We start from the raw sequence: 56,622 nt of genomic DNA, 5'->3' as shown, positions 1-56,622 counted from the left end.
TCACGGGGAAGGATTGCTGCTGCATCGCTTCCTGATATCGCTGCAGGAAGGTCTGGTACATGTTCTTGTAGGTTTCGGCTTCGCGCTGCAATTCGCGCAGCTGAACCTGTGTCTCGCTGGCCGAGTTGCTGATGTCGGTCGCCTTGGCGACACTTTCGGCGAGCGACTTTTCCCTCGCTTCCGAGACTTCCAGATCGCTTTTGTAACTTTGCGCGATGCGGCTGATTTCCTGGAACATCAGCCGTCGGTATTCCTGCATTTCATTACGCAGACGTACCGCCTGAACGTGGTTGCTGCCGAGCCTGCCGGTGATTTCCGCTTCGATCTTGGAAGCTTCGAGATATTTTTTGCGCAGGTCGTTGGCGACCGAGCTGTCGAGAATATCGGTAACGACCGCATCGACATCGTCGGTGGCGAGAATATGTTCGATGCGTTGCACCCGCGCCCTTGCCCTGGCGGTTTCCGACTGCGCCAAAATCAGAGCGCTATTGGATTCCGCCAGCTGCTGATCGGAGAGCAGGCTGTTATTGCCGGTCGAGATCAGATTATGTTCGGCGCGAAACTTCTGCACGGCCAGATCGGTTTCGAGCGCCCGCTGGCGCAGCTCGGCAATACGGTCGGACAACCAGTCGCTGGCCCGCCGCGTCGCCTCATATTTGGAATTCAGCTTGTCCAGCAGATAGGCCGAGGCCACGGCATTGACGATCTGCGCGGCGAGCACCGGCGATGTCGAATTATAGGTGAGTTCCAGCGCGTAGGTCCGGCCGATGCGCTTGACGCTGAGGCCATCGAGCAGCTGGTCCGACAGCGATCTCTTCAGGGTTCCATTATCAACCACCGCCTCTTTTTTCGCTGGCGAGAACCATTGCGAAACATTGACGAGCGAGCGGATCGTGCCGAATATCGAGCTCAGAAGCGACGCACGCGTTGCCCTGAATTCCTGATTTTCCGTGAGATTGAGACTATCGACAACGGCAAGCCCGATGGTTTCCGATTGCAGCACCTCGACCTGACTGAGAATGGAAGCCTCATCCTCTATGACTCCGCCGATTGTCGAAAGCTGTTCGACAATCTGGCTGTTATTGCGGTCGATCAGCAGCGTCGCCGTCGCCGAATAGATCGGAACGGCCGTTGCGGCAAAGGCGAGGCCGATTGCCCCGGCGACTGCCACCGCGGCAAGCACGATGCGCCACTGCCGGCGAAACATCGCAAGAACGGCGTCGATATCGATAAACTCGGACGTCAGCCCGCCTTTATCGTAGTCAGCCATCGTCAGGGGATCGTGCCTTTGCAACAACTGTCAGCCTCGCTCTTTTAGGCGGGCGCAGCGCCCGCCAAGTCACGGTTGCATCACAGAACTGGCAGCAGCCTTCCCTTAGGGAAAGGCGACAAACCCAAACTCAAACGGGACTTGTGCTCGTCGTCGTGCTGGTGCTGCCGGTTGAAAGCGATCTGCCGCGGCCAGCCGGCGGGCTTCCGCCACCCGCCTGTGCGGTGCCGCCTGCGGCACCTGCCGTTCCCGAACCGCCGATGCTGTTGGCGCTTGCCGGCGAGGAACCGGCGCCGCCGATCGGCGAAGCCGCCGCTGCGGCCGCCGCAGGGGCGGCCGGACCGGCAGCCGTTCCTTCGATATTCTCGCTAAAGGCGATCAGCAGATCGGCGGGTACGTTGGCACCCTTTGTCTGCAACTGGATCGCTGCTGCGAGTATCGAATTGCCGTTCCTCATCGCGGTGGCGTGGGCAAGGGCCAGGCCTTCGCCGACGACTTCGGAGAAGTCCTTGTTACCGACCTTCTGAGCCAGTGCGACGATGGTCGGCAACTGGCCGGAGTCACTCAGGATGAGGCTGGAAAGCTGTTCGGAGAACTGTGCCGCGCTGGTGGAAATGGCGATGATCGGAAACCCGCTCGTCACTTTTCCGGTTACGTCGGCCGCTGCCGCATCCGTGCTGGAAGCGATGGTGACCAGGTCCCTGATCATACCCTGCGTCGGAGACTGCTTGAACAGTTCCGCTGCGGCAATCGAAACCGTGTCCGGATTGGTGGTGTTGACGCGGCTCAGAAATGCAGCGGTGGTTTCATCGGCGGCCTTGACGGGTGCGCCTGTTACAGCGCTCTCAACCGAGGGCGCCTGCTGCGGTGCGGCCGGCGGTGACGTTTCCACGTTCTGTGCGTTGGCGACAGCGGAAAAGAGACCCATGCTGGCAATAAACATCGCACCAACGAGCATCGAGCCGTTACGAATGCGGGGCATCCAACTCTCCAAATCTTTTAAAATACGACTTTAAATACATCCAATGCCGGGCAAGATTACCCAACATCTAAAATTTCTTTTTAAATCGCACAGCCCAAGCAAAGGATCAAGCGCTAAAATAAACCTGCGGCGGAAAGCATCACCTATTGTTAACGGCCGCCCTTGCCTTTCTCCGGTTTGTTCATGATACGGCGACTTTCCGTGGCGCTGTTATCAGCCGCTCACGCAGCCAGATATTGGCCGGCGTTTCGACAAGGACGTGGAAGGTGTGGGCTATGGCGACGGTGCTGACGACGATGACGAGATAAACGAGGTTGCTCCATTCAGGCGGGAACGTGACGCCGCCGAGCGCAATCTTGAAGCCCTGGAAAATAAACGGGTGCAGCAGGTAAAGCGCATAGGATGAATCGCCGAGTTTTGCCAGCGGCCGTGCGAAACGGGGCAGGGAGATGTTTCTGGTCAAGGTCGCCGCTGCCATCAGCAAAATCGCGCCGCCGCCGAAAACCAGCAGCCGCGAAAAGGAATAACAGCCCGGGTCGCACTTGAATCCTATCCTGCTCAGATCGGTCAGCATCCAGATCGCCAGGCCGCACAGGGCCGTTGCAAGCCCGAGCAAGGGCGGCAGGCGAACGCCTCGCAGGAAGAGGACTGCAATGAACATACCCGCGACGAATTCGAGAATGATCGGCTTGAACCAGAAGCTGAACGGCAGGCCGAGATCGAAGGCGGAGCCGATCATGACAGCGGCAAACAGCACGCCGGCTGTCGTGAATACCGCGCGCTCCAGCGGCAGGAAGATGAACGCTGCGAAAACGATGTAAAAGAACATCTCGTAATTCAGCGTCCAGCCGAGATCGATCAGCGGAAACGGATAGGCGTCGCCATAACCCATGCTGTCATAGGGGATAAACAGGTAGGAGGTGAGGATCGACTGTAACGGTGGAAAGGCCTTTGCACTGATAAGGGGCACGCTGGCGGCTATGGCAAGCCGCAGGGTCAGCACAAACCAGTAAAGCGGAACGATGCGGAGAAACCGGCGCAGCAGAAACGCCGAACGGCCGCCTGCCGCTGCGAAATAGGGCCGGGACGCATAAACGATGACAAATCCGGAAATGACGAAAAACAGGTCGACACCGCCGCCCAGTCGCAGTAGATGCAGTGGAAAAAGCGTGAATTGCCAGTTCACGTCCGCGTGCAGCGCAACAATCATGGTTGCCGCGACGGCGCGCATCACCTGAAGAACATCAAGACGTTGCGACCCGGCAGCGGGCGCTTCTTTAAAGTTTTTCATCATCGTCAATCTGTAAAAATAAAGATATATTTAGTATTATATTGCGCCCGCTTTTGCGGGGCGGAAGTCCAGTATTCAAGCAGGCTATCATGCAATAACGCGACGCGATACACACAATTTTGCGATGCGGCATTTCGTCGGTGCCATTCAGAAAACTTCCAGAACCGTAAGCTGGTCGCTGACCGAAAGCCGGTATTGCCCGCTTTCCTGCGTGATTGTCTGTTGGCTCACGGAGCCGTCATCGCGGAAACGGTGTGCGATAACGTGACTATGCTGGCCGGCCACCGAAAATGTCGCAATCCGTTCGGCGGGCGGGTTTTCGATGCGGGCCGGCCATTGCCAGCCGGAAATTCCAAGCCAGACGGGCACGAGCAAAGCACCGTCCGGTCTCACCAAATGCATCGACGACCTTTGGGAATCGGCAGTGAGGAAATCGAGCCGTCGTTCCTCCGGCCCGGTTTGCCGTTCTGCCCTGCAGAGGGAAAGAAGGGCGCGAACGGCCTCGTAAGCGGGGGTGCGGCTCAGATCGTGGCGGAGGAGGCCGAAGGAGGATTCCGGGTTTGTCTGATCGGCGGCGAAGCTTGAAACCATTTCATAGATGTAGGACCGGCGGATACCGCTGATGAAGCACCAGAGCAGCATGCGCGGCATATAGCGCGCCTTGATGCCTTCTGTGACGGGGAAATGAAAGGTCTTGGTTTGCAGCGAGGTATGATAGCCCATTTCCGTGGCGAGCACCGGCCTGCCGGCCGCTATATGCGCCGAAGCGGCGACGGATTTCGAGAGTGCCCCCGGACCCATCGTTTCGGGATGCTCCATCCCGGCGTAAGCGTGGATATTGCCGTAATCGCAGGCATTTTTCAGGTCCAGCGCCAGCGCTCTGTTCGACAGGACATAACTTGGCGCCGCAATGGGCACCGCACCCAGGCGCGGAACCGAGCGGATGGCGTCGTGCAGCGCCGCCTGATGCTCCGCCGAAATTCGCGGAGCATTTTGCGGGTCCTTCGTCAGGTTAGGCTCATTGCTGCCCTCGAAAATATCGATACCCGCGTCGCACCAGTCGTAGAAATCCGCCAGTCTGTCGAGCGGCGTGGAAACGTAAGGGTTTAGATTGTCGTAACAGATGACAGTGAGGCGAACGCCAGCCGCCACGATCCGGCGCAGCCGCCGAAAGACGGGGCTGTTGCGACTGTCTCTCGCGGTGATCAGCCCGTCATCGCGCAGATGCCGGACGCCCAGTGCTTCGAGTTCAGGCACGATCCGCTCGAACTGTTCCGGATAAACGCCCGTGGGACGGGTGAAGTGACCGCACACCCCTACACTGTCCAGAAAGGCTTCGGTACTGGCCGAAGCAACCGTCTGCGCCCGTGCGGGAATGGCCTGCAAACCGGAGGCGGCGACTAATGCAAGCGGCGCGGCTGAAAGCAGGTTGCGCCGTGTCAGGCTGCCCATGGTGATCGGCGTTTTTCCATTCATCTGCGCCTCCTGGTGTGTCCGGAGAAAATATAAGCCAGACGTCATCACACGGACGTCGCCGTTTAAATGGCGATGATGCCTCTCAAGGCTTCGAAATCAGAATGTCCTGGAAGTTTTCGGCATCTACAACCGCCCTGAAATTCATGTGTTTGAAATAAAAAGATATTATCAACTCGAACATAATCACAAGCTGCAACGCAACCGATTTCTCCAGATTGCCTGCACTTTAAAGTGGCTAAACCGTAACACGAGACCGGTTCTTTTCGCAACACCGCATGGCTTTTACCGCGCCGCGAAAAAAATCACTTGAAATAGCGCCGATTCCCGTGCTTTTTGAAAAGTAGATTTTGGTAATTCATATTTTCAAACATTAGTTCTGCTCCGGCTCTTTTATTTTTGCAGATGTCTCACTGGTCTCCTGAATGAGGTGAGACGAACGAGCCCGGGATGGACGCCATAGATTTTCGATGAAGGAAAACAGAGCGTATCCGCATGAGAATTCTCCATCTTAGCAGCCTTTATCCGCCGCATATCGTTGGTGGATGCGAACGCTCGGTCGAACACCTCGCCGAGGAACTCGTTTCCATGGGACATACGGTCGGCGCCGCCTGTATCGAGCGGCAGGCCGAACCGAAAACCATGCGCAACGGCGTGACCGTTTACCGCATGTTCCACAACAACGATTTCTGGCTCGAGGACTGGCCGCAATATTCGCCGCAGCAGCGGCGCATGCAGAAGCTCAAGCAGCAGTGGAATTTCGACGTCGAAAAGCAGTTCGAGGCCGTTCTCGACGATTTCAAGCCTGACGTTCTCAACACCCACTCGCTGCTGGATGTGACGACGCTGGTGTGGCGGGCGGCGCATAAGCGCGGCATTCCGATCGTTCACACGATCTGCGAATATGATCTCCTGTGCGGCAACGCCGCCATGTTCAAGGGCGGCAAGCCCTGCGAGCACATCCATCTCGGCTGCCAGGCGGTGAATTTCACCAAGAAATTCACGCAGCGCTATATCGCGGCTGTCGCAAGCGTCGGCACGGAAATCCTCAAGACGCATGTCAATCACGGGCTTTTCCACCACATTCCGGAAAGCCTGCGCCGCGTCATCTTTTATTCCTGCACGGTTCCCGAGGGCGATCCCGTCGCCCGCCGGCAGATCGACCGCACTGGCCGGCCGCTGACCTTCGGTTATATCGGTCGTATCAATACGGAAAAAGGCGTCGGCAACATGGTCGATGCCTTCAAGGAAATCGGTCACGGCAACTGGCGCTGTCTGGTCGCCGGCCATGCGATGGACGATTCGATCGAACGTTTCACGGCTCAGGCCGGCGATCTGCCGATTGAATTCGTCGGCTGGGCGAAACCGAAGGAGTTTCTCGAAGAGATTGACGTGCTCATCGTTCCTTCCTTCTGGGCGGAACCTTCGCCACGCACGATCTACGAGGCTTATGCCATGGGCGTGCCGGTCATCGGCGCAGCCTCCGGCGGCATTCCGGAGCTGATCGGCGAGACCAACCATGACTGGCTGTTTGAGCCAGGCAACGCCACCGACCTTGCCGCCCGTATCCGCCGCGTGCTGACGCTCTCGCGCGAAGAATTACCGACGGAAGCGGATTTCGGAAACATCGTCGAGGAATCCACCTCACGGCGGGTCGGCGAAAATTATGTGAAACTCTATGAAGACGTGCTGGCGAAAAGCAAGGCTGCAGCCGCATGACGGGCCTGCGGATGCCACGCGCTGATCTTTCAGCCGCGGGCAGGGCGCCTTCCCGTGTTTCCGGGTTTTGCAGATGTTGAAGTTGGACGAAAACGCTCCCCGTCTTGAAAGGCGCTCGGTCACGAGCGCCCTGTGGAGTGCGGTCGGCGGTTATGGCAACGTCTTTCTGTCTTTCGTCGTCTTCCTCATTCTGGCGCGCCTGCTGACGCCGGACGAGTTTGGGCTTGTCGCCATCGCAACGGTTTTCGTGGATATCATCCTCGTCATCGCCCGCGGTGGATTGCCGGAGGCGGTGCTGCAGCGACCGGAGCTGGACGAAGACTATGCCGACACGGCCTTCTGGTTTTCACTCCTGTGGGGAGCCGTGCTGTGCGCTTTGCTTTCGCTGGCGGCGCCTTTCCTCGCGGGCCTGTTTGGAATTGCAGAACTCAGCCCGGTCTTGATGGCGCTCTCCACCGTACTCTTCATTATGGGTGCCGGCACCATTCATGAAGCCCGCCTGCAGCGTGAGTTCGCGTTTCGCAAGCTTGCCATGCGTGCGCTCCTGTCCAATTTTCTTGCCGGGGTGATCGCAATCGCTCTGGCCCTGAATGGGTGGGGCGTATGGGCAATGGTCGTGCAGAGGCTGATTGCCAGTCTTGTGACGACTTGTATGAACTGGATTGCCTGTGGATGGATCCCGCGTCCGCGTTTCATCAGAGCCTATGTAGCGGATCAGTGGAGTTTCGGGTCGCGCATCTTTGCGGCAAATTTCCTGGTGGGTCTCAATGTCCGGCTGCAGGAGCTGATTGCCGCGACCTTTCTCTCGACCGCGGCCGTGGGGTACATCCGGTTGTCATGGCGGTGCATCGATCTCGTCAGTCAGCTGGCCGTCATTCCACTGACATCGGTGGCGTTGACGAGCTATGCACGCATCAATGCCGAGAACAAATCCCTCGAACATGCCTATTTCGGCTTCATCCGGCTGTCGGGCATCATTGCTTTCCCATGTTTCCTCGGTCTTGCGGCCACGGCGCCTGTTCTTGTTCCCGTTGCTTTCGGCGAAAACTGGGCGGCCGCCGCACCGGTCACGCAATTATTGTGTCTGACAGCTTTGCCGTTTGTCGCCAATTCATTCGTCTGGCCACTGCTGACCGCCATCCGGCAGGGCGGAAAAACCCTGTACCTGTCGTTTTTGCAGGTTGTTATCGGCTGTGGGCTTGGTCTGGCCGCTGCGCCTTTCGGCTTGGTGGCGGTTACTCTCGCTCATGTCGTGCGGGCTTATCTGACTTGGCCGGTCGCTTTGGTCAGTGTCCGAAACAGCGCCGGCATTTCGATAGGCGGCACGCTTCGCACCTGCATGCCACCGCTCATCGCGGCCTTCACCATGGCTGTTCTGGTTAGCGGTCTTTACTGGATGATGGGGGAACGTTTCTCCAAACCGGTAACACTATGCCTGCTGGTCTCGGCAGGGGCGGTGATCTATCCGGCTCTGCTTTTTATCACCATGCCCGGGGACATACGGGGGGTGCTCAAAGAGGCCAGGGCGCTTTTTTCACGAAAATGAAATTGCAGAACGACTTAATTTCAGGACGAGGTTCCAATGAAGACGATTACCATTCTCGATACAACCGTAGCCTCGGACAATCTCGGCGATCAGATCATTCTCGATGCCGTCAAGGAGGTGCTGCTTGAGGTTGTTCCTCAAGCTTATCCCTATCATGTGGCGACGCATGAATATATGACGAACGTCTCGAAATCGCTGCTGCGCAAGAGCGAAGCTGCCTTTGTTGCCGGCACCAATATTCTCGCATCGAACATGGAAGCCCGCGTTTTGTGGAAGTTGCTGCCGTGGGATGCATTCGCCTTCCGGGAGGCTGTTCTGCTCGGCTGCGGCTGGATGAATTACATGAAACAGCCGAACGCTTATTCGCGCTGGATTCTGAAAAAAATTCTGTCGGATGAATTCACACATGCGGTGCGTGATAATTACACCGCCGAAAAACTTAGGTCATTGGGCAAGAAGGTTCTGAACACCTCTTGCCCGACCATGTGGGGCCTTGATCCGGACCATTGCAGGTCCATCCCTACTTCCAAGGCCTCTTCCGTTGTCACAACGCTGACCTTCTACCTCAACCGCCAGGAGGAGGACAAGAAGATGATTGAAATTCTGAAGGATCGTTACGACAACGTCTATTTCTGGCCGCAGCAGCGCGAAGATGCGGCTTATCTTGCTTCCATGAATATTTCCGGGCTGAAGTTCATCGATCCGACGCTCGCGGCCTATAACCACTTTCTTGATAATGAGGATGTGGATTTCGTGGGAACGCGCCTGCATGGCGGCATTCGTGCGATGCAGAAATTTCGCCGTGCCCTAATCGTCAAAGTCGACAACCGGGCCACGGAAATTTCCAAGGATACTGGTTTGCCGGCCATGGATCGTAAGGATTTCGACAGAATGTCGAACTGGATTTCCGGGAGCGGGGTGCCGCCGATAAAGTTGCCGGTGGAGGCAATCGAAAGCTGGAAACAGCAGTTCAGGAGAGCGTGAAAACTCCGCAATCCGTCGCGCGCGCGCATCAGGGTCGTCTTTCTGGAAATGAGCCGATTGTTCATCTCAACCGATCAGGTGCAAGCCCGCATCCGAAAGCCTGAGAACGGTAAGCCTGCCCGTGGTGAATGCACCCGTGTCGATGCCGATCCGTTGCGGGCCGGTTTCCGGTTCGGTTACCGGCGTGTGGCCGTGGATGACGACGAGGTCCAGCCCGGCCCCCTGCGACAGGAAAGGTTCCCGGATCCAGAGCATGTCCTCATCCGTCTGCGCCTCCAGCGGCAATCCCGGTCTTAAGCCGGCATGCACGAAAATATAGGGTCCTATCCGGGCGTAGATCGGCAGGCTGGATAAAAGCTGGCGGTGGGGTTGCGGAATTGCGCCGAGCAGGGCGTCCCTGAATGGCTGCAGTCTCAGGCGGCCCTTTTGCAGGAAATAGTCGATATCGACGCCGTAGGATAAAAGCGTCTGGCGGCCACCGAAGTCCAGCCAGTGCATATTCTGCTGCGGATTTTCGAGAAAATCATGGAAGAGCTGCTCATGGTTGCCGCAAAGCGCAATGCGGCGCAGCGGCGCGGGTGGCGGCTGCAGCAAATGTTCGAGAACGCCACGGGAATCGCGTCCGCGATCGACATAGTCACCGAGGAGAACGACCAGCGCGGGAGAAGGGTCAGGCCCCAGATCGGCAAGGATTTTCCGCTCCGCCTGCAACAGCAGGTCGAGGCTGCCATGCACGTCGCCAATGGCATAGATCGGGAAGGAGGCCGGCTTGTCACCAAGGTCAATTCTGCGCCGCCTCCGGTCGTCGCGGGAGGCTGGTTGTTTACGACCGCGAATCCAGTTGAGCACCTTGGGCATAGCTGCCGATACTGTCTCTCCCGCACAAGGTCAAGAGCGTTTAAGGCGGCTGTCGCATCGCCCGCCAAAGCTGCGTTGACGCGCCGATTCTGTGGGGAAACAATACCCGTTTTGACGGTCGAAAGATACGGCGCCTTGAACCGTCAACCGAAATGCCTGCCGTCCGAAAGGGCGGCTTCGGCCTGAAACCGTGTTCTAGAGTTTCAGCCAGACACGCGGGTCTTCGTGCGACTGGATCTTGATCCATTTCAGATCCACCGCTTTCCATGGCTTGACGACATTGGTGCGGTTATCCAGCACCAGATCGCCCTGGCTGGTGCTGACCACCAGAACGGCATGTCCTATGCCATCCGTTGTGCGGGCTGTTGCGATGCGCAGGGCGCCTGAAGGCCAGCCGGCGCGCAGGAGGCGTTGCCGCTTGGTCACCGCGAAATCTTCGCAGTCGCCGCTTGCCGGGTTCAGTTTCCAGTCGTCTTCGCCGTCCTGTTCGCTGGCATAGATTATCGAGGTGTTGATCTCGGCGTTGATGCGCTGGAGTTCGGTGCGCTTCTGCTTGCTCAGTTCCACCGTATCGCGGTCGCCAATCCGCAGGCACTGGTCGGCGGCGCTTTCACAGAATTTCGCAAAGGCAATGGGTGCGATGGTGGGACGGCTCGTGGTCATGAACTGGCCGGGCCGCGAGGCGCCGGGCTTCTGGGCAAGGCCACCGAGCTGGACGGCTGATGCCGTTGTCGCAACACTTGCCGCCACGCCGGCAGCGACGACAAAAATCTTTGCCAGACGGATTGTTCTCTTCGCCATGTCCTTGCCCCTGCACAATTGTCTTGTCTTGTGCCTGGCACCATAGCGACCCATTCTTGCGGGCCGTTTAAGTCGATAGATTGCATTTTAACGAAATCTAATTTTGTTACAGCGCGCTGAAAACAGCCGGAAAGCCGGGGTCGCGCTCACCTGCAGCGGGTCCTGCCCTCGGTGTCGACAATACAGGTCTGCTGCGGGACAGCCCGCCTGAGTTCACGCCGGGTCTCGGGGAAGGCGCGGCTTGCCGGCGGCCGGTCGTAATTTCGGTAAACTTCGAAATTGCGCCCGCCGATCGTTCCCTGCGCCCCGCCGCGGCCATCCGGTGTCACTTCCAAATTCTGATACTGCTGGGCATGGGCGCCCACGGAGAGGAAGATCATGGCGGTCAGAACACCGGCCGCCAGTCCGCCCCGGAATGCTGCCGCTTGCTGCCCGCCCAACCACATGACCGTTCCTCCCTTGCCGCACATTTGCCATGCCCGGCGCGCATTGATTTTCCAGTCGTCCGTCGGGGGTAATCATATCACCGATAGTGCATCCGGTGTGAGAAGGATTTGTGCCTGGCGAAGGCCCGAATCGCCTTCCTGCCGCATCGGCCAGCGGTGTCACAACGCCAGGAGGTGTCACCGCTGGCCGATGCGGCAGGAAGGCGAAAAAGGCCATTCTACGGCTCAAAAATTAAGCTCTTCGCCGCTGCATTTATAGGCTTCACAATCCTGTAACAACGGACCTAATATACAAGTGCAGATGCCGAATCGCTCAGGAGAAGCCCTTGACGATTGCAGTTTCACCACAGGCCCTGCCGGCGCTCGTTCTGAACGCAGACTACAGGCCACTGAGTTATTATCCCTTGTCGTTATGGTCCTGGCAGGACGCGATCAAGGCTGTCTTTCTAGACCGTGTGAACATCATTGCAGAATATGATCACGCGGTGTCGTCCCCCAGCTTTTCCATGCGGCTGCCGAGCGTCGTCAGCCTCAAGACCTATGTGCAGCCCACCCGCAACCCCGCCTTCACCCGCTTCAACGTTTTCCTTCGGGACAAGTTCGAATGCCAGTATTGCGGCACGCGGGACGAATTGACCTTCGACCATGTGATTCCCCGCGCGCATGGCGGTGAAACCACCTGGCACAATGTCGTTGCGGCGTGCTCTCCCTGCAACCTTAAAAAAGGCAGCAAGCTTCCCAAGCAGGCGGGCATGTTCCCGGCGCAGAAGCCCTTCCAGCCGACGGTTCAGGATCTGCACAATAACGGGCGGCTGTTCCCGCCCAATTATCTGCACGAAAGCTGGATGGACTATCTTTACTGGGATACCGAGCTGCAGCCCTGATCTTTCGAGGACTGCAACGCGGTTTTCCGCTTACCGGCTTTTACGGCTCGCGCCAAAAAAGGCGACTGCCGCAAGTGCAACGCTTGCAATGACATTCCAGCCCGCAAAGGAAAGGCCGAGCACCCGCAAGGCAGCGTCGTTGCAGGAGGGGGCCTTGATGGCGTTCAGATTGCCCAGCAGATCGCCGGCATTGGTGGTGATGGAAGGCGCCCCGGTTGCGCAGGTGATCGGCCCTTCCCAGAAACCCCATTCCACACCGGCGTGATAAACGCCGAGCCCGGCGCCGATCAGCATCGCCACGCCGATAAGGGCAAGCAGCAGCCGGGTGATCTGGACCGGCAATTTGAAGACGCTGGTCGCAATGGCCAATATGCCCAGCGGAATCGCGTAATAATAGGGATCGCGCTGCAGCAGGCACAGCGCGCAGGGCGTATAACCGCCAATATGCTGGAAACCGAGGGCGGAGCCGACGGTGAAGATCATTCCCGCCGTGACGCCGAGAGCGGCGAGCGTGCGGCTATTGTCGGCGGTGGTCGCATTGGCCATGTTGTTTTCCTCAAACTTCGCGAAGAAGCAGATATCCCGGACGGGCTTTCAAAAAGGCGGGCGTGATGGCGAAATTAAGTCGCCGGTCTTCACGGGGTGTAACGGGATTCGTCTAATCGAGTCCGCCGCATCTGGCAAATGAAAGCCCGGTAATACTCGGAGGCGCGCAAGCAAAGTTTCGTGAGCTTTTCGGCGGCGTGAGACCGTCGAAGAGTTCACTGACGCATGCTGGTCAAAGCTTAGAGAAATCAATGCGCTTTTAGGAAATGGTACCCCAAGCCGGGATCGAACCAGCACTCCTTTCGGAACCGCATTTTGAGTGCGGCGCGTCTACCAGTTCCGCCATTGGGGCAACGGTGGTAATGCCACGGCGTCTATCATGCTCAAGGCCATGCGTGCAACCCCAAAGCTGACTTATCCTTTTGAATTCCGCCTGTTTGCACGGGCGGTTTTCCGTCTTTGCCGGGCCGTCGATCAAACTGGTGCGGAGGGCGGCTGTGCCGGATCGCGACACCTGCAGTTGCGGCATTAGGATAATATTAGGCACCTCTAATAAATTGGAATATACGCAATTACTAATTGAATTATGATGTCAGTGTGGAGTTTCCACGCGGGGCGGGAATGGCCAAACTCATAGGGAGGAAATTATGAGGGCTTTTTCTCGCAATTTATTACTGTCCGCCTGCCTGATCCTGCCGATCAACGCCCATGCGCTGGATATCGGGATCGGTGGCGAGAATGGGGTTAACGCCAGTGTTGGCGACAATGGTAGTGGCGGGCTCGGGGTCGATGCCTCCGTTGGCGGCAGCAGTGGCGTTAACGCCAGTGCGGATGTCGGCGGCAGGAGCGGCGGCGGGCTGGGTGCGGATGTCAACGCATCGGTCGGCGGCAGCAATGGGGTCAATGCGGATGTCAATGCATCCGTGGGCGGTTCCAGCGGCGTCAATGCCGGTGTGAACGCTTCCGTTGGCGGCTCGGATGGCATCAATGCCAATGTCGGGGCCAATGTGGGGGGCTCGAGCGGTGTCGGTCTCGGCGTTGGCGTCGGTATCGGCGGCTCCGGTTCGACCGGCACGCCCGGAAATCCCGGCGGCAGCACCACCAATCCCGGCGGCTCGGGCACAGTGTCTCCGGGCGCGATGCGCAATGCTCTGCAAGCCTATAACGATATGTCGCGGACCGAGCAGATCAAGCTCGCCCGCCGTTGTGTCGATATTCTGGGCGGCGGATACGATGCGGCGCTGACGAAACTGTGCAAAATGATCCGGACGGCCTCGCGCTGAAGCAGGCTTTGCCCGTGTCAGAAAACTTCGAAGGGCGCCAACGGCGCCCTTCGGATCAATTGCCCTTGCGTCCGAAGGACAGGATCTTCTGCCGCAGGCTGCGGGCGAGATTGCGGGTGTTGCGGTACATGTCCACCTGCGTGGAAACCTGACGCACGTCCCGGTCGCTGTTCTGGGCAAGCCCGACGACCAGCGTACCCATTTCCTGACGTTCCTGCCAGAAGCGGCTCATGATCGGATGATCGGGCACGGCGCAGCTGTCGCTGCGCAGAATGTTGGCGTCATCCAGATGCCAGTCGGTCAGTTTCTGCACCAGCAGCTTGCCGGGAGAAAATTGCGCATAGCTCTCGTCGAAAGCGGTCTTCCACGTATAGGCCTCGCCCGCCGTGATGAACACCACCATGGAGGCGATGGCGCTGCCATTGAGATCGATGGTGTGGATACGCACCGCATCCGCTTCCGCCAGATTGGTGATCGCCTCGCGGGCGAAGGCGGCGCGATAACGGTCGTTGACCAGCGCGGTGCGTTTGCGGCCTTTCCAGCCGCTCGCCTCCAGCGCCAGAAACTCCTCCATGCGGTAACGCACGTCCGCTGGCTGCCGGGTAACGGTATAGGAGAGGGCCCCAAGTTTTTCGAGCTGCCGCCACTGCCTGTTCATTTCGCGCAAATGGTGCGGCGCAAGGGCGTTTCGCAGATAGGCCCTGCCATCGAGAAGGCTCTCCAGCATCGGCCGGTAATAATTGCCCGTCGTCGTCACCGGCAGGTTGCGGCTGAGCGCGATGGCTTTGAACATGCGGGCAAACGGCCCTTCCAGCCGAATGTCCGGCAGAACCAGAACATTCGGCAGACGCATGTTGCTGTCGGAAAGCGCATCGAAAAGATTGTCGAGGGTTTCGGCGGCGCCTTCGGTGTCGACCAGCGGCGTGCCGAGCGGCCCGAATGGATTGGCCCAGACGCGAATGATGGAGGGACCGATGGAAAAGCCCGGCTTTTCCACGGTAAAGGGCATCAGGAAGCGCATGCGGCTTCTGGCGCCATTCTCGTCGCGAATGAGGGCGAAGCGCACGGACTTGTCCTCGATGCGCGGCATGGCGGGCGCGAGAAGCCTTCCGGTGAAAAAGACATTCGCCTCCATGACGCGGTTGGACAGAAAGTCGAGTTCTTCCTGCATGTCATAACCGAGCTGACCCGGATAGATGCAGAATTCCCGGCCATCGCGGCCCACGCGTCGGCTGCTGTCGGCCACGGGGCGGTCACGCTCCGCGGACGCCATAAGTGCCGCGATGCGCGGGTCCTGAAAATCCGGATTCTTTGGATCGCTGGACATGCTTATCGTTACACCGCCTTCCCAGTGTTTTGACCCGCCCGGGGATCGTTGAAGGCAAAAAGGACGATCCCGAGTGTGCGGCGAATGGCAATATGCAATAGCACAGCTTCTATGCACATGGCTATCGCCACCGCTGCCGCTGCCCCTGCCAGACCATAGACCGGAATGAGCGCCATGTTGAGTGCAATGTTGCAACCGAAGATAATAATATAAAGCACGACGCACAATTTTTGTTTGCCGGCCATGTTCAGCAATGTTTCCCCCGGGCCGATCAGCGCCTTGGCGAGGAAACCGGCGAAAAGGAAGAACATCAGCTCATAACCCTGAACGAAGCCGGGACCGAACAGCGACAGCAGGAACGGGCCGGCCAGAAGCACCACGCTGCCGACGCCGAGTGATGGCCAGAAGGCCCAGCGCGCGGCCTGACTGGCGAAACCGGCGAGCCCCTGCCGGTCATTGGCCGACATAAGGGCGGCCAGGCGTGGGGCGGCGGCCGCCTGCACCGAGAAAAACACGAATTGCATCAGCACGATGGTTTTTGCCGCAGCAAAATAGATGCCAACCTGATCCGGCGGCAGATAAAGCCCGACGATCACCACATCGGAATTGGTCATCAAAAAACCGATGCCGTCGATCAGGAACATCGGGAAGGCGAACCTTATCCAGTGGCGGAAATGCACCCTGCGGACCGTGCTGCGGAAATGCCGGTTGAGCCTGCGGTTCATGAAGGCGAAATGGAAAAGCGTGGTGACATAGGTGGCAAGAAGGGCCGTCAGCATGGCCGTCGTTGCGGTTTTTTCCGCGCCAAGACCGATTGCCACCAGCATGAACAGCAGGATCAGCACCGGGCGAACGATATAGGTGGGGCTGAGTGCGGAGACCGCCCAGCCATTGGCGCGCGCGGTGCCGTTCAGCACATCGCCCAGCGCCACCATCGGCAGGGTGAAAAGCGCGAGCGACACGGGAATGAGATAATAGGAGGCGATGCTCTCGCCAAAGAAATACAGGAAAACGAAACCGAAAATCGCAAGCGCGCTCGCCGAAAGCATGGCGAAGACCCGCGCCGTCGAGGTCAGCCCCATGATCTTGTCATGGGCATCCTCCAGACGATAGCCGGGTAAAAAGCGGATGACGGTGGTGTGAAAACCGAGACAGGAAAGATTGCCGAACAGGATCACCAGAACCCAGACGAAGGCGAACAGGCCGTATTCGAATTCGCCCATCAGGCGGGCAAGAATGATCTGGGAAATGAAGGCTATACCGGCGCTGACGATGCGCACCGCAAACGCAACCAGCGCCATGCGCTGCGCGCGGGAGACCTCATCCCCGCCGGAAAGAACAACGGCGACTTTCGCTACCAGCGGCGAAAGCTTCGCGCGCAGGCCTGCGGGTAAGGCTTTTTCCGCCGTGTTGAGGATAGCCATGATCCACACGCCATCATTTCCAGTTGAATAGGCAGGCCGATCATACGCGCTTCATCCTTAACGAAGGGTTTGGGACGCGCCGGCCCGTGTGCCAATATCGTCCGCCACGCGTGGCTTGCGGATGCCGTTAAACAGGAAAAGGGCGAGCGGGCTGAGGCGTATCGCCTGATGCAGCATATAGGCCGCCGCCGTGGTGGCCGCGACGATGATGGTAAATTCCACGATCGGCGGCAGCGCAATGAGGATGAACAGCGTTCCGAAGGCGTAGATCAGCGGATGGTGAAACAGGTAGATGGTGAAGGACGCATCCGTCATGCGTCTGGCAAGCCGGCTCGGCCTGTCGAAATAACGGCAGGCGAGGTCTATCAACAGACGGCTTGCCGTCACCGCCGCAATTGCCGACGCCAGCACCAGCAGGGCCGAATTCGAAAAGGGATATTGCAGGCGCAGGGTCACCGCCGTCGCGATGGCGCCCGCCGCGATGACGCCGGTGAGAAGGCCCGTCTGGCGGAAGCGGTGAAAGAGGGCGCGGTCACGGTGCAGCAGCGCGCCAATGAGGAAGAATGGCAGGTAACGCGCATAGGGATCGGAAGCGCGTTCATAGAGAAAAAAGAGGCCGCTTCCGCTCTTTGCTGCAAGCTGGCCGGATCCGTAGATCGTCAATTCCCACACAACAGGTACGAGGCAGAGCATTGCAAAAAACAGGGAGGTATGCCCCTGCCGCAGGCTGCCGAACCAATCTCTCACATAGGCTACTGGCGGACGTTCCAAGAGAAACAGCAGGCCGGCAAGCAGGATCGAATAGAAGATAAGGGCCGGCAGGAACCATAGATGCATGATCCACTGTTCGCTCGGGCGCAGCAGGCCGGGCAGGTTCTCAAGCAGCCGGTCGGCCGGGATATCGCCTTTGGCGACGCCGGCCAGTTGCAGCAGGAAAAGCTGTGATGGCCCGAGCAGAAGGACCGCGACGATAAAGGGCACGCCGAGGCGCAGGAAACGCTGTCTCAGCCAGCGCATCTTGCCCTTCTTGCCGATGACCATGGTGGAAAAATAGCCGGCCACCAGAAAAAATGCCGGCATGCGGAAGGTGACGAGTGCGGCACCCAGCGCGCTCAGAAGCGGGCTGGTGTCGAAATCCTTGATGTCCCATGGCAGGGCGTAGCTGTAGAGGAGGGAGGCGTGATAGGGAATGCCAAGCAGCATGAGGAGCGCCCTTAGCGGGTCCCAGTAGTGCTCGTAGTCTGATTTGCCCGGTTGCATTTTTCCCTCGCGCCGCAGGCGCGATCCCGTGTGATCGGCAATGACCAGCACGACTATTGGTGGAAAACGCTAATAAACCCTTCACGCCCCGGAGGGTGTGGGCGGAGCCTTTTTTCTCGGCATGAGATCGAGGACCAGCGCACAGCCCAGAATGATGATGCCGGCGCCGAAAAGCTGGGGAAGCGAAAGCGGCTCATCCAGCACAAGCGCGCCGACGAGGACCGCAACGACGGTCACGGCGAATTCCACGCTGATCGCCCTGGTTGCGCCGATTGAGGAGACAAGCTTGAAATAGGTGATGTAGGTGAGGCCGCTCATGACCACCGCCTGTACGAGAAGATAACCGTAATCGATGAGGCGCGGTGCTCCGGGCAGGGGCACGGCCAGAAGAAGCGGCAATGTCATCAGCCCGCCCGTGAGAAAGGAGCCGATAGTGATTTCCCACGAACCCACGCCCTTGAGATAGCGGCTGGCATAGTTGCTGCCATAGGCGGCGCAGATGCAGGCGGCGAGGGCGGCGGCACAGCCGATGATGAAGCCGGTCGTGACGGGCACGGCGGGGAAGCCGACAAGCAGCAAGATGCCGCTAAAGCCGATGATGAGTCCGGCAAAGCCCTGTTTGGTGAGGCGTTCAAGTCCCCAGACCTGTGAAATGAGCATGGAAAAAAGCGGGATGGTGGCCACCAGAATGGCCGCCATGGCGGTGCCGACCAGCGGCGTCGCATAGGAGAGGCCGATCAACTGTCCCGCGACCGTTGTTGCGCCGACGACGGCGAAGGCGCGCCAGCTCGCGGAAAATGCAAGCTTTCGGCGCGCCGCAATCGCGATCAGAAACAGGGTGACGGCGGTGACCAGCGAACGGAGCGTGACCGCGCCGATCCAGCCGAAGGCCTCGACGACATGCAAAAGCAGCAGGAAGGACATTCCCCACGCGAGTGCGAGAAAAACATAGGCGGCGAAGTCGCGAGGGGCCATGAAAGCTTTTTCCGGAAGACGATCCGGCTCCCATATTGGAAATTGCCGATATCCGTCAACAGCGATCGAGGGGTGCAACGAAAATCGCCCGCAACCGAAGGTGCGGGCGATTTCGTTTGTCTGTCAGGAACTGCCTCAGGCCTGTTCGTAAACGCCGTGGCAGTGCTTGTATTTCTTGCCGGAGCCGCAGGGGCACATTTCGTTGCGGCCGATGCGACCCCAGGTGGCCGGGTTTTCCGGATCGCGATCCTCGGCCGGCACGAAGGCGGCGGGCGCGGCCTGTTGGCCCAGCGCCATTTCGTCTTCGCCCGTATTGGGGTCGAGATGATGCGCCGTCATTTCCGGCAGTTCCGGCTGCTGAGGTTCCTGCTGCACCAGTTCCACCCGCATCAGCTGGGCGGTAACGGCCTCGCGCAGATTGGCGAGCAGCGCCTGGAAGAGTTCGAAGGCTTCCGCCTTGTATTCCTGCAGCGGGTCGCGCTGGGCATAACCGCGGAAACCGACGACGGAACGGAGATGGTCGAGGTTGACGATATGTTCGCGCCACAGATGGTCGATCGTCTGGAGAATGACCGAGCGTTCCACATAGGTCATGATCTCGGGGCCGAAACGTTCCGCGCGCTCGGCGGCGTATTTGTCGGCGGCCTCGGTAACACGCTGGAGAATATCGTCCTCGGCGATGCCTTCTTCCTTGGCCCATTCCTCCACCGGCAGGTCGAGGTTGAGGAACTGGGCGATGCCGGCCTTCAGGCCTGCAATATCCCACTGTTCCGCATAGGCATTTTCCGGAATATGCTTGGTGACGAGCGTTTCGATCACTTCATGGCGCATATCGGCTGCGGTTTCGCCGATATTGTCGGCTTCCATCAGCTCGAGGCGCTGTTCGAAGATGACCTTGCGCTGGTCATTCAGCACGTCGTCATATTTCAGAAGGTTCTTGCGGGTCTCGAAGTTGCGGGCTTCGACCTTCTTCTGGGCGCGTTCCAGCGCCTTGTTGATCCACGGATGGACGATTGCCTCGCCTTCCTTCAGGCCGAGCTTCTGAAGCATGCTGTCCATGCGCTCGGAACCGAAGATGCGCATCAGGTCGTCCTGGAGCGACAGGTAGAATTTCGAGCGGCCCGGGTCGCCCTGACGGCCGGAACGGCCGCGCAGCTGGTTGTCGATACGGCGGCTCTCGTGGCGTTCGGTCGCGATGACGTAAAGACCGCCGGCGGCAAGGGCCTTTTCCTTGAGAACCTTGATCTCGGCGCGGATAGCCGCTTCCTTCGCATCAAGCTCCGGACCCGGCTCCATGCCTTCGAGCTCGCGCTCAAGCCGCATGTCGACGTTGCCGCCGAGCTGGATGTCGGTACCGCGGCCAGCCATGTTGGTGGCGATGGTGACCGCACCCGGAACGCCAGCCTGCGAAACGATATAGGCTTCCTGCTCGTGGTAACGGGCGTTCAGGACCTGGAAATCGGAGAAGCCGGACTGACGCAGGAGATGGGCCAGAAGCTCGGATTTTTCGATGGAGGTCGTGCCCACCAGAACCGGCTGGCCGCGTTCATGCGCCGCCTTGATCTCGGTGATGATCGCCTGGAACTTCTCCTCGCCAGTGCGGTAAACCTCGTCGTCCTCGTCGATACGCTGGATCGGCAGGTTGGTCGGCACTTCGATGACGTCGAGGCCGTAAATGTTGCCGAATTCTTCCGCTTCCGTCGCGGCCGTGCCGGTCATGCCGGCCAGCTTTTCGTACATGCGGAAATAATTCTGGAAGGTGACGGAGGAAAGCGTCTGGTTTTCCGGCTGGATCTGCACCTTTTCCTTGGCTTCGAGAGCCTGATGCTGACCTTCGGAATAACGGCGGCCCGGCATCATGCGGCCGGTGAACTCGTCGATGATGACGATTTCGTCGTTGCGGACGATATAGTCCTTGTCGCGGGTGAAGAGCTTGTGGGCCTTCAGCGCATTGTTGATGTGGTGAACGATGGCGACGTTTTCGACGTCGTAAAGCGATTCGCCCTTCAGGAGGCCCGCCTGCCGCAGCAGGTTCTCGAGCTTCTCGGTGCCGTCTTCGGAGAAGTTGGCCGAGCGCTGCTTTTCATCGATTTCGTAATCTTCCGGCGTCAGCAGCGGAATGAAGGCGTCGATGGTGTTGTAAAGGTCGGAACGGTCGTCCAGCGGGCCGGAAATGATGAGCGGCGTGCGCGCCTCGTCGACCAGGATGGAGTCGACTTCGTCGACGATCGCGTAGTTGTGGCCGCGCTGAACCATCTGGGCGCGGTCATATTTCATGTTGTCGCGCAGATAATCGAAGCCGAGTTCGTTGTTCGTCGCGTAGGTGATGTCGCACGCATAGGCCTCGCGGCGCTGGTCGTCGTCCAGCCCGTGGACGATCACGCCGGTCGTCAGGCCGAGGAAGCCGTAGAGCCTGCTCATCGTGGCCGCGTCACGCTTGGCGAGATAGTCGTTGACGGTGACGACATGCACGCCCTTGCCGGCAAGGGCGTTGAGGTAGACCGCAAGGGTCGCCACCAGCGTCTTACCTTCACCGGTCTTCATTTCGGCGATGGCGCCTCCATGCAGAATCATGCCGCCGGTCAGCTGCACGTCGAAGGGCCGCATATGCAGAACGCGGCGCGACGCTTCGCGGGCGACGGCGAAAGCCGGGATCAGCAGGTCGTCCAGCGTCTTGCCGTCGGCAAGCTGCTGGCGGAACTCAGCGGTCTTGGCCGCCAGCGCTTCGTCGGAGAGCGCCTTGGTGGCTTCTTCCAGCGCATTGATGGCTGCGATCTTGCTTTTATAGGAGCGGACGCGGCGGTCATTTGCCGAACCGAACAACTTGCGGGCTATTCCGCCGAGACTGACCATCTTACTGGCCCTTTCTGAAATTCCGTTTTGCCGGGCGCTTTTCTCCGTCACGCCGATTTCAGCATAAATGACGGACTTCGCCCTTCAACGTATCTGGACGCGAGGTTGCGTGACAGATAAGAGGGGGGGCAAATGATGTCAACGGTTCTGCCCGTTACAGAATGGCCACAATCCGGTGTTTGGAAGTTTTTTCAGAGCCGGAAACCATGTCTGGAGCCGGCATTGTCCCCGAAAGGTTCAAAATGTTGCGCTATAATAAAATTGCGGCTGCGGTGATTGTGGCCACGCTCGGCCTCCAGCTTCCGGCTTTCGCACAGGAAGACAAGGTTGTCGCCAAGGTCGGCGATCTGGAAATCCACCAGTCCGAACTCGACCTCGCCATGAGCAACCTCGACCCGCAGCTCGCGCAGCTTCCCGATGAGCAGAAGAAGGTTGCAGCCCTTTCCGGCGCGATCGACGTCAAGCTTCTGGTGAAGAACGCCAGCGCCGAAGGTCTGGAAAAGACTGAAGATTTCAAGAAGCGCATGGAATTCATCCAGGACCGTGAGCTGCACAACGCCTATTTCCGCAAGCATGTCGTCGATGCCGTTACCGCTGACGAAGTAAAGGCTCGCTACGACAAGGAAGTCGCAGCCCTGCCGCAGGAAGAGGAAATCAAGGCCGCGCACATTCTCGTCGCCAGCGAGGACGAAGCCAAGGACATCATCAAGCAGCTTGATTCGGGCAAGGATTTCGCCGCGCTCGCCAAGGAAAAGTCGACCGATTCCAACAAGGATGACGGCGGCGATCTCGGCTGGTTCGGCAAGGGCCGCATGGTGCCGGAATTTGAAGAAGCCGCTTTCGGTCTCGAAAAGGGCGCCTACACCAAGGCTCCGGTGAAGACCCAGTTCGGCTTCCACGTCATCAAGCTGGAAGACAAGCGCATCGCACCGCCGCCGGCTTTCGAGCAGGTCGAGCCGCAGGTTCGTCAGCTTGTCATGCGCGACAAGTACGTTGCCCTCATCGAGAAGGCAAAGGCCGACCAGAAGATTGAAATCATGGATGAGACGCTGAAGAAGGGCTACGACGAAGCCACGAAGGAACAGCAGGCTCAGCCGCAGCCGCAGCAGTAAGAATTACCCTTGTTATGGGGCGGCTTTAAAGGCCGCCCCGTTTCATCTCTGGCATTTCCATACTTCCCATTTCCAGAATTTCAGGCGCTTCCCATGTCCGTTGCCGTTTCCCCGCTCGCTCCGAAATCCTATCCCGACATGCCTGCGCTGCGCGGCGTTCGCATGGCGACGGCTGCCGCCGGCATCAAGTACAAGAACCGCACCGACGTTCTGCTGATGGTGTTCGACAAGCCGGCAAGCGTCGCCGGCGTCTTCACCAAATCGAAATGCCCTTCCGCCCCGGTCGATTTCTGCCGTGCCAATCTCGGCGGCGGCGTGGCGCGCGCCGTGGTGGTCAATTCCGGCAATGCCAATGCCTTTACCGGCGTCAAGGGCAAGGCCGCGACCGAATTGACGGCGAAATCCGCCGCCGCTGCCGTTGGCTGCTCGGAAGGCGAGGTCTTCCTGGCATCGACGGGCGTGATCGGCGAGCCGCTGGATGCTTCGAAATTTGCCGGCGTTCTCGGCGACATGAATGTCAGGGCGGAAGCCGATTTCTGGCAGGAAGCCGCCAAGGCGATCATGACGACCGACACCTATCCCAAGGTTTCGACCCGCACCGCCGAGATCGGCGGCGTGATCGTGACGATCAACGGCATTTCCAAGGGTGCTGGCATGATTGCGCCCGACATGGCGACGATGCTCTCTTTCGTGGTGACGGATGCCGATATTGAGCCTGCCGCCCTGCAGTCGCTGCTGTCTGCCGGTGTTGGCCCGACATTCAATTCCGTGACTGTCGATAGCGACACTTCCACCTCCGATACGTTGATGCTGTTTGCGACAGGTGCTGCCGCTGAAGACGGCCAGGTGAAGGTAACGAGCGCCGACGACGAGCGCCTTGCCGGCTTCCGCGCCGCGCTGAACGATCTCCTCAAGGACCTCGCCCTGCAGGTGGTTCGTGACGGCGAAGGCGCGCGCAAGATGGTGGAAGTCACCGTAACGGGCGCGGAAAACGATGCCGCCGCCAAGAAGATTGCCCTCTCCATCGCCAATTCGCCGCTGGTGAAGACCGCGGTTGCCGGCGAAGACGCCAATTGGGGCCGCGTTGTCATGGCCGTCGGCAAGTCCGGCGAAATGGCCGACCGTGACCGCCTCGCCATCTGGTTCGGCGGCGTGCGCGTGGCTGTCAACGGCGAGCGCGACCCGGATTATTCGGAGGCGGAAACCAGCGCGGTGATGCGTCTCGAAGACATTCCGGTGAAGGTGGATATCGGTCTCGGTCAGGGCACTGCCACCGTCTGGACCTGTGATCTGACGAAAGAATATGTTGCGATCAACGGCGACTATCGGAGCTGACCGTTGGAGCCGAAGAGAATGCAGGACAATAAGGCCGTCAATCTGCCGCTGGTTCGCCGTCTGGAAGCCGTCAGCTTCCGGGCATGGCCTGCCTCGTCGGTGATTTATGACGGTAGCTGGCAAATCCGCCTGACGGGCTCGCACCCCTCCAAGCGCATCAACTGCGTGGTGCCGCTCGACCCGTCCGATTACGGAAACAGCGCGGTGCGGCTGGAAAAGGCGCGCAAGCGTTTTGAAGATTTCGGCCGACCGCTGGTGGTGCGCGAAACGACGCTGATGCCGCCGCAGCTGAGAGAATTTCTCTCGAATGACGGCTGGTCCGTGTTCGAAGAGGTCACGGTCATGACGGCCGATCTCTCTGGCATGGAGCTGCCCGAAACGCTGGTCAGCCTGCCGAGCCACGATATCGGCCGTTTTGTCGAGGCGAGCATCAAGGTCAGCGATAGCGACCCGGCGCTGCGCCCGGCAATTGCGGAAATCGTCAGTTCCATCAAGCCGGCGCTCGGCCTCTTCATCAATGAGGAAGTGGAAGGCAATCCGCTCGCGACCGTGATCTGCGTGCAGGACAATGATCTTGCCGGCATCATCTCCCTCGATGTCGAAAAGTCGCAGCGCAAAAAGGGCCTCGGCACGCAGGTTTTGTCGTCGGCACTGCGCTGGGCGAGAATCAGCGGCGCAAAAACCGCCTGGCTGCAGGTGGTTTCCACCAATGCGCCTGCCATCGCCCTTTATGAGAAATTCGGCTTCTCCGAGGCTTATCGTTATCGTTACTGGCGCAAGGGGGCCGGCGAATGAGCGAGGTAGGCAAAAAAATCCTGCTGGTCGCCGCCTGCGCCCTTCTCGATCAGGATGGCCGCATTCTTCTGGCGCAGCGTCCGGAAGGCAAGTCGCTTGCGGGCCTGTGGGAATTTCCCGGCGGCAAGGTGGAGCATGGCGAGACGCCGGAGGAAACCCTTGTCCGAGAACTGGACGAGGAGCTGGGCATCAAAACCAAGGTCGCTTGCCTCGCACCGCTGACATTTGCCAGCCACACCTATGAGACCTTTCACCTCCTGATGCCGCTTTACGTGTGCCGCCGTTATGAGGGCATTGCGCATGGCCGGGAAGGGCAGGCGATTAAATGGGTGAAGCCGCAGGCACTGCGCGATTACCCCATGCCGCCGGCCGATGAGCCGCTCATCCCCTTCCTGCAGGATCTGCTATAAAATCGGGAAGCCCCCGAGGTCCTCGCGTATTATCCCGTCACAGCTTCGTGAAAATGCCCCGTTTGCAGCGCTTTGCCGTGCCAAAACGGGGCTGTGTTAAGAGATCGTTCAGCACCCTCTGGCAGATTGTTAAGCTAAAGAAGCGGTAAACTGCGCGAGACGAGGTTGCTCATGAACGAGGATTTCTGGAAGACGGTGGAAGGTCGTCACTTGTATTCCCACAAATCCCGTCGCACCGGCGTACTCAATGTGGCGCTGCTTTTCGGCACGGCGGTTATCGCGCTCTCACTCATCGTCACTCCCATGCTTGCCGGAAAATCCTCCACGCGGGTGGCGCAGTTTCCCGATAATTACGACATGATCAGCACGGGCTCCATCAAGAAGACCGATGTGGGCAAGACCTATTCCATCCGTCGCAGCATCACCCAGCCAATGCCGGAAATGCCCTGCGTGGTCAGGGGTTATAGCAACGAGAGCGGTTGCTGATCGTTTACCATCAAAGATAACGGATTCCTCACATCGCCGACCTAGGATAGAGTTGATTTCAACAGGGCAGATGCCGGTTGTCGCAACGCACCGGATGGCGGATGGGGAATATCCTGTGCTGCATTTTTTTATCAAATTTTGCAAAAGCGAAGACGGTGCGACAGCGGTTGAATACGGCTTGATCGCCGGGCTGATTTCCGCCGCCCTCATCGCTGGCGCAGGCAGCATAAGCAGCAATATCAATGCCGTGTTTCAGTTCATCGTAGACACTTTGGCGAGTTGAAGCCTTTCGGCTGATCGCTCAGGACAGCTTCACCTCGGTTGTCCTTAAGGCATCGGCAAGCCGCACCTTGGCGGAGCCGGGTTTCAGCGGTTTCTGCTGGCTTTCGTGCGGCGCCCAGCCCGATACATAGATGATGGAAAATGTCGCCCTTATCCGCCCGTCAGGATCGGAATATCGTTCGGCGTAAAGCTCCGCCGCGCGCAGGAAAAAGGCGCGGTTGAGCGGCTTTCTGCTGCGGCTTGCCAGCGGATTGGCCATGCCCATGGCGCGCAGGTCGCGCATCAGCGGGAAAATCGAATCGTAACGCACGGTGTAGCTTTCCGCATCGGTCACGGGGAGCGCAAAGCCGGCGCGCTGCAAAAGCGCGCCGACATCGCGGACATCGGCGAAGGGAATGACGCGCGGGCTGGCGCCTCCGGTCAGTTCCGCCTCGGCGGTCAGCAGCACGTCGCGCAGTTCCTGCAGGGTGCCGCTGCCGGGAATGGCGCCGAGAAACAGGCCGTCCGGTTTCAATGCCCGCCGGATCTGGATCAGCGCGCCGGGCGTATCATTGGTCAGATGCAGGGCAAGCGGTGAAACGATGAGGTTGGCGGAGGCCTCCTCGAGCGGCAGATGTTCCATGGAAGCGGCGTCGGGAATATTCGCATCCGTCGCAAAACAGCTCTCGGTTTCGATACGGCGAATGGTATCCACCTTGCCGGTCTCCGCCAGCCGCCGGGCGGTGACGCCGGTGCCGCCGTGAAGTTCGATTGCGGTCTCGAACTGGCGCTCGACGATGGCAAGCCTGTCGGCCAGCTCTTCGGCCGCCATATCGAGAAGAAACAGGGCCTTGTCGTCGCGCTGGTTCCACGCCCGGCGACGGTTTTGTTCGATCAGGGCCTGGTCAAAGAGAATATCCATCATCTTGCCTGCTCGGCCTCAAACGCCTTTGGGATCGGCGGGCCGTATCGTTGGTCTCATGCCGTTTTGGGCACCGTTTTCCCGGTGTCGGGAAGGAACTATCGCTCTCGCAAAGGCACCCGTTCGGCGGTAAAGTCAACCTCATGGGTGCTGGTGAAAGTCTGTTTTCGGTTTTGCTGTCTAAGTCTGCGGCCGTGCCGGCGGCGGCGGGAGACATGTGGCGTGCGGTCTTCCGCATGGTCTACCCGCCAACCTGCGCGGGCTGCACCCGCATGACCGGCGGCGAGGGCGCCTTATGCGCGGATTGCTGGTGGGATGTGGCCTTTATCGATCGCCCTTTTTGCGAGGTTCTGGGCATTCCCTTCGCGCGGGACCACGGAGATGGTTTCGTCAGCGCGCAGGCGATTGCCGAACCGCCGCCTTTTGACCGGCTGCGCGCCGTTGCAAGCCATGAGGGAACCGCCCGCAAGCTGGTGCACCGGCTGAAATATCAGGACCGGACCGATCTCGCCCGCCTGATGGCGCTGTGGATGCTGAGGGCAAGTGACGGAACGGTGGATGCCTGCGATTGCATCGTGCCCGTTCCATTGCATCGCAACCGCTTCCTGCGCCGCCGTTTCAATCAATCCGCCGAGCTAGCGCGGCATCTGGCCAGGGCCTCCGGCAAGCCCTTGCTTGCCGGCACGCTGCTGCGCGTGAAGCCGACAGAGCGGCAGGTGGGGCTATCCGCACTCGCCCGGCGGGATAATGTGCGCGGCGCTTTCGCGCTCGCACCCGGCCGGGAAACAGATGTTCATGGCAGGCGCGTGGTGCTGGTGGACGACGTCTATACCACTGGCGCGACGGTGGGTGCGGCAAGCCGCGCCCTGCGCAAAGCCGGTGCCGCGGATGTGACGGTTTTGACCTTTGCAATGGCCATTTCCGGGCCTATATGAAACCTGAATGACATGACTTTATCGTGCGTTTTACCGCACGTTTGCGAGGGCTTTGAGAACATGGCACCGGTGACGATCTATACGCGGGATTTTTGTGGTTATTGCGCGCGCGCCAAGGCGCTGCTGGACAGCAAGGGCGTGGATTATGCCGAATATAACGCCACGACGACGCCGGAATACCGGCAGGAAATGATCGAGAAATCCGGCGGAACGACGTTCCCGCAAATCTTCATCAACGGCCAGCACGTGGGCGGTTGCGACGATCTGCACGCGCTGGAGCGCGCCGGTAAACTGGACGCGCTGCTGGCCGCCTGATCGGCCGCGACCTTGCGGGTATGGAGGATGTGATGGGTTTCAAGGCTGCCGCCATTCAGATGCGCTCCGGCGTCGATCCGGCAAGAAACGCCGCCGATATGGAACGGCTGGTGCGTGCGGCTGCGGCCGAGGGCGCCGTTTATGTGCAGACCCCGGAAATGACGGGCGCAATCCAGAAGGACCGGCAGGCGCTGCGTGCGCAACTGCGTGATGACGATGGCGATATCATCGTTGCGACGGCCGCCCGTCTTGCCCGCGAACTCGGCATTCATGTCCATGTCGGCTCCACGGCCATTGCCCGCCCGGATGGCAAGATCGCCAATCGCGGTTTTCTCTTCGCGCCGGATGGTTCGCGCATCTGCAGCTATGACAAGATCCATATGTTCGATGTCGATCTCGACAATGGTGAAAGCTGGCGTGAAAGCGCTGCCTATCAACCCGGCGAAGTGGCGCGTATCGCCGAACTTCCGCTGGGGAAATTCGGCTTCGCAATTTGCTATGACGTCCGTTTCCCGCAGCTGTTCCGCGCGGAAGCGCTGGCAGGTGCGGAGGTTCTGACCGTTCCGGCGGCTTTCACCCGACAGACGGGGGAGGCGCATTGGGAAATCCTGCTGCGTGCCCGCGCCATCGAAAACGGCGCTTTCGTCATCGCCGCCGCGCAGGCCGGCGTGCATGAGGACGGGCGGGAGACCTTCGGCCATTCCATCATCATCGACCCATGGGGCAAGGTTCTGGCCGTTGCCGGCGGCGCTGGCGAAGAGATCATCTTCGCCGAGATCGATACGTCGCTGGTGGCTGCCGCACGCGGAAAAATTCCCAATCTCCGCAATGCCCGCGAGTTCGGTCTGGATACGGTTATTCCCCTGAAACCTGCCGGAGGTGAAGCGGCGTGATCCGTTATGCGCTGGCCTGTGAAAAGGGCCATGAGTTCGAAGGCTGGTTTGCCGGCAGCGACGATTTCGACGATCAGTTGCAGCGCGGTTTCCTGTCCTGTCCGGTCTGCAACTCCGTGCAGGTCTCCAAGCTTTTGATGGCGCCTTCGGTTTCCACCGCCCGCAAGAAAGACGAACGCCAGACGCTGGCCATGGATACCGCCAGAAAAGAGGCGCTTGCAAAAATCCGCGAGGCCGTTGCCAATATCCGCGCCAATGCGGAAGATGTCGGCGATAAATTTCCGGAAGAAGCCCGCAAGATCCACTATGGCGAAGCGGATGAGCGCGGCATCATCGGCAATGCCTCGGCGCAGGACGCCAAGGCCCTGCTGGACGAGGGTATCGAGATCGCGCCGCTGCCGGTGCTGCCCGACGACGTCAACTGAATTTCTTTAGGACGACCTCACTCAAATAGCGTCCGGGATTACCCCTGCGCCGGCCGCTTCGCCAGCATCATGTAGTTGACATCCATATCCGGCGACAGATTCCAGCGATCCTGCAGCACGTTGTAGAAGACGCCGGTGCGGTGGACGATATCCATGCCGCTCGCCACCAGCGGCCGCTCGAGCTCTTCCGGGCGAACGAGCTTTTCATACTGGTGGGTGCCGCGCGGCAGCCAGCGCAGCACATTTTCGGCGGCAAAGATCGCCAGTGCCCGGGCTTTGAGCGTGCGGTTGATGGTGGCGGCGAACATCAGGCCGCCGGGGCGCACCATTTTCGCGCAGGTGGTGACGAAGAGATCGACATTGGCCACATGCTCGACCACCTCCATGTTGAGGATGACGTCGAAGGTTTCGCCGGCTTCCTGCAACTGCTCGGCAGTCACGGCGCGGTAATCGACACTGACCCCGCTTTCGCGGGCATGGGTGGAGGCGATGCCGATATTCTTTTCCGAGGGATCGGCGCCCACCACATCTGCGCCCATGCGTGCAACGGGTTCGGAGAGAAGGCCACCGCCGCAGCCGATATCCAGTATGCGCAGCCCTTCCAGCGGGCGGTGCGCCTTTGGGTCGCGGCCGAAATTATCGCAGATGCGGTTGCGGATATATTCGAGCCGCACCGGATTGAACTTGTGCAGCGGGCGGAACTTGCCGGTCGGGCTCCACCACTCCGCAGCCATCGCGGAGAAGCGATCCACTTCGCTCTGGTCGACGGTCGTCTGTGCGGTTTCGCTCATGGTTATGCTCCATATTGCTGTTGCATTGAAGTCGGATGATTGCCCCTCGAAGTCAAGACCGGCGGTCCATCCCGGCGGCGATTTATCGGGCGCTGATTGCCGCAGGTGGAACTGATTGGATGCCTCATTTGTTTCATGCTGCGTTCATGCAGAACCGCGTATTTTCCGGTCGTGGCAGTATGTGGAACGCATACTGGTCCATCGAACAGGGTGGATGCCGACAAGGGCAAAGCGGGCCTTTGCTTGAGGAGAAAGAAGTGAAGAAAAAACTATTTGGCGCAATTGCGCTGGTGGCCATGCTCGCCGCGCCGGCACTTGCCGAAGCTGCGACGCGGGGTTTCGCCACCGCGAATGTGAATATGCGCTCCGGCCCGAGCACGGCTTATCCGGCCGTCGTGGTTATCCCGAATGGTGCGCCGCTCACCGTGCACGGCTGCCTTTCCGATACGCCGTGGTGCGATGTTTCCTTCGTGGGCGGTCGGGGCTGGGTAGCCGGGCGTTATATCGCCACGACCTACCGGCAGAACCGGGTCTATGTGGAACCGCGTTATTACCGCGATCTCGGCGTGCCGGTGATCACCTTCGAAGTCGGCCGTTATTGGGACCGCTATTATCGTGACCGCGACTTCTACCGCGAGCGCGACCGCTGGCGCCGTCCGCCGCCGTCCGGCGGGTACTGGAACGCCCCGCCTCCGAGCGCCGGATGGGACCGTCCGCGTCCGCGTGACGAGTGGCGTGACGGACGCCCGGACGACTGGCGTGATGGTCGCCGCGACGAGTGGCGTGATCCCCGCCAGGGCGGCCCGAATGACGGACGCTGGGAACGTCGCTACGGCGACTGGAACCAGGGTGACAGAAATCAGGACAGGCCGCGTCGCGACGACGACCGCCGCCGCTTCGAAGATGAAAGCCGCGACCGCAATCGCGATGGCCAGCAGAACCAGGATGAAGGCCAGCGTCGCCCAGAGCGTCGCCAGTGGGATGACACGCGCCGTGCGCCTGCTTCGGAAAATTTCCGCGATGGCTGCCGGATCGGCGATCCGGGTTGTGACCCGCGCTAAACAGACAAAGCCCGGCATGATCGTCGGGCTTTTTCATTTATGGCTTCAGTTGAGCTTTACGAGCCGTTATTTCGCGGCGGCAGCCTTGCGGGCACGGGCCTTGGGTTTTGCCGGGGCTTGCGCATCCGGTGCGGCTTCAGCAGCAGCGGCCTTGGGAGCGGCCTTCTTGCGCGTTGCAGGTTTCGTCGCTTCCGATGTCTTCAGCAGCGAAAATTCGTGCTTGGCCTGTTCCCAATGGTGCGCGTCGCGCCCATGGGGGTGGCCTTCCTTTTCCCAAAGTGTATATGCCCGTTTACTGATCCATTCGTGTTCCGAAACCTGCATGCTCGTCTCCCGTTGCTGTTTACAGCGCCTATGAGAAGGCGACATTCCGCTTTGGTCCGGCACACGCTCGACAGGAATCAATGCCGGCATTTCCAGAACCCATTACATGCCATGATTTTCCGGGCGTCAAGCAAACATGCTGCATTGCGAAAACGGATTTCCGGCATTTTCTGCCCGTTAAAGCGGTTTGAGCGAAAGACGTTCCCGCAGAACAAGATCAACGTTGCGTGATCGCGCCCGGCCCGCCAAGATGGCCGGATGAATGGGCAGCGGAGGAGGCAGTCTTGGAACAGAGAACGGAAGCGGATGCGCAGGTCATCGTCGAAAAACGGGGAGGGGCAGGCATCATTCGCCTCAACCGCCCGAAGGCCATCAACAGCCTGACCTTGCCCATGGTGCGCGACCTTTTTCAGGCGCTCCAGCGTTTCGAAGAGGATACTCGTGTTTCCTGTGTGGTCCTTACAGGGGAAGGCGACAGGGGGCTTTGCGCCGGGGGCGATGTCCGCATCATTCACGATCTCGGCAAGGCGGGCGATCCGCAGGTGCTTGATTTCTGGCGGGAAGAATTTCCGCTCAATTATCGCATCGCCCGCTTCGGCAAACCCTACATTGCTCTGATGGACGGCATCGTCATGGGCGGCGGTGTCGGCATTTCAGCCCATGGCAGCCACCGCATCGTCACGGAACGCACAAAACTCGCCATGCCGGAAACCGGCATCGGTTACTTCCCGGATGTCGGCGGCTCCTGGCTTTTGCCAAGGGCGCCGGGCGAATGCGGCACCTGGCTGGGGTTGACGGGCAATGCCGTGACCGCTGCCGATGCCATCTATGCCGGTTTTGCCGATTATCTTGTTCCTTCGGACCGTCTCGACGGGTTGATCCAAGACCTGTCGCAAGCCGCGGATACAGACAGTATCGAGACGGCGATCGCGGCGCGCGCCGACGAGGCCGGTGAAGGCGTTTTATCCATAAATCGGGAGATCATCGACGCGACATTCCGTTTCGACACGGTCGAGGAGATTGTCGCCGCACTTTCGGCGCGCCAGGATGCGTTTTCGCGCGAAACCCTCGAGGTCCTGCAAAAACGCTCCCCCACCAGTCTGAAACTGACCCTGAAGCTGCTGCGTCTCGGCCGGGAAAGCGCGAGCCTCATCGAATGCCTGGAGCGGGAATTTGCCGCCGGTACGGAAATATTGCGCCAGCATGATTTTTACGAAGGCGTGCGTGCTGCGCTGGTCGACAAGGATCGCAATCCCCGCTGGCAACCGGCACGGCTGGAGGAGGTGAGGGAGGAGGACATTGCGCCTTATTTTGCCGCGCATTCCGGCAATCTGTTTCCCGATCATCGTCTTTAGGCCGCGCAAAAGAAATCCGGCTTCTCGCCGTATATGAAATCATCGCCTTTGGAGTCCGTATTCTTTGGGTGAAATTTCCAATCCGCGCGCCCGGAAAGCATGGCTGTTTCTCGCGGGCGTTGCCGCCGCCCGCTATGTTGAGCACCATTCGAATTGCCGGGGGTATTCATGAAACGTCTTCTCATTATCGGTACTGCCATTGCCGCTCTTTTTGCAGGTGCGGCGCAGGCGCAGTCTCCGACCACCATTCTCAACGCATCCTACGATGTCGCCCGCGAAGTTTTCGCGGCCGAGAACGAGGCGTTCATCAAGCTGCATCCGGGCATCACCGTCGACCAGTCGCATGCCGGCACCTCCAAGCAGGCGCGCGCCATCGTCGAAGGTCTGGAAGCCGATGTCGTCACCTTCAATCAGGTCACCGATGTCGATTTTCTGGTGAAGCAGGGCTTCGTTTCCGCCGACTGGAAGAAGGATTTTGCGAACGACGCATCGCCCTTCTATTCCTTCCCGTCATTCCTTGTGCGAGCCGGTAATCCCAAGGGTATCAAGGACTGGGACGATCTTGCCCGCGACGATGTGAAGATCGTCTTCCCCAATCCGAAGACCTCGGGTAACGCCCGTTACACCTATCTCGCCGCCACGGCTTACGCCAAGGAGAAGTTCAACGGCGACGACGCGAAGGTTCAGGCATTCGTCAAGAAAATCTTCGACAATACGCCGGTGTTCGACACGGGAGGCCGCGCCGCCACCACCACCTTCGTTGAGCGTGAAATCGGCGACGTGCTGATCACCTTCGAAGCCGAGACGCGCGGCATCGCCAAGCAATATGGCGCAGACAAGGTGGAAGGCGTCGTGCCCTCCGTCAGCCTGCTGGCCGAATTCCCGGTGGCCGTGGTGGACAAGGTGGTCGACAAGCGCGGCTCGCGCGATCTGGCGAAGAGCTATCTCGACTTCCTCTATACCGAGGAAGGCCAGCGCATCGCCGCCGAATTCGGCCACCGCGTCCACAATGAAAAGGTCGTCGGCGAATTCAAGGACAAGTTCCCGGCCATTCGCCTCGTCAACGTCGAGGAGGTCTTCGGCGGCTGGGATAAAATCCAGAAAGAGCATTTTGCATCCGGCGCGACGCTTGATACGCTTTACGGCAGCCGTTAATCACAGCGATACGCAACAGGTAAAAGACCCGGCGGGAAACCGCCGGGTCGCTTTTTGATGAATGGGGGGCGGGGTTTGAAGCGGAATGTTCTGCCGGGGCTGAAATTGTCCCTTGGCGTTACCCTGACTTACGTTGCCATCATCGTGCTTCTGCCGCTCTCGGCATTGGTGTTCAAGGCGGCAAGCCTTGGCCCTGCCGAATATTGGTCGATCATCTCCTCACCGCGCGCCGTGGCCAGTTATCGTGTTACCGTGCTCTGCGCGCTGGCTGCCACGCTGTTCAACGTCATCTTCGGGCTGGCGCTCGCCTGGGTGCTGACGCGTTACCGCTTTCCCGGCTGGCGCATCGTCGACGCCATCGTCGATCTGCCTTTTGCGCTTCCGACCGCCGTTGCCGGCATTGCGCTGACGACACTGTTCGCAGGCAATGGCTGGTTCGGCTCGGTGCTTTCGCAATTCGGCATCAAGGTGGCCTATACGCCGCTCGGCATCATGGTGGCGATGGCCTTTACCAGCCTGCCCTTCATTGTGCGTACCGTGCAACCGGTGCTGGAAGACCTCGATCCGGCGCTTGAGGAAGCGGCGCAGTCGCTCGGCGGTTCCGATCTCGAAATTTTCCGCAAGATCATCCTGCCGCTGTTGACGCCAGCGTTGCTCGCCGGTCTGTCGCTGTCCTTCGCCCGCAGCCTCGGCGAATTCGGGGCGATCATCTTCATCGCCGGCAATCAGCCGTTTTCGACGGAAATCACGGCGCTGCTGATCTTCATCCGGCTGGAGGAATATGATTATCAGGCCGCCGCCGCCATCGCCTCCGTGCTGCTCATCACCGCCTTCGTGATGCTGGCGGTGACCAATTATCTGCAGGCGCGCGCGCTTCGTTATACGGTGAGGGGCTGAGAGATGAGCGCCGTTTCTTCACATCGCAAACCGCCACGCGTCGGCGACTCCCCTCTCGTTCGCCGCAGCCTGATTTCTTTTGTGCTGGTCATCGGCGCCATTTTGGTCCTGGCGCCGCTTATCATCATCGGCGTCGAGGCGTTTTCGCAGGGCTGGAAGGCCTATACGGCCACCATCACCCATCCCGATACCCGCCACGCCATCATGCTGACGGTGCTGACGGCGCTGATCGCCGTGCCGGTCAATACGGCCTTCGGTGTTGCGGCCGCATGGGCGATCACCAAGTTCGATTTCCCCGGTCGACGGTTCCTGCTGGTGCTGATCGAGATACCCTTTTCCATCTCGCCCATCGTCGCGGGTGTCGCCTATCTTTTCGTTTACGGCCTGCAGGGGCTTTTCGGCCCGTTCCTCGATGCACATGACATCAAGATACTTTTTGCGCTGCCCGGCATCGTCATCGCCTCGGTGTTCGTCACGGCACCTTTCGTGGCGCGGGAACTTATCCCGCTGATGCAGGCGCAGGGCCGCGATCTGGAAGAGGCGGCGACCTCGCTTGGCGCCTCCGGCTGGCGCACCTTCTTTTCTGTCACCTTGCCGAATATCAAATGGGCGCTGCTTTATGGCGTCGTGCTGTGCAACGCCCGCGTGATGGGTGAATTCGGCGCGGTATCGGTCGTATCGGGCAATATTCGCGGCCAGACCAATACGCTGCCGCTGCATATCGAACTGCTTTACCACGACTACCAGACGGCCGGCGCTTTTGCCTCGGCCTCGATCCTCGCCACCCTCGCCGTCGTCACCATCATCGCCAAGGTGGCGCTGGAACGACGCGGCGCCGGGCGCGGGGCCAAGAAGACCAACGGCGATGCCGCCATCGCCACGGAGACCTGATTCCCATGAAAATCCGCCTCGAAAATGTGGTGAAGACCTTCGATACCTTCCGCGCCGTGCGCGATGTTTCGCTGGATATCGAAAGCGGCGAACTTCTGGCGTTGCTCGGCCCCTCAGGTTCCGGCAAGACCACGATTTTGCGCATGGTCGCCGGCCTCGAATATAGCGATGGCGGCCGGATCTTTTTCGGCGACGAGGACGCCACCAATATTCCGGTGCGGGACCGGGGCGTCGGTTTCGTATTCCAGCACTACGCGCTCTTTCCGCATATGACCCTGCATCAAAACATCGCTTTCGGCATGAAGGTCTCGAAGGTGAAGCGGGACAAGGCGGCAATCGATGCCCGCGTCGAAGAGCTTCTGCGGCTGGTGAAGCTCGATGGCCTGGGCGACCGTTTCCCGGCGCAGATTTCCGGCGGCCAGCGGCAGCGCGTGGCGCTGGCGCGTGCGCTTTCGGTCGATCCGAAGGTGCTTCTGCTCGATGAGCCCTTTGGGGCGCTGGACGCCAATGTGCGCCGCGACCTGCGCCGCTGGCTGCGCGAGATTCACGATTCGCTCGGCATCACCACGATTTTCGTGACGCATGACCAGGAAGAGGCGCTCGATCTTGCTGACCGTGTGGTTATTCTCAATCAGGGCGAGATCGTACAGCAGGGCACGCCGAAGGAGGTCTGCCGCCAGCCGAACAGCGCCTTCGTCATGCGCTTTCTGGGCGATGCCAACCGGGTGTCCGGCGTGGCGCGCGGCGGCAAGGTCTATGTCGGCGATAACGAGCTGCCTTTTTCCTATGCTCAAGGCGATGGCGCGGTGGACATCTATGCCCGCCCCGGCGATCTGGAGTGGGAAGATCTGCATGAGGGCATTCCGGCTTCTGTGGCGCGGGTTCTCGACCGTGCGGGCGAGCGCCGGGTGATTGCCAGCACCGATGGCGGCGACCTTCTGGAATTCGACGTGCCGCCGGAAAACGATGTCGCCGCCGGAGACCGCGGTTCCGTCATCATCCGCCGGGCGAAGATTTTCCCGGCGGCGTGAGGCGCTATCAGCCCAGAAGCTCGAACGCGCTTTCTGCCACAAGCTTGCCGTTGATCGTCAGGTCGACCCTGTGGATGCCGGGATAGTGTTTGCGGGTCGTGAAATCACGTATGGCGCGGCTGATCGACAGCGCACATGTCTCGCCGGGCTGAAGTTCGATCTCTTTCCACTTGAAGACTTTTGCGGAGGCGTCGCCGCTCTTCTTCACGTAGTGCACGGCGTAGTCGATCACCAGTTTCTGCGGCCGTTTCGCCGTCGAGGTGAAAGAGGTTGCAATCCGCACCGGATTGCCGAGCGCAACCTTGTCCGGCGTAACCTGAAATGCCGTAAGGGAAATTTCCGCTTCCTCATGTGCGCCGAGATGGGCAAGCGCCGCCGCATCGCCCTTCTTGATCAATGTGCGCAGGGCCTGCCGCGTGATCCAGCGTGTATGCGGATTGTCCTTTGGCCATGTATCGATCAGCGCCAGCACGAAAGTCGGATTGTCCTTGGTGATGTCGTTCAGATGATTGGCGACGGATTTGCGCACATAAAGCGCCTCGTCGGCTTTCATCGTGTCGAGGATTGCGGTGACGGGCGAGGGATCGTCGATCAGGGGTTTGAGCTGGAACGACCATGGCAGACGCGGCCGGCAGCCTTCGCTTGCCAGCCGCCGCACATGTTCATTCGCGTGCCGTGACCATGTTTCCATCACGGCAAGGGTGCGGGCCATATCCTTTTGCAGGAAATGCCGGATGGCGAATTCCGAGGAGCCGAAGCGGGTGAAATAATGCAGCGCTTCCATGGAAAGATCGAAATCATCGAGGCCGTAGAGCGCCACATATTCCGGCAGCGAAATGGAGGCGAAACCGTTGCCGATGCCCGGCGCTGCGGCGGTCAGGATTTCGATATTGCGGGCATAGTCGCCGGGAAGTGTCGCATGCAGGCTCGTCGCCACCTGTCGCATGCGCTGCATGATGCCCAGCGCTTCGAGGTTTTCGGTGGCGAGCGCCATGAAGGCGGAAACGTCAAATGGCGGATGAACGGCCTTCGTCTCATCGGCGATATGCCGCAGTTTCTCGCGGTTAAAGATTTCCTTCAGTGCCGGTGCCGCCGCGTCGCTCATATCGCCCCTTAAAGTTCACTTTTTGTTCTTTTAGGGAATGATGCAGACGAAAGCAAGCAGGACCGAAGCAGCGAAAAAACGCTGTGGCTGATTTTGCCTGTTCTCAGATCAATAAGGCCTCTCTTCCGTCATGCCGGACTAGATCCGGCATCCAGCCGACGCGCGTCTGCGCGGCGAATAAAGTCTTTTCAGCCCAAGGACTTGTGCTGGCAGGACCCCGGCTCGAGGCCGGGGTGACGAAGGTGCAGATGCTCCGGGTTCGCCAAAAAAGCGTCAGCTCATCTGGCTGACGAATTTGGTCTCCAGATAGGCCTGAACCGCTTCCGAGCCGCCTTCCGTGCCATAACCGGAATCCTTGATGCCGCCGAAGGGGACTTCCGGAAGCGCAAGGCCGTTGTGGTTGATGGTCAGCATGCCGGCCTCCACCTGCTGGCCGAGTGCATGCGCGGTCTTGACCGAGCCGGTGAAGGCATAGGATGCAAGGCCGAAGGGCAGGCGGTTCGCCTCGGTGATGGCGTCATCGAAGCTCGAGAAGCGATTGATGATGGCGACCGGGCCGAAGGGTTCGTCATTCATGATTTTGGCGGTGGTCGGCACATTGGCGAGAACCGTCGGCTCGAAGAAATTGCCCTTGTTGCCGATGCGGCGTCCGCCGGTTTTCAGGTCTGCACCATGGGAAACGGCGTCGTTGATGAGGCCTTCCAGCGCCGGAATGCGGCGCTCATTGGCGAGCGGCCCCATGATGACGCCGTCTTCCAGCCCGTTGCCGACCTTGATGGCCTTCGTAGCTTCCACGAAACCTTCAAGGAAACGGTCGGCAACGCCGTCCTGCACGAGGAAGCGGGTGGGGGCGACACAGACCTGGCCGGCATTGCGGAACTTGGCAAGCGAGGTGACTTCGATTGCCTTGTCGATATCGGCGTCGTCAAAGATCATCACCGGCGCATGGCCGCCAAGCTCCATCGTGGCGCGCTTCATGTGCTTGCCGGCAAGCGCGGCCAGATGTTTGCCAATGGGAGTGGATCCGGTGAAGGAGATCTTGCGGATGACCGGATGCGGGATCAGATATTCCGAAATCTCGGATGGAACGCCGTAAACGAGGCCAATGACGCCCGCCGGTACGCCGGCATCCACGAAAGCGCGGATCAGTTCAGCCGGTGACGCCGGTGTTTCTTCCGGGGCCTTGACGATGATGGAGCAGCCGGTGGCAAGCGCTGCGGAAAGCTTGCGGACGATCTGGTTGATCGGGAAGTTCCACGGCGTAAACGCCGCGACGGGACCGACCGGCAGCTTGATGGCAAGCTGCGAAACGCCGGTTGCGCGCGCCGGAATGACCTGCCCATAGGTGCGGCGGGCTTCTTCGGCGAACCAGTCGATGGTATCGGCGGCGCCCATAATTTCAGTACCGGATTGCGCCAGCGGCTTGCCCTGTTCGCGGGTCATGATGTAGGCGATCTTGTCCTTGCGCTCGCGCAGGAGATCGGCCGCCGTGCGCATGATCTTCGAGCGCTCGAAAGGCGAGGTGTCGCGCCACACCCTGAAACCGCGCTCGGCGGCGGCAAGCGCCAGATCGAGGTCTTCCTTCTCGGCATGCGCAATCGCGCCGATGATCTCGTCGGTTGCCGGATCGGACACGGCGATCGTCTTGCCGGAAACGGCGTCTCGCCATTCGCCATCAATGAGAAGTTTGATGTCGGGATAGGTGTGCATAGGGGCTACCTTCATGATGCGGCCAATTCGGCGAAATGCCGTCCGGCCCTGAGACGTGAACAGAATTTTCCTGGCCGGACGATATCCGGCATCGCGGCTTTCGCTGCGCGGAACATGTGTCTGGATATTTCCGACGGGGGCTTCTGGAATTGTCGGAAACGGAAACGACAGCCTTTATATTAAGGTCCGGGCGGTACGTTTCAACCGTGTGCTCCGGCAATCGCCATGATTTTTCCGTGACGTGGAATTTGCCATTCGTCATTTCAATCCGGCACGCGGACGGGGCGTCGCTTATCCGGCTGCCGCAGGCGAATCAGATGCAGCGGCGCGACGACGGAAAGGCTCTCGCCACAATTCGGCCTTTGTCGCACCTGACGAATTATCGGGAGGGGTCTCCGCAGCTTGCCGCTTGTGTCATAATGGGACGCGTGGCCTGAAAAAATACAATAAGACGGAAAACTTATCCAAAGGGTTTACTCAAAACCTAGAGAAAATACGGATAAAATCTCACTAAGGATATAACATCCATTCCTGATATATATTGCTAGCGTCGGTTCCCTTGACCTTCAAAGGTTGGTGAAAACCCTCGACCTGAACGTTATCGATGGAGAAAAAGTATGAGTTTCGCCCGGGTACTTCTCAGTGCGTTCTTGTCGCTCGCGTGGCTTTCCTGTGCCGAAGCCGGCGAAATTGCCAAACCGCAAGGAAAACCGATATTAACCATATCCGGAAACATCGCCAATACGAATGGCGAGGGTGCCGCGGTATTTGATCGTGACATGCTGGAAGCGCTCGGCATGGTGACGGTGGAGACGACGACGCCCTGGCATGATGGCCGCGTCCGTTTCGATGGTGTTTCGCTGGCAAAATTGATGGATGTCGTCGGCGCAAAGGGCACCAGCGTCACGGCAGTCGCTCTCAACGATTATGTCAGCACGATACCGATTGAAGATTTTAAGAAATTTAACGTTATCCTGGCGATCAAGCTGGATGGCAATTACATGACAGTTCGCGAAAAGGGCCCGTTGTTCGTCATCTATCCCTATGACAGCGATCCGGAGCTGCAGAAGCAGACCTATTATTCGCGGTCCGCATGGCAAGTTGCCAAACTGATAGTGGAATAAAGGTGCCGTTTGCGAAAACTTGTGGCGGTGATCATCTGTTGCTTCGTCCTGGCAACGGGCTATATCGCTTTCGTCATTGCCGAGCGGCAGACCGCTCTGCAGAAATTCGCCCGCTACAATGACTCCTGGGCAGTCAGCCAGACCGTAGCCGAATATCTGCGCCTCCAGAACAAGCTGGCCGTGTTCGCGCTCAATCCCGGCAGGATCGACCGGGATGAGCTGCAACTGCGCCTGGACATCATGCTGAGCCGCCTCGAGCTTTTAAAGCAGGGCAATCTCGGGGCCTTCATCAATGAAAAACAGCAGTGGCGGGATCTCGTAACCCGCCTCGATGCCGTTCTCGCCCGTCTCGAGCAGCGGGTGAACACCCTCGATCCGGCCGAGGTTCCGGATCTGCTGGCGACGATGAGCGCGCTCGACGCGCCGATGACGACGCTTGCCTCGTCTTCCGTCGCTTATGACGTCAATCTGATCGATACGGCCCATGAGGATGTGCGCAAGCTGCATATCGTCTATACCGCGCTGGCGGGCGGCCTGATCCTGTGTGGTATCGCGCTCGTCATATTGCTGCTTCGCCAGAATGATCTCCTGAACCGCGCGCAGAAAAGCATGCGCGGCCTGACGGACGATCTGCGTGCCGCGACGCTGGAATTGCAGGCTAAAAATGTTCGGCTCGAACACGACGCCTATCACGACGCGCTGACGGGACTGCCGAACCGCGCGCTGTTCCGGCAGGAACTGATCGAAAGGTTGCGCCGATCCTTCGGCGGGACGGGAACGACAGCCATCCTCCTGCTCGATCTCGACGGGTTCAAGGACGTCAACGATACGCTCGGCCACGATGCCGGTGATGCGCTGCTTCAGGCCGTGGCGCAGCGGCTTTCGGGAATCGGCGGCGATTATGACATGGTCTGCCGTCTGGGCGGCGACGAATTTGCCGTCGTATCCGACGATCTGAACGAGGATGCCGCCCGCCGTCTTGCCACCAAGCTCATCGACCAGATCAGCCGCACCTACCAGCTGGGCGAGCAGGAGGTCAAAATCGGCACCTGCATCGGCATCGCCATATCGCACGGCGCCGTCGACGCGGATGAATTGTTCAAGCGCGCGGATCTGGCGCTTTATGAGGCGAAAGCCATCGGCCCCGGCCGGGCGAGCGTTTTCAAGGTCCGCATGCAGAAGCAGCTGACCGAGAAAAAGTCCTTCGAGGCCGATCTGCAGACCGCGTTGCAGAACGACGAGATGGAAGTCTATTACCAGCCGCAGGTGGCGACCCAGACACGCAAGCTTTGCGGCTTCGAGGCGTTGCTGCGCTGGAAACATCCGGTGCGTGGCGATGTGCCGCCCAGTGTGTTCATTCCCGTTGCGGAAAGAACCGGTCTCATCCATTCGCTCGGAAAATGGGTGATGGAGACCGCCTGCCGCGAGGCGATGGGCTGGGACGAGGACATGAAGGTGGCGGTCAATCTGTCGCCGGTTCAGTTCCACAGTACCAACCTCATCCAGAACGTCATGGGCGCGCTTGAGAAAAGCGGGCTGGAACCGAGCCGGCTCGAGCTTGAAATCACTGAATCGATCCTGCTCAACAAGAGCGACCAGACGATCAACACGCTGTCGCGCCTGAAGGCCGTGGGCATCCAGATCGCCATGGATGATTTCGGGACAGGTTATTCATCGCTCGCCAATTTGCGCGGCGTGCCCTTCGACAAGATCAAGATCGACCGCTCGTTCCTGCGCGATATCACCAGCGACCGCGACGCGCTGGCGATCGTGGAATTCGTGGTCGGTGTCGGCCGCAGTCTGCGGATGACGACGATTGCGGAAGGTATCGAGACGGAAGAGCAATATGAATGCGTCAGGCGTCTGGGCTGCGATCAGGTTCAGGGATATCTGATCAGCAGACCGTTGCCGGCCAAGGAGCTTGTGGCCTGGAGTTCCGTCTGAGACGCGCCTGTTTTGGCGCCGACCGTATCTTGAATTTTTTACCACGTCATAGCGTTGCTTGCGAAAACCGATACCGGTTGCCGCAACGATGCTGTAGAGCATTCCCGGTCGATATGGGATCATTGCGACAAAGCGGCCGGGTTTTGCGAAAAGGCTTGAGACATGGAAATACTGGACGTGCATGGAGTTGCCCTTCCCCTCTCTTCCGATGAGGTGTCGCCGGTCATCTGGCAGGCGCTGACCGACGGCAGCTATGAGGCGAAAGAGGCCCGCAGCGTCCTGAAAGCCATCAAGCCCGGCGATCGCGTACTGGAGCTTGGCTCCGGTATCGGGATCATCACCTCGATCATCGCCGGCATCGAGGATGTTTCCGTCTGGGCTTTCGAGGCCAACCCCTCCACCGCCGCGCTGGCAGAGCGGGTGATCAACGCCAATTGCCGCGGCAATGTCGTGTTTTCACAGGGGCTTCTCACCGCCGATGAGCCGAGCTCCTATCCTTTTTACGTCCGCAGGGATCTCTGGATGTCGTCCATGGACGAAAATCAGGGGCCTTATGAAAAACGCATCGAAATTTCTTCCGCCAATATCGATGAATTTATCGCCAGCCGGGGCATTACCGCGCTCGTGATGGATATCGAGGGTGCGGAACGCGATCTGCTCGGCAGGGCCGATCTGACCGGCGTGGAGCGGATATTCGTGGAACTGCACGACCATCTTTACGGTCTCGCCGGGGTTCGCGATATCATGCAGGCGCTGACTGCCAAGGGATATGCCTATGATCCGCGCGGTTCACGCGGGCCATGTGTCCTGTTCTCGAAGGACGAGAGCCCGAGGGAATACGATCCCGAGGTGGACTGAGGCCGCGCCGAATTCACGGGAACCGTCCTCCGCTCATTCCCGTTCTCACATTTGCATGAGGGCGCGGAGCGGGTCGACACGTGTGCCGGAATGGTATGCGGGTCGAGAAGATAATTTCATAAACAGCAATTCATTCCCAATTATTGTTGCAATTGTTGCAACCGTTATCCTGCGTCATTATCCCTCCATCAAACCGGCGCACAACAGGCTGTGCCGCAGATGCCAACGCAACCGAAGGAGTAAAGATCATGGGCTTTGTTAAGACGACAGACGGAACCGAAATCTTCTACAAGGACTGGGGCCCGAAAGATGCCCAGCCGATCATGTTCCACCATGGCTGGCCGCTCTCCTCCGATGACTGGGATGCGCAGATGCTGTTCTTCGTTTCCAAGGGTTTTCGCGTCGTCGCCCATGACCGCCGTGGCCACGGCCGTTCCGCCCAGGTTGCCGACGGTCATGACATGGATCACTACGCCGCCGACGCCTTTGCTGTCGTTGAGGCCCTCGATCTGAAGAATGCCGTCCATATCGGCCACTCCACCGGTGGCGGCGAAGTCGCCCGTTATGTCGCAAAACATGGCGAACCCGCCGGCCGTGTCGCCAAGGCAGTTCTCGTTTCCGCCGTGCCGCCGCTGATGCTCAAGACCGAGGCCAATCCGGAAGGTCTGCCGATGGAGGTTTTTGACGGCTTCCGCTCGTCGCTCGCCGCAAACCGCGCGCAGTTCTTCCGCGATGTGCCGGCCGGCCCGTTCTATGGCTTCAACCGCGATGGCGCGACCGTTCATGAAGGCGTTATCCAGAACTGGTGGCGTCAGGGCATGATGGGCGGCGCAAAGGCCCATTATGACGGTATCAAGGCCTTCTCGGAAACCGACCAGACCGAAGACCTGAAGAATATCAGCGTTCCTACACTGGTGCTGCATGGCGAAGACGACCAGATCGTGCCGATTGCCGACTCCGCGCTGAAATCGGTTAAGCTGTTGAAAAACGGCACGCTGAAGACCTATCCCGGCTTCTCGCACGGTATGCTCACCGTCAATGCCGATGTGCTGAACGCCGATCTTCTGGCCTTCATCAAGGGCTGATCCTTCTGCAAAATCAAAATGCGGCCGAGCGTTCGGCCGCATTTTGCGTTTCGCATCAAGCCATGTGGCCTCGCCAGGCATTGCGGTAAGAGGAGAGGCCGGGAATGTCGTGTGGCGTGAAATGGCGCTCGCGACCGGCAAGCGGCTTGATGCCGGTGAGCAGGGCCGCACCGGCGCTGGTGCCCGTCGACCCTTCGACCGCCGTTACTTCGGTCTTTGCAAAGCCGGCCAGCGCCTTCAGATAAAGGGTGTTGCTGGCGAAGGGGCCTTCCACAAGGATCGGACCTTTCCGCCCGATGAGCGAGAGGCTGCATTCCGTCATCAGGGCGAGATAAAGCGACGCCGCTGCGTGCCGTTCCGCGGCCGTGGCCGTGGCTTCGCCGATCCAGCGCGCCGCCTTGTCCGGAAATGGGCCGGAGCCGCTGACGACGCTCGGCAGCAGCATCATGCCATTGGCAATCACGCCGCCGAGAGCCGCGTCCATCGCTTCGTCTTTCACGGCCCCGAATTGCTGCGCCAGCATTTCGTACTCCCTGCCGCCCATGAAGCGGGACGAGGGAACCGGACGGCCGAAAGCATCGACATTCAGGAGTGTATCACGGGTGGGATCGAGCGAACCCGCCGAGCCGCCGATGGCGAAATTCACCACCCAGGTGCCGGTGGAGACGACCGAAAAATCACCGTCCCGGCGCAGAAGATGCGGCAGGAGCGATGCGTTGGAATCGTGGATGCCACAATAGACCGGCATATGCGGCGAAAGACCGGTTTCCAGCGCAATCGACGGGCGAATTGTTCCCAGCACATCGAAAGCGGAGCGGACCGGCGCCATCAAATGTTCGATATCGAGATGCGCGACGAGCGAGGAGAAACTCTTCCGCCGCGGGTTCCAGAGATCCGTATGGCAGCCAAGCGAGGTCGTTTCCGTGGCCTGAATGCCCGTCAGCCGTCCCGCCCAATATTGCGCATAGGTGACGATGCTGCGCACTCTGGAGAAATCGTCCGGAAAGGCCGCTTTCTGGAAATGGATTTGCGCGCCGAGGTTCAACCCGACGGGAAGCTGCGGTGAGCCGGTCTCGGCAAAATCGGGCCTGATGCCGCGATAGGCTTCTTCAATGGCGGCGGGATAGCCGTGTTCATAATCGAGCACCGGCATGGCGAGATCGCCGTTCGCATCTAGAAGCGCTGCAGAAGCGCCATGGGTGGTGATCGAAATCGCATCGAAACCGGGCTTCTGGCCGAAACGCTGAAGCGCGGAGAGAATGAAGCGCCAAAGCATCTCCACATCGTAATGCGGATAAATTCCATCGCGAAGGACGGGGTTCGCCTGTTTCTCAGCGGCAATCTCCTCGCCGCTGCCGGTGTCGATGACGACGACCTTGGCATTGGTCTTGCCGATATCGATGACCGCGACGCGGCCCGGTCTGATGCTCTCGCTCATGGCAGATGGAACACCGTCACCAGATCTTTTGCGACCGGCGAATTATCGACATTGCTCTCCATGATGTCGGCCATATGCGCCCACCACTTCTTCATCACGGGATGGTCGGGCAAGGCCGCCATGCCGTGGTTCTTCGGGCGCGTCAACACGCCGAACAGGATGTTAGTTTCCGGGTCGAGATGGATGGAGTAATCGCTCACACCCGCGTCGCGCAGCAGCGCCACCAGTTCCGGCCATATCTCGTCATGTCGCTTTTTATATTCGGCCTCTTTTCCGGCAAAGAGTTTCATCTTGAAGGCGTGTTTTTCAAGTTCCGGCATGGCTTAACTTCTCATGGCGCGAAGGCGACGGACAACGATGGGGATGGCGATGGTTACGATGAGCAGCAGACCGACAAAGATCGACATGACGATGCCCGGCACATTCAGAAGACCGAGCCCGAAGGTGACGAGGCCCATGACGAAAGCGGCAATGACGACGCCTGCGATGGTGCCGGAGCCGCCGAGAATGGAGACGCCGCCCAGCACCACCATTGTCACCACCTCAAGCTCCCAACCTTGAGCGATGGACGGGCGGGTGGAGCCGAGCCGCGATGTGAGGCAGACGGCGGCGATGCCGCTCATCAGGCCGGTGAGCAGGAACAGGATGAACTTCACCCGCTCGACGGGTATGCCGGAGAAACGGGCGGCGAAGGGGTTGTTGCCTATCACATAGACCTGCCGGCCGAAATTGGTGGCGTGGAGCAGAATGGCGAAGAGGATCGCCATGGCGATGAACAGCACGAATTCGAAAGAAATCACCCAGAAAACGTAACCCTGACCGAAATAGGCAAAATCGGCGGGATATTTGCCATAGGCCTGATCGCCCAGCACCATGTAGGAAATGCCGCGAAACAGGCTCATCGTGCCGATGGTGACGACGATGGACGGCAGCTTCAGCCCTGCGACCAGAAAGCCGTTGAAGGCCCCGCACAATAGCCCGGTGCCGATGCCGATGGCGACGAGGCCGGGCGTGCCGATCCCCATCTGAACTGCCGCACCCATGGCGGTGGAAGCGAGCGCGATGATGGCGGCGACGGAAAGATCGATTTCACCGGCGATGATCAACAGCGCCATGGCGAAGGCGATGATCGCCTTTTCCGTGAAGTTGAAGGTCGCGTCCGACAGGTTCCAGGCATTGAGAAAATAGGGCGAGGCCAGCGAATTGGCGATGAAGATGAGGATCGCAACACCAAGCAGCAGCACTTCCCAACTGGCCATGATGCGGCGTATCGGCGTGCCGAGCTTGTCTGGAATGATGCGCGGATTCTGCGCTGGTTGAGGCGTCGTGCTCATGCTGCGGCCTCCCTGGCCTGATCGCTTGCTGCGCGGTCACGCAGGATGATACGGCCTTTTCGCGCTTCGGCGCGGGCGTTGAAGACGACGGCGAGCACGATGACAACGCCGGAAATCGCCATCTGCGCGAAGGGCGAAATGCCGATGACGGGCAGGGCGTTCTTGATGACGCCGAGGAACAGCGCGCCGAGCACCGCACCCGCCACCGATCCGATGCCGCCGGCAATCGAGATGCCGCCGATCACATTTGCCGCCACGCTGTCCAGTTCGAAGCCGGCGGCGATGTCGACATAGGCAACCGCATAACGCGACACCCAGAGATAGCTGGCGAGACCGGCGAGCGCGCCCGAGAGCACGAAGGCGAAGAAGCGCGTCCGGCCGACATCGATGCCCGCATAGACGGCGGCACTCGGATTACCGCCCGACGCATAGGCGGAACGGCCGAAGGAGGTGCGGCTGAGCACCAGCCAGGCGCCGGCGATGATGAGGATCGCCACCCATGAAAGCACCGGCATGCCGAGGATCATGGTGCGCGGCACATTGAGGAAGGTCGGCGAAAGCTGGTGCGCATTCACCCAACCGCCGCCGGACAGAACGAAGGCCATGCCGCGATAAATGGTAAGCGTGCCGAGCGTGACGACGATGGGCGGAATGCCTAGCCACCAGACCAGCACGCCGTTGAGCGAGCCGAGAAATGCGCCGATGCCGACCGCCATGGCGATGAGAAGCGGCAGGGGAATTCCCGGAAAGGCGGCATTGGTCATCGCCACCGCCATGCCGGTGAAGGCGAGATTGGCGGCAACCGAAAGATCGATGGATTTGGTGAGAATGACCGCCATCTGGCCAAGCGCCAGAATGATGAGGATGGAGGTATCGTTGAAGATATTGACGAGATTGCCGGGCCGGCTGAAACCGGGCGCGCGCAGCGCAAAACCGGCGATCATGATGACGATGATGCCCGCCAGCAGCCATTCGCGATTTTTAAGTAGACGTTGCATGGTTTTGCCCCTCTCAGGCATTGCCGGTGGCGGCGCGCACCAGCTTTTCCGGAGAAAAATCGGCGCGTTCGAACTGGCCCGCCATCAGGCCTTCGCGCATGACGATGGCGCGGTCGGACATGCCGAGGATTTCGGGAAGTTCGGATGAAATCATGATGATGGAAAGCCCTTCCGCCGCAAGCTCGCTGATGAAACCGTGCACGGCGGCCTTGGAGCCGATATCGATTCCCTTGGTGGGTTCATCGAGAATGATGACCTTCGGCTGGGTGGCGAGCCACTTGCCGATCACCACCTTCTGCTGGTTGCCGCCTGAAAGCGTGCCGACCGGCACCGAAAGGGCGGCCGCGCGCAGATCGAGCCGTGAGGCATATTTGCGCGCCAGCGCGAATTCATTGGCGGCGGCCAGAAAGCCCTTGCGCGACGTGCGCGTGAGCGATGGCAGCGACATGTTCTGGTAGATCGGCATATCCAGCGCCAGCCCGTGGCGGCCGCGCTCCTCCGGCACATAAACGATGCCGGCGCGGATCGCGTCTTCCGGCGAGCGGATGGAAAGCGGCTGGCCTTCCAGCGATACCTGCCCTGAAGCCGGCCGGGTAATGCCGAACAACGACTGGCAAAGCTCGGAGCGGCCGGCGCCGATCAGCCCGTAGAGGCCGAGAATCTCGCCCTTGCGCAGTTCGAGCGAAATATCGCGGAATTCCGTCTGATGCGAATAATCGCGCACCGAAAGAACCGTCGGCCCAAGGGTGACGGCCTGCTTGGGAAAGGCGTTCGTCACGTCACGGCCGACCATCAGCCGCACGATCTCGTCCTGCGGCGTGGCGGCGAGATTGCCCGCTCCAACCATCCTGCCATCCCGGAACACGGCATAATTCTCGGCGATCTCATAGACCTCGTCGAACTTGTGGCTGATGAAGAGGATCGCCTTGCCCTGCCGCTTGAGGTTTTCGACGATGCGAAAGAGATCATCGATTTCCTTGCGAGAAAGGGCGGCCGTCGGTTCGTCCATGATGACGATGCGCGCCTCGACCGAAAGCGCGCGGGCGATGGCGACGAGATGGCGCTGGGCGATGGACAGGTCCTTCAGCCGGATCGTCGGATCGATGGTGCTTTCGAGCTGTTCCAGCAGGGTTCTGGCGCGCGTGTTGATGGTCTTCCAGTCGATCAGACCGAAACGACCTTTCGGCGCATGGCCGAGGAAGATGTTTTCGCCGACGGAAAGCTCGTCGAACAGCACGGTTTCCTGATGAATGGCGGTGACGCCGGCGTCGATGGCGTCCTGTGCGCTGTGAAAATGGACGGGCTGACCATCGAGAAGGATTTCGCCCTCGTTGGGGCGGTAAATGCCGGTGAGGATTTTGACGAGCGTGGATTTACCAGCACCGTTCTCGCCGATCAGCGCGGTGACCTTGCCGGGGTAAAGCGCGATATCGACGCCATCCAGCGCTTTGACGCCGGGGAATATCTGGCTGATGCCGCGCATTTCCAGAATGGGCGTGGCGCTGGAAGTCGCTGGTATGTCTATGTTTTGAGTTTCAGCACGCATCATTCCGTCTTACCGGTCTGTTTTGATTGAAGCGGGTAGGGGCACCCCCCTCTGCCCTGCCGGGCATCTCCCCTCAAGGGGGGAGATCGGCAAGCGGATAGCACCCTGCCTTATGGATCGAGCGGGTGCGGCACATCGATCTCCCCCCTTGAGGGGGAGATGCCCGGCAGGGCAGAGGGGGGTGCCCTCCGCACACTGCCGTCACTTCTCTAGATCAGAAAATCTTCGAGAACTGATCGATATTCTTCGCATCATAAACAAACGGATCGGCCATCGCCGCTTCGCTGTTTTCGCCAACCTTGATCTTACCCATACGACCGGCTTCGATTTCCGAACCCGGCTTGCCATCGGTTTCGCCCTTCACCAGGCGATAGGCGATCTGGGTGGCGGAGTAACCGAGGTCGATCGGGTTCCAGATGGCGAATTCCTTGGTGGCGCCCGACTTGATGGCGCCGGCCATTTCAGACGGCAGGCCAAGGCCGGTCACATAGACCTGACCGATCTTGCCCGCATCCTTCACCGCCTGCGAGGCGGCGAGAACGCCAACCGTTGTCGGCGCGACGATAACCTTCACATTCGGCTGCGAGGAAAGCAGGCCCTGCGCTTCGCGGTAGCTCTTGTCGGCCAGATCGTCACCGTAAACCGTGGTGACAAGGTTGAGGCCGGGGAAATCCTTCAGCTGCTTTTTCATCTCGTCGATCCAGATATTCTGGTTCGTGGAGGTGGTGGTGGCCGAAAGAATGGCGAAATCGCCCTTGCCGCCTTCCAGATGCGATGCGGCGAGCTGCAGGCACATCTTGCCGATCAGCGCGTTGGACGAAGGGTTGAGCTGGAGAATGCGGCCTTCCGGCGCAACACCGGAATCCCAGGAGATGACCTTGATGCCGCGCTGCGCCGCCTTTTTCAGCGCCGGAACCACGGCATCCGGGTCATTGGCGGAAATGGCGATGGCATCGACGCCCTGCGCGATCAGCGAATTGATGACTTCGATCTGGCCTTCCGCCGTGGTGCTGGTCGGACCGGTATAGATGATCTCGACGCCGCCGAGGTCCTTTGCGGCCTCCTGCGCGCCCTTGTTGGCGGCTTCGAAAAAGCCGTTGCCGAGCGATTTGACCACCAGTGCGATCTTCACATCGGCGGCCTGGGCAACGCTGCCCAGCCCTGCGACGGAGAGCGCCGCGCCAAGCGCCAGAGCGCTCGTCAATGTTCTGCGTGTAAGTTTCATGTCCCTTTTCCTCCCGTTTTGAACCTTTTTCCTCCCTCCGGTGCTCCTCAGGCGACCGAAGAAGAATCCTCTTCATCCGGTGGGGCGGCTGTCTTGCCATCCCTCACCGCGCCGACGACCAGTAGTTCGACGCCGGCATCTTCCACCATCCTCGCCGCCTCGTCGGAAATCCCGTCATCGGTAATGATGGTCGAGACATTTTCGAGCGGGCATAAAATGAGGCTGGAACGCTTTCTGAATTTCGAAGAATCGACCATCACGATAAGCTCTTCCGCCTGTCGCATCAGCTTCTGCTCGCTCTGGATCACCAGCGCATCGGATTCCATGATGCCAAGCGCTCCCACGCCCTGCGCACCGAGAAAAATCCGCCGCGCATAAAAATTGCGGATCGCATCATTCTCGAAAGGCGACAGGATAAGGCTCTGGTCGCGATAGATCGCGCCGCCCGGCACGCTGACATTGCATTTGGAATGTTTGACCAGGTGCTCGGCGATGGCGAAAGAATTGGTCATCACCTGCAGGCGGCGCGCCGCCATGTAGTGCACCATCTGGAATGTCGTCGTGCCGCCATTCAGGATGATCGCATCGCCATCGTGGCACAGATCGACCGCCTTGCGCGCAATTGCGCGTTTCTTGTCGATGTTGACCGATTCGGACACCCGGAACGGCCTGGCGGCCAGATTGCCGAGCTGCGGCGGATGCACCGCTTCCGCCCCGCCGCGCACGCGCCGCAACTTGCCCTGAACATGCAGCGAGGCGATATCCCGGCGGATCGTCGCTTCCGACGCATCCGTCAGTTCAGCAATATCCTGCACCGTCACGACAGCTTTTTCCTGTGTGGCGCTCAAGATGATGCGATGGCGTTCGCGTTCGTGCATGGGGTCCTCCTGATCGTGATTATTCGCAATCTCTTTACGTTGTCAATCAAGAACGATCAAATTAATCAATATCGCGCTGCAACATGAAAATTTGTGATCGTTTTTGATTGACATTGTGCTTTTGGATGCGCGATATCTGCCATTAAAGGAGGCGGGCCGCTATCGGCTCCGCGAATGCAGACAGATATTGGGAGGAAGACATGACGGGAAAATCCCGCCTTCTCGAAAGCCGTTGGGACGATGCCTATGCCAGAACGCTCGATGAGCCGGGCAAGCTGCTTTATCGTTCCAATCTGCTCGGTGCCGACAAGCGCATCACCAATTATGGCGGTGGAAACACATCTGCAAAGGTGCTTGAGACCGATCCGCTGACGGGCGAGAAGGTCCGCGTCATGTGGGTGAAGGGCTCCGGCGGCGATGTCGGCACCATCAAGCTCGATGGTTTTGCGACGCTTTATCTCGACAAGCTGGAAGCGCTGAAGGGCATTTACAAGGGCGTTGCGGATGAAGACCGCATGGTCGGTTTCCTGCCGCATTGTACCTTCAACCTCAATCCGCGCGCGGCTTCCATCGATACGCCGCTGCACGGTTTCGTGCCTTACGATCATGTCGACCATATGCATCCCGATGCAATCATCGCCATTGCCGCTTCGAAGAATTCGAAAGAGCTGACGCAGCAGATTTTCGGTGACGATATCGGCTGGCTGCCCTGGCGTCGCCCGGGTTTCCAGCTCGGTCTCGATCTCGAAGCTTTCGTCAAGGCCAACCCTAAGGCCAAGGGTGTCGTGCTGGAAAGCCATGGTCTCTTCACATGGGATAATGACGCCAAGGCGTGTTACGAACTGACGCTTGCCATCATCAACAAGGCGATCGAATGGTTTGCGGCCAAGACCGAAGGCAAGACGATTTTTGGCGGCGCGGTGGCGAAGAGCCTGCCCGTTGCCGAACGCCGCGCCATCGCCGCCCGGCTGATGCCGGAAATCCGTGGCCGCATCGGCCGTGAGGAACGCAAGCTCGGCCATTTCGACGATCAGGAGGCGGTTCTCGAATTCGTCAACTCGAAGGACCTGAAGCCGCTCGGCGCACTCGGCACATCCTGCCCCGATCACTTCCTGCGCACCAAAATCCGCCCACTGATCCTCGATCTCGATACGGCGAAGCCGGATGTGGACGCGCTGACGGCGGGTCTCGACAAGGCGCTTGAAGCTTACCGCGCCGATTATACCCGCTACTACGAGGCCTGCCGCCACGACAATTCGCCGAAGATGCGCGATCCGAATCCGGTGATTTTCCTGATCCCCGGCGTTGGCATGTTGTCCTTCGCCAAGGACAAGGCCACTGCCCGCATCGCCGGCGAATTTTACGTCAACGCCATCAACGTCATGCGTGGTGCTTCCACCGTGTCCGAATATCAGGGCCTGCCGGAGCAGGAGGCTTTCGATATCGAATATTGGCTGCTGGAAGAGGCAAAACTTCAGCGCATGCCGAAGCCGAAGAGCCTTGCCGGCCGGGTGGCCTTCGTCACCGGCGGTGCTGGCGGTATCGGCCGGGCGACGGCGGAAAGGCTGGCGGGCGAGGGCGCCTGCGTGGTTCTGGCGGATATTGACGAAGCGGCGCTGGAAGCCGCCAAGGCCGATTTCGTCAAGCGCTACAGCACTGACTCGGTGCGTACCGTCAAGCTTGATGTGACGAAAGAGGATGCCGTCATCGCAGCCTTCGCGGAAGCGAGCGTGGAATTCGGCGGCGTGGATATTCTCGTCTCCAATGCTGGCATAGCTTCCTCCGCGCCGGTGGAAGACACGACGCTTGCCATGTGGAACAAGAATATCGACATTCTCGCCACCGGCTATTTCCTCGTTTCGCGGGAAGCGTTCCGGCTGCTGCGGCGTCAGAATCTCGGCGGCAACGTGGTGTTCGTCGCCTCGAAAAACGGTCTCGCTTCCTCGCCCAATGCCTCCGCCTATTGCACGGCCAAGGCTGCGGAAATTCATCTGGCCCGTTGCCTCGCCCTCGAAGGAGCGGAAGCCGGCATTCGCGTTAACACCGTCAATCCCGATGCCGTGCTGCGCGGTTCTAAAATCTGGAGCGGCGAGTGGCGCGAGCAGCGCGCGGCTTCCTCGAAGATCGAAGTGACCGATCTGGAGGAACATTACCGCAAGCGTTCCATGCTGAAGCTCAATGTCTTCCCGGAAGATATCGCCGAGGCGATCTACTTCCTGGCGTCCGACGCCTCCGCCAAGTCCACCGGCAACATCATCAATGTCGATGCCGGTAATGCGCAGAGTTTTACGCGGTAGGGTGTCGGTGGATATCGACATATAAAAAGACACGATGCTTTGAGAAGTGGCGAAAGTCCCACCTTCGTCATTCCGGCCTTGAGCCGGAATCCAGCAGCCGCGCGTCTGCGCGGCGAGAGAGTCTTCTCAGCCCAAAGACTTGGGCTGGCTGGATTCCGGCTCAAGGCCGGAATGAGGGGGTGGTGGCGTCGCGGGCCGAAGCACCTGTTGTGTTCATTGCCTGGGAGGAAGAGATGACCGAGACAAAAATCGCTGCCGATGTGATCGCGGCGGAAAACGACAAGCGTGCTCACGCGCTGAAGGACGATTATCAGGCGCTGGGCAACCAGCTTGCGCGCCGCAATATCGATATCGAGGCCGTTACTGCCAAGGTCGCGGAATTTTTCGTCGCCGTGCCCTCCTGGGGCGTTGGCACCGGCGGCACCCGTTTTGCCCGTTTTCCCGGCACGGGCGAGCCGCGCGGCATTTTCGACAAGCTGGATGATTGCGCCGTCATCAACCAGCTGACACGGGCGACGCCCAACGTTTCCCTGCATATTCCGTGGGACAAGGAAGACCCGAAGCGATTGAAGGCCCATGCCGATGCGCTGGGTCTCGGCTTCGACGCCATGAATTCCAACACGTTTTCGGATGCGCCCGGCCAGAGCCATTCCTACAAATACGGTTCGCTCAGCCACACGGATGCCGCTACGCGCCGGCAGGCCGTCGAGCACAACATCGAATGCATCGAAATCGGCAATGCCATCGGCTCGAAGGCGCTGACGGTGTGGGTGGGCGATGGTTCGAACTTTCCCGGCCAGAGCAATTTCACCAAAAGTTTCGAGCGTTATCTCGCCGCCATGGCCGATATTTACAAGGCGCTGCCGGATGACTGGCGCATCTTTTCCGAACACAAGATGTACGAGCCGGCCTTCTATTCGACCGTCGTACAGGACTGGGGCACCAATTACCTCATTGCCAATACGCTCGGCGAAAAGGCCTTCTGCCTCGTCGACCTCGGCCACCATGCGCCGAACACCAATATCGAGATGATCGTCGCCCGGCTCATCCAGTTCGGCAAGCTCGGCGGTTTCCATTTCAACGACAGCAAATATGGCGATGACGATCTGGATGCCGGCTCAATCGAGCCATACCGCCTGTTCCTCGTTTTCAACGAGCTGGTGGATGCCGAATATCGCGGCGTGAAGGGTTTCCATCCCGCCCATATGATCGACCAGTCGCATAATGTGACGGACCCGATCGAAAGCCTGATCTCCAGCGCCAACGAAATCCGCCGCGCCTATGCGCAGGCGCTGCTGGTTGATCGTGCGGCCCTCGACGGCTACCAGCAGGATAATGATGCGCTGATGGCTTCCGATATGCTGAAGCGGGCCTATCGCACCGATGTGGAACCGATTCTTGCGCAGGCCCGGCAATTGGCGGGCGGCGCTATCGATCCGGTCGCGACTTATCGTGCGAGCGGCTATCGCAAGCGGGTGGCGGCGCAACGGCCTGCTTCGGTCGGCGGCAGCGGCGGTATTGTGTAAGTTCGGTGTCGCTAGAATAGAGGGAAGCTAAGGCTGACTACACACCTTGCCTCTATCTCGACGTCATCCTCGGCCTTGTGCCACTACTGTCCGGTTTAAATTTGCGGCCATTGGAAGGCCATCTGGATTTGGTTTGTGGGTTTGTCTGGTGGCGGGTCGAGAAGCCGATCGGTGCGTCGCCGGTGCATGAGGTTTGCGCGTACCAGCCTGGCGAAGGCGAGTGGGCTTGGCACGGTCT

Annotated in this window: 52 protein-coding genes, 1 tRNA gene and 1 pseudogene (1 of these 54 only partly in view); 27 read left to right on the top strand and 27 right to left on the bottom strand. The window is 59.6% G+C overall.

Going from position 1 to position 56,622, the window contains the following annotated elements; translation table 11 throughout:
- From PIB16_RS20535 to PIB16_RS20520, 4 genes are all read right to left on the bottom strand, one after another.
- Positions 1 to 1,270, bottom strand: the 5' portion of a protein-coding gene (locus PIB16_RS20535) for a polysaccharide biosynthesis tyrosine autokinase (RefSeq protein WP_271046274.1). 989 nt of this gene lie to the left of the window's left edge; the window shows 1,270 of its 2,259 coding nt (coding positions 1–1,270); its start codon is at positions 1,268 to 1,270; its stop codon lies off the left edge, out of view.
- Between the two features lie 130 nt (positions 1,271 to 1,400).
- Complete coding sequence (locus tag PIB16_RS20530) at positions 1,401 to 2,252, bottom strand: hypothetical protein (protein ID WP_271046273.1); 852 nt, start codon at positions 2,250 to 2,252, stop codon at positions 1,401 to 1,403.
- A 181-nt stretch (positions 2,253 to 2,433) separates the two neighbouring features.
- Positions 2,434 to 3,546, bottom strand: a complete 1,113-nt coding sequence (locus PIB16_RS20525) for an acyltransferase family protein (RefSeq protein WP_271046272.1) — start codon at positions 3,544 to 3,546, stop codon at positions 2,434 to 2,436.
- A gap of 144 nt (positions 3,547 to 3,690) precedes the next feature.
- Positions 3,691 to 5,019 carry a hypothetical protein gene (locus tag PIB16_RS20520; protein WP_271046271.1) on the bottom strand — a complete coding sequence of 443 codons (1,329 nt, stop codon included), beginning with the start codon at positions 5,017 to 5,019 and terminating at the stop codon, positions 3,691 to 3,693.
- Between the two features lie 492 nt (positions 5,020 to 5,511).
- Between PIB16_RS20520 and PIB16_RS20515 the strand changes: the two genes are divergently transcribed.
- The 3 genes from PIB16_RS20515 to PIB16_RS20505 all read left to right on the top strand — a co-directional run bounded on the left by PIB16_RS20515 (position 5,512) and on the right by PIB16_RS20505 (position 9,265).
- Positions 5,512 to 6,735, top strand: a complete 1,224-nt coding sequence (locus tag PIB16_RS20515; protein ID WP_065657093.1) for a glycosyltransferase family 4 protein — start codon at positions 5,512 to 5,514, stop codon at positions 6,733 to 6,735.
- A gap of 73 nt (positions 6,736 to 6,808) precedes the next feature.
- Positions 6,809 to 8,281 (top strand): lipopolysaccharide biosynthesis protein, encoded by a 1,473-nt coding sequence (locus PIB16_RS20510; protein ID WP_142844751.1) that lies wholly within the window; start codon positions 6,809 to 6,811, stop codon positions 8,279 to 8,281.
- Between the two features lie 36 nt (positions 8,282 to 8,317).
- Complete coding sequence (locus PIB16_RS20505; RefSeq protein ID WP_125144884.1) at positions 8,318 to 9,265, top strand: polysaccharide pyruvyl transferase family protein; 948 nt, start codon at positions 8,318 to 8,320, stop codon at positions 9,263 to 9,265.
- Positions 9,266 to 9,331: 66 nt separating this feature from the next.
- Here PIB16_RS20505 and PIB16_RS20500 read toward each other — a convergent pair whose 3' ends face one another.
- The 3 genes from PIB16_RS20500 to PIB16_RS20490 all read right to left on the bottom strand — a co-directional run bounded on the left by PIB16_RS20500 (position 9,332) and on the right by PIB16_RS20490 (position 11,370).
- Complete coding sequence (locus tag PIB16_RS20500) at positions 9,332 to 10,123, bottom strand: metallophosphoesterase family protein (RefSeq protein ID WP_271046270.1); 792 nt, start codon at positions 10,121 to 10,123, stop codon at positions 9,332 to 9,334.
- A gap of 195 nt (positions 10,124 to 10,318) precedes the next feature.
- A complete protein-coding gene (locus PIB16_RS20495) occupies positions 10,319 to 10,924 on the bottom strand; it encodes a transglutaminase-like cysteine peptidase (protein WP_271046269.1) in 606 nt (201 codons plus the stop codon).
- A 146-nt stretch (positions 10,925 to 11,070) separates the two neighbouring features.
- Positions 11,071 to 11,370 (bottom strand): hypothetical protein, encoded by a 300-nt coding sequence (locus PIB16_RS20490; RefSeq protein WP_271046268.1) that lies wholly within the window; start codon positions 11,368 to 11,370, stop codon positions 11,071 to 11,073.
- A gap of 326 nt (positions 11,371 to 11,696) precedes the next feature.
- On the opposite strand from PIB16_RS20490, the gene PIB16_RS20485 reads away from it, so the two are divergent.
- Positions 11,697 to 12,254 carry an HNH endonuclease gene (locus PIB16_RS20485; protein ID WP_003585610.1) on the top strand — a complete coding sequence of 186 codons (558 nt, stop codon included), beginning with the start codon at positions 11,697 to 11,699 and terminating at the stop codon, positions 12,252 to 12,254.
- Between the two features lie 30 nt (positions 12,255 to 12,284).
- Here PIB16_RS20485 and PIB16_RS20480 read toward each other — a convergent pair whose 3' ends face one another.
- Together PIB16_RS20480 and PIB16_RS20475 are read right to left on the bottom strand one after the other, a co-directional pair.
- Complete coding sequence (locus tag PIB16_RS20480) at positions 12,285 to 12,800, bottom strand: disulfide bond formation protein B (protein ID WP_078053374.1); 516 nt, start codon at positions 12,798 to 12,800, stop codon at positions 12,285 to 12,287.
- Positions 12,801 to 13,067: 267 nt separating this feature from the next.
- Positions 13,068 to 13,152, bottom strand: a tRNA-Leu gene (locus tag PIB16_RS20475).
- A 295-nt stretch (positions 13,153 to 13,447) separates the two neighbouring features.
- Here PIB16_RS20475 and uppQ point away from each other — a divergent pair.
- Positions 13,448 to 14,083 carry a polysaccharide biosynthesis GNAT family N-acetyltransferase UppQ gene (uppQ, locus tag PIB16_RS20470; RefSeq protein ID WP_065657098.1) on the top strand — a complete coding sequence of 212 codons (636 nt, stop codon included), beginning with the start codon at positions 13,448 to 13,450 and terminating at the stop codon, positions 14,081 to 14,083.
- A gap of 55 nt (positions 14,084 to 14,138) precedes the next feature.
- Here the strand turns inward: uppQ and PIB16_RS20465 are convergent, their stop codons facing one another.
- The 5 genes from PIB16_RS20465 to secA form a co-directional block, all read right to left on the bottom strand.
- A complete protein-coding gene (locus PIB16_RS20465; RefSeq protein WP_065657099.1) occupies positions 14,139 to 15,410 on the bottom strand; it encodes a GNAT family N-acetyltransferase in 1,272 nt (423 codons plus the stop codon).
- 8 nt (positions 15,411 to 15,418) lie between these two features.
- The gene (uppV, locus tag PIB16_RS20460) at positions 15,419 to 16,834 is read right to left on the bottom strand and encodes a Wzx-type polysaccharide biosynthesis protein UppV (protein ID WP_065657100.1); all 1,416 of its coding nucleotides are present in this window, start codon (positions 16,832 to 16,834) and stop codon (positions 15,419 to 15,421) included.
- A 57-nt stretch (positions 16,835 to 16,891) separates the two neighbouring features.
- A complete protein-coding gene (gene mdoC / locus PIB16_RS20455; RefSeq protein WP_271046267.1) occupies positions 16,892 to 18,094 on the bottom strand; it encodes a glucans biosynthesis protein MdoC in 1,203 nt (400 codons plus the stop codon).
- Between the two features lie 81 nt (positions 18,095 to 18,175).
- Complete coding sequence (locus tag PIB16_RS20450) at positions 18,176 to 19,069, bottom strand: DMT family transporter (RefSeq protein ID WP_078053421.1); 894 nt, start codon at positions 19,067 to 19,069, stop codon at positions 18,176 to 18,178.
- Between the two features lie 135 nt (positions 19,070 to 19,204).
- Positions 19,205 to 21,922 carry a preprotein translocase subunit SecA gene (gene secA / locus PIB16_RS20445; protein WP_271046266.1) on the bottom strand — a complete coding sequence of 906 codons (2,718 nt, stop codon included), beginning with the start codon at positions 21,920 to 21,922 and terminating at the stop codon, positions 19,205 to 19,207.
- 242 nt (positions 21,923 to 22,164) lie between these two features.
- On the opposite strand from secA, the gene PIB16_RS20440 reads away from it, so the two are divergent.
- The 6 genes from PIB16_RS20440 (at position 22,165) to PIB16_RS20415 (ending at position 26,343) form a co-directional block, all read left to right on the top strand.
- A complete protein-coding gene (locus PIB16_RS20440; protein WP_080858141.1) occupies positions 22,165 to 23,034 on the top strand; it encodes a peptidylprolyl isomerase in 870 nt (289 codons plus the stop codon).
- Positions 23,035 to 23,127: 93 nt separating this feature from the next.
- The gene (gene argJ, locus PIB16_RS20435) at positions 23,128 to 24,369 is read left to right on the top strand and encodes a bifunctional glutamate N-acetyltransferase/amino-acid acetyltransferase ArgJ (protein WP_065657289.1); all 1,242 of its coding nucleotides are present in this window, start codon (positions 23,128 to 23,130) and stop codon (positions 24,367 to 24,369) included.
- An 18-nt stretch (positions 24,370 to 24,387) separates the two neighbouring features.
- Positions 24,388 to 25,164: a GNAT family N-acetyltransferase gene (locus PIB16_RS20430; RefSeq protein WP_220317422.1), complete on the top strand. Its 777-nt coding sequence runs from the start codon at positions 24,388 to 24,390 to the stop codon at positions 25,162 to 25,164.
- The gene (gene mutT, locus PIB16_RS20425) at positions 25,161 to 25,574 is read left to right on the top strand and encodes an 8-oxo-dGTP diphosphatase MutT (protein WP_220317421.1); all 414 of its coding nucleotides are present in this window, start codon (positions 25,161 to 25,163) and stop codon (positions 25,572 to 25,574) included. Before PIB16_RS20430 ends, mutT begins: the two co-directional genes overlap by 4 nt.
- Positions 25,575 to 25,745: 171 nt before the next feature.
- The gene (locus tag PIB16_RS20420) at positions 25,746 to 26,060 is read left to right on the top strand and encodes a hypothetical protein (RefSeq protein ID WP_065657104.1); all 315 of its coding nucleotides are present in this window, start codon (positions 25,746 to 25,748) and stop codon (positions 26,058 to 26,060) included.
- A gap of 70 nt (positions 26,061 to 26,130) precedes the next feature.
- Positions 26,131 to 26,343 (top strand): Flp family type IVb pilin, encoded by a 213-nt coding sequence (locus PIB16_RS20415; RefSeq protein WP_271046300.1) that lies wholly within the window; start codon positions 26,131 to 26,133, stop codon positions 26,341 to 26,343.
- 18 nt (positions 26,344 to 26,361) lie between these two features.
- On the opposite strand, the gene PIB16_RS20410 is transcribed toward PIB16_RS20415, so the two are convergent.
- Entirely contained in the window at positions 26,362 to 27,243 is an 882-nt protein-coding gene (locus tag PIB16_RS20410) for a methyltransferase domain-containing protein (protein WP_078053425.1), read from the bottom strand.
- A gap of 143 nt (positions 27,244 to 27,386) precedes the next feature.
- Between PIB16_RS20410 and PIB16_RS20405 the strand changes: the two genes are divergently transcribed.
- Genes PIB16_RS20405 through PIB16_RS20390 form a run of 4 tightly spaced genes read left to right on the top strand, consistent with a single transcriptional unit; the run spans position 27,387 to position 29,811 of the window.
- Positions 27,387 to 28,178, top strand: coding sequence for a ComF family protein (locus tag PIB16_RS20405; RefSeq protein WP_271046265.1), 792 nt, complete (start codon positions 27,387 to 27,389; stop codon positions 28,176 to 28,178).
- Between the two features lie 60 nt (positions 28,179 to 28,238).
- On the top strand, positions 28,239 to 28,493 hold the full coding sequence (grxC, locus tag PIB16_RS20400; protein ID WP_003522552.1) for a glutaredoxin 3: 255 nt from the start codon (positions 28,239 to 28,241) through the stop codon (positions 28,491 to 28,493).
- A 32-nt stretch (positions 28,494 to 28,525) separates the two neighbouring features.
- Positions 28,526 to 29,386, top strand: a complete 861-nt coding sequence (locus PIB16_RS20395) for a carbon-nitrogen hydrolase family protein (protein WP_065657108.1) — start codon at positions 28,526 to 28,528, stop codon at positions 29,384 to 29,386.
- Positions 29,383 to 29,811 carry a DUF1178 family protein gene (locus tag PIB16_RS20390; RefSeq protein WP_003522554.1) on the top strand — a complete coding sequence of 143 codons (429 nt, stop codon included), beginning with the start codon at positions 29,383 to 29,385 and terminating at the stop codon, positions 29,809 to 29,811. Before PIB16_RS20395 ends, PIB16_RS20390 begins: the two co-directional genes overlap by 4 nt.
- Before the next feature lie 38 nt (positions 29,812 to 29,849).
- On the opposite strand, the gene ubiG is transcribed toward PIB16_RS20390, so the two are convergent.
- A complete protein-coding gene (gene ubiG / locus PIB16_RS20385; RefSeq protein ID WP_065657110.1) occupies positions 29,850 to 30,602 on the bottom strand; it encodes a bifunctional 2-polyprenyl-6-hydroxyphenol methylase/3-demethylubiquinol 3-O-methyltransferase UbiG in 753 nt (250 codons plus the stop codon).
- Positions 30,603 to 30,859: 257 nt separating this feature from the next.
- Between ubiG and PIB16_RS20380 the strand changes: the two genes are divergently transcribed.
- Positions 30,860 to 31,663, top strand: coding sequence for an SH3 domain-containing protein (locus PIB16_RS20380; protein ID WP_271046264.1), 804 nt, complete (start codon positions 30,860 to 30,862; stop codon positions 31,661 to 31,663).
- A 66-nt stretch (positions 31,664 to 31,729) separates the two neighbouring features.
- Here PIB16_RS20380 and PIB16_RS20375 read toward each other — a convergent pair whose 3' ends face one another.
- A complete protein-coding gene (locus PIB16_RS20375) occupies positions 31,730 to 31,987 on the bottom strand; it encodes a DUF2934 domain-containing protein (protein ID WP_078053427.1) in 258 nt (85 codons plus the stop codon).
- A gap of 284 nt (positions 31,988 to 32,271) precedes the next feature.
- Here PIB16_RS20375 and PIB16_RS20370 point away from each other — a divergent pair, with 284 nt between their 5' ends.
- The 5 genes from PIB16_RS20370 to PIB16_RS20350 all read left to right on the top strand — a co-directional run bounded on the left by PIB16_RS20370 (position 32,272) and on the right by PIB16_RS20350 (position 37,316).
- Positions 32,272 to 33,342, top strand: coding sequence for an enoyl-CoA hydratase/isomerase family protein (locus PIB16_RS20370; protein WP_271046263.1), 1,071 nt, complete (start codon positions 32,272 to 32,274; stop codon positions 33,340 to 33,342).
- 168 nt (positions 33,343 to 33,510) lie between these two features.
- Positions 33,511 to 34,497 carry a thiosulfate ABC transporter substrate-binding protein CysP gene (cysP, locus tag PIB16_RS20365; RefSeq protein WP_080857393.1) on the top strand — a complete coding sequence of 329 codons (987 nt, stop codon included), beginning with the start codon at positions 33,511 to 33,513 and terminating at the stop codon, positions 34,495 to 34,497.
- Positions 34,498 to 34,554: 57 nt separating this feature from the next.
- Entirely contained in the window at positions 34,555 to 35,394 is an 840-nt protein-coding gene (gene cysT, locus PIB16_RS20360; protein ID WP_078053429.1) for a sulfate ABC transporter permease subunit CysT, read from the top strand.
- Between the two features lie 3 nt (positions 35,395 to 35,397).
- On the top strand, positions 35,398 to 36,285 hold the full coding sequence (gene cysW, locus PIB16_RS20355; protein ID WP_174036936.1) for a sulfate ABC transporter permease subunit CysW: 888 nt from the start codon (positions 35,398 to 35,400) through the stop codon (positions 36,283 to 36,285).
- Between the two features lie 5 nt (positions 36,286 to 36,290).
- Complete coding sequence (locus tag PIB16_RS20350; protein ID WP_003522562.1) at positions 36,291 to 37,316, top strand: sulfate/molybdate ABC transporter ATP-binding protein; 1,026 nt, start codon at positions 36,291 to 36,293, stop codon at positions 37,314 to 37,316.
- Positions 37,317 to 37,323: 7 nt separating this feature from the next.
- Here PIB16_RS20350 and PIB16_RS20345 read toward each other — a convergent pair whose 3' ends face one another.
- Positions 37,324 to 38,421: a DNA alkylation repair protein gene (locus tag PIB16_RS20345; protein WP_271046262.1), complete on the bottom strand. Its 1,098-nt coding sequence runs from the start codon at positions 38,419 to 38,421 to the stop codon at positions 37,324 to 37,326.
- A 273-nt stretch (positions 38,422 to 38,694) separates the two neighbouring features.
- Positions 38,695 to 40,131 (bottom strand): NAD-dependent succinate-semialdehyde dehydrogenase, encoded by a 1,437-nt coding sequence (locus PIB16_RS20340; RefSeq protein WP_271046261.1) that lies wholly within the window; start codon positions 40,129 to 40,131, stop codon positions 38,695 to 38,697.
- 617 nt (positions 40,132 to 40,748) lie between these two features.
- Between PIB16_RS20340 and PIB16_RS20335 the strand changes: the two genes are divergently transcribed.
- The 4 genes from PIB16_RS20335 to PIB16_RS20320 all read left to right on the top strand — a co-directional run bounded on the left by PIB16_RS20335 (position 40,749) and on the right by PIB16_RS20320 (position 45,142).
- Entirely contained in the window at positions 40,749 to 41,255 is a 507-nt protein-coding gene (locus PIB16_RS20335; protein WP_003522565.1) for a molybdopterin-dependent oxidoreductase, read from the top strand.
- 21 nt (positions 41,256 to 41,276) lie between these two features.
- Positions 41,277 to 43,199, top strand: coding sequence for a putative bifunctional diguanylate cyclase/phosphodiesterase (locus PIB16_RS20330; protein WP_237680911.1), 1,923 nt, complete (start codon positions 41,277 to 41,279; stop codon positions 43,197 to 43,199).
- A 162-nt stretch (positions 43,200 to 43,361) separates the two neighbouring features.
- Positions 43,362 to 44,057, top strand: coding sequence for an FkbM family methyltransferase (locus tag PIB16_RS20325; RefSeq protein ID WP_271046260.1), 696 nt, complete (start codon positions 43,362 to 43,364; stop codon positions 44,055 to 44,057).
- 248 nt (positions 44,058 to 44,305) lie between these two features.
- Entirely contained in the window at positions 44,306 to 45,142 is an 837-nt protein-coding gene (locus PIB16_RS20320) for an alpha/beta fold hydrolase (protein ID WP_003522568.1), read from the top strand.
- 55 nt (positions 45,143 to 45,197) lie between these two features.
- Here PIB16_RS20320 and PIB16_RS20315 read toward each other — a convergent pair whose 3' ends face one another.
- The 7 genes from PIB16_RS20315 to PIB16_RS20285 all read right to left on the bottom strand — a co-directional run bounded on the left by PIB16_RS20315 (position 45,198) and on the right by PIB16_RS20285 (position 52,561).
- Positions 45,198 to 46,580: an FGGY-family carbohydrate kinase gene (locus PIB16_RS20315; protein ID WP_271046259.1), complete on the bottom strand. Its 1,383-nt coding sequence runs from the start codon at positions 46,578 to 46,580 to the stop codon at positions 45,198 to 45,200.
- Positions 46,577 to 46,900, bottom strand: coding sequence for an L-rhamnose mutarotase (gene rhaM, locus PIB16_RS20310; protein WP_271046258.1), 324 nt, complete (start codon positions 46,898 to 46,900; stop codon positions 46,577 to 46,579). The genes PIB16_RS20315 and rhaM overlap by 4 nt, the downstream gene beginning before the upstream one ends.
- 3 nt (positions 46,901 to 46,903) lie before the next feature.
- A complete protein-coding gene (locus tag PIB16_RS20305; RefSeq protein WP_125144868.1) occupies positions 46,904 to 47,914 on the bottom strand; it encodes an ABC transporter permease in 1,011 nt (336 codons plus the stop codon).
- The gene (locus tag PIB16_RS20300) at positions 47,911 to 48,912 is read right to left on the bottom strand and encodes an ABC transporter permease (RefSeq protein WP_142844705.1); all 1,002 of its coding nucleotides are present in this window, start codon (positions 48,910 to 48,912) and stop codon (positions 47,911 to 47,913) included. Before PIB16_RS20300 ends, PIB16_RS20305 begins: the two co-directional genes overlap by 4 nt.
- A 13-nt stretch (positions 48,913 to 48,925) precedes the next feature.
- Entirely contained in the window at positions 48,926 to 50,461 is a 1,536-nt protein-coding gene (locus tag PIB16_RS20295) for a sugar ABC transporter ATP-binding protein (RefSeq protein ID WP_271046257.1), read from the bottom strand.
- Between the two features lie 211 nt (positions 50,462 to 50,672).
- The gene (gene rhaS / locus PIB16_RS20290; RefSeq protein WP_142780569.1) at positions 50,673 to 51,683 is read right to left on the bottom strand and encodes a rhamnose ABC transporter substrate-binding protein; all 1,011 of its coding nucleotides are present in this window, start codon (positions 51,681 to 51,683) and stop codon (positions 50,673 to 50,675) included.
- A 47-nt stretch (positions 51,684 to 51,730) separates the two neighbouring features.
- Positions 51,731 to 52,561 carry a DeoR/GlpR family DNA-binding transcription regulator gene (locus tag PIB16_RS20285; protein ID WP_035262536.1) on the bottom strand — a complete coding sequence of 277 codons (831 nt, stop codon included), beginning with the start codon at positions 52,559 to 52,561 and terminating at the stop codon, positions 51,731 to 51,733.
- A gap of 200 nt (positions 52,562 to 52,761) precedes the next feature.
- On the opposite strand from PIB16_RS20285, the gene PIB16_RS20280 reads away from it, so the two are divergent.
- Both PIB16_RS20280 and rhaI read left to right on the top strand, forming a co-directional pair.
- Positions 52,762 to 54,858, top strand: a complete 2,097-nt coding sequence (locus tag PIB16_RS20280) for a bifunctional rhamnulose-1-phosphate aldolase/short-chain dehydrogenase (RefSeq protein WP_271046256.1) — start codon at positions 52,762 to 52,764, stop codon at positions 54,856 to 54,858.
- Between the two features lie 233 nt (positions 54,859 to 55,091).
- Positions 55,092 to 56,384: an L-rhamnose catabolism isomerase gene (rhaI, locus tag PIB16_RS20275; protein ID WP_271046255.1), complete on the top strand. Its 1,293-nt coding sequence runs from the start codon at positions 55,092 to 55,094 to the stop codon at positions 56,382 to 56,384.
- A 95-nt stretch (positions 56,385 to 56,479) separates the two neighbouring features.
- Here the strand turns inward: rhaI and PIB16_RS20270 are convergent.
- A pseudogene (locus PIB16_RS20270) lies at positions 56,480 to 56,622 on the bottom strand (IS4 family transposase); the annotation flags it as partial.

The organism is Agrobacterium sp. ST15.13.015 (assembly GCF_027871645.1).
Lineage (GTDB): Bacteria > Pseudomonadota > Alphaproteobacteria > Rhizobiales > Rhizobiaceae > Agrobacterium > Agrobacterium leguminum.
Note: the sequence above shows the minus strand (reverse complement) of the source record. Positions and strands in the feature narration are given on the sequence as shown.

Coding starts and splice junctions, on each gene's coding strand:
- PIB16_RS20530 (WP_271046273.1), bottom strand. CDS start 2,252: ATGCCCCGCATTCGTAACGGCTCGATGCTCGTTGGTGCGATGTTTATT.
- PIB16_RS20525 (WP_271046272.1), bottom strand. CDS start 3,546: ATGATGAAAAACTTTAAAGAAGCGCCCGCTGCCGGGTCGCAACGTCTT.
- PIB16_RS20520 (WP_271046271.1), bottom strand. CDS start 5,019: ATGAATGGAAAAACGCCGATCACCATGGGCAGCCTGACACGGCGCAAC.
- PIB16_RS20515 (WP_065657093.1), top strand. CDS start 5,512: ATGAGAATTCTCCATCTTAGCAGCCTTTATCCGCCGCATATCGTTGGT.
- PIB16_RS20510 (WP_142844751.1), top strand. CDS start 6,809: ATGTTGAAGTTGGACGAAAACGCTCCCCGTCTTGAAAGGCGCTCGGTC.
- PIB16_RS20505 (WP_125144884.1), top strand. CDS start 8,318: ATGAAGACGATTACCATTCTCGATACAACCGTAGCCTCGGACAATCTC.
- PIB16_RS20500 (WP_271046270.1), bottom strand. CDS start 10,123: ATGCCCAAGGTGCTCAACTGGATTCGCGGTCGTAAACAACCAGCCTCC.
- PIB16_RS20495 (WP_271046269.1), bottom strand. CDS start 10,924: ATGGCGAAGAGAACAATCCGTCTGGCAAAGATTTTTGTCGTCGCTGCC.
- PIB16_RS20490 (WP_271046268.1), bottom strand. CDS start 11,370: ATGTGGTTGGGCGGGCAGCAAGCGGCAGCATTCCGGGGCGGACTGGCG.
- PIB16_RS20480 (WP_078053374.1), bottom strand. CDS start 12,800: ATGGCCAATGCGACCACCGCCGACAATAGCCGCACGCTCGCCGCTCTC.
- uppQ (WP_065657098.1), top strand. CDS start 13,448: ATGAGGGCTTTTTCTCGCAATTTATTACTGTCCGCCTGCCTGATCCTG.
- PIB16_RS20465 (WP_065657099.1), bottom strand. CDS start 15,410: ATGTCCAGCGATCCAAAGAATCCGGATTTTCAGGACCCGCGCATCGCG.
- uppV (WP_065657100.1), bottom strand. CDS start 16,834: ATGGCTATCCTCAACACGGCGGAAAAAGCCTTACCCGCAGGCCTGCGC.
- mdoC (WP_271046267.1), bottom strand. CDS start 18,094: ATGCAACCGGGCAAATCAGACTACGAGCACTACTGGGACCCGCTAAGG.
- PIB16_RS20450 (WP_078053421.1), bottom strand. CDS start 19,069: ATGGCCCCTCGCGACTTCGCCGCCTATGTTTTTCTCGCACTCGCGTGG.
- secA (WP_271046266.1), bottom strand. CDS start 21,922: ATGGTCAGTCTCGGCGGAATAGCCCGCAAGTTGTTCGGTTCGGCAAAT.
- PIB16_RS20440 (WP_080858141.1), top strand. CDS start 22,165: ATGTTGCGCTATAATAAAATTGCGGCTGCGGTGATTGTGGCCACGCTC.
- argJ (WP_065657289.1), top strand. CDS start 23,128: ATGTCCGTTGCCGTTTCCCCGCTCGCTCCGAAATCCTATCCCGACATG.
- PIB16_RS20430 (WP_220317422.1), top strand. CDS start 24,388: ATGCAGGACAATAAGGCCGTCAATCTGCCGCTGGTTCGCCGTCTGGAA.
- mutT (WP_220317421.1), top strand. CDS start 25,161: ATGAGCGAGGTAGGCAAAAAAATCCTGCTGGTCGCCGCCTGCGCCCTT.
- PIB16_RS20420 (WP_065657104.1), top strand. CDS start 25,746: ATGAACGAGGATTTCTGGAAGACGGTGGAAGGTCGTCACTTGTATTCC.
- PIB16_RS20415 (WP_271046300.1), top strand. CDS start 26,131: ATGCCGGTTGTCGCAACGCACCGGATGGCGGATGGGGAATATCCTGTG.
- PIB16_RS20410 (WP_078053425.1), bottom strand. CDS start 27,243: ATGGATATTCTCTTTGACCAGGCCCTGATCGAACAAAACCGTCGCCGG.
- PIB16_RS20405 (WP_271046265.1), top strand. CDS start 27,387: ATGGGTGCTGGTGAAAGTCTGTTTTCGGTTTTGCTGTCTAAGTCTGCG.
- grxC (WP_003522552.1), top strand. CDS start 28,239: ATGGCACCGGTGACGATCTATACGCGGGATTTTTGTGGTTATTGCGCG.
- PIB16_RS20395 (WP_065657108.1), top strand. CDS start 28,526: ATGGGTTTCAAGGCTGCCGCCATTCAGATGCGCTCCGGCGTCGATCCG.
- ubiG (WP_065657110.1), bottom strand. CDS start 30,602: ATGAGCGAAACCGCACAGACGACCGTCGACCAGAGCGAAGTGGATCGC.
- PIB16_RS20375 (WP_078053427.1), bottom strand. CDS start 31,987: ATGCAGGTTTCGGAACACGAATGGATCAGTAAACGGGCATATACACTT.
- cysP (WP_080857393.1), top strand. CDS start 33,511: ATGAAACGTCTTCTCATTATCGGTACTGCCATTGCCGCTCTTTTTGCA.
- cysT (WP_078053429.1), top strand. CDS start 34,555: ATGAATGGGGGGCGGGGTTTGAAGCGGAATGTTCTGCCGGGGCTGAAA.
- cysW (WP_174036936.1), top strand. CDS start 35,398: ATGAGCGCCGTTTCTTCACATCGCAAACCGCCACGCGTCGGCGACTCC.
- PIB16_RS20350 (WP_003522562.1), top strand. CDS start 36,291: ATGAAAATCCGCCTCGAAAATGTGGTGAAGACCTTCGATACCTTCCGC.
- PIB16_RS20345 (WP_271046262.1), bottom strand. CDS start 38,421: ATGAGCGACGCGGCGGCACCGGCACTGAAGGAAATCTTTAACCGCGAG.
- PIB16_RS20340 (WP_271046261.1), bottom strand. CDS start 40,131: ATGCACACCTATCCCGACATCAAACTTCTCATTGATGGCGAATGGCGA.
- PIB16_RS20335 (WP_003522565.1), top strand. CDS start 40,749: ATGAGTTTCGCCCGGGTACTTCTCAGTGCGTTCTTGTCGCTCGCGTGG.
- PIB16_RS20325 (WP_271046260.1), top strand. CDS start 43,362: ATGGAAATACTGGACGTGCATGGAGTTGCCCTTCCCCTCTCTTCCGAT.
- PIB16_RS20320 (WP_003522568.1), top strand. CDS start 44,306: ATGGGCTTTGTTAAGACGACAGACGGAACCGAAATCTTCTACAAGGAC.
- PIB16_RS20315 (WP_271046259.1), bottom strand. CDS start 46,580: ATGAGCGAGAGCATCAGACCGGGCCGCGTCGCGGTCATCGATATCGGC.
- rhaM (WP_271046258.1), bottom strand. CDS start 46,900: ATGCCGGAACTTGAAAAACACGCCTTCAAGATGAAACTCTTTGCCGGA.
- PIB16_RS20305 (WP_125144868.1), bottom strand. CDS start 47,914: ATGAGCACGACGCCTCAACCAGCGCAGAATCCGCGCATCATTCCAGAC.
- PIB16_RS20300 (WP_142844705.1), bottom strand. CDS start 48,912: ATGCAACGTCTACTTAAAAATCGCGAATGGCTGCTGGCGGGCATCATC.
- PIB16_RS20295 (WP_271046257.1), bottom strand. CDS start 50,461: ATGATGCGTGCTGAAACTCAAAACATAGACATACCAGCGACTTCCAGC.
- rhaS (WP_142780569.1), bottom strand. CDS start 51,683: ATGAAACTTACACGCAGAACATTGACGAGCGCTCTGGCGCTTGGCGCG.
- PIB16_RS20285 (WP_035262536.1), bottom strand. CDS start 52,561: ATGCACGAACGCGAACGCCATCGCATCATCTTGAGCGCCACACAGGAA.
- PIB16_RS20280 (WP_271046256.1), top strand. CDS start 52,762: ATGACGGGAAAATCCCGCCTTCTCGAAAGCCGTTGGGACGATGCCTAT.
- rhaI (WP_271046255.1), top strand. CDS start 55,092: ATGACCGAGACAAAAATCGCTGCCGATGTGATCGCGGCGGAAAACGAC.